The organism is Aeromonas sp. Y318-1, from assembly GCF_027706125.1.
GTDB lineage: Bacteria > Pseudomonadota > Gammaproteobacteria > Enterobacterales > Aeromonadaceae > Aeromonas > Aeromonas hydrophila.
The window spans coordinates 1-56,969 of record NZ_JAPDCM010000019.1 but is presented as its reverse complement, the minus strand read 5'-3'; the positions used below and the strand labels follow the sequence as shown (position 1 = coordinate 56,969).

General features: G+C 62.5%; 50 protein-coding genes and 2 pseudogenes (1 of these 52 running past the window's edge). 24 read left to right on the top strand and 28 right to left on the bottom strand.

All coding sequences use genetic code 11. The annotated features are described in order from the left end of the window. Together cspE and OKB87_RS21395 are read left to right on the top strand one after the other, a co-directional pair. Positions 1–83, top strand: the end of a protein-coding gene (cspE, locus tag OKB87_RS21400) for a transcription antiterminator/RNA stability regulator CspE (protein ID WP_011707644.1). It extends 130 nt beyond the left edge of the window; only the last 83 of its 213 coding nucleotides appear in the window; the start codon falls outside the window, past its left edge; its stop codon occupies positions 81–83. 409 nt (positions 84–492) lie between these two features. Beyond that, entirely contained in the window at positions 493–2,439 is a 1,947-nt protein-coding gene (locus OKB87_RS21395; RefSeq protein ID WP_270828485.1) for a ligand-gated channel protein, read from the top strand. A gap of 34 nt (positions 2,440–2,473) precedes the next feature. Here the strand turns inward: OKB87_RS21395 and OKB87_RS21390 are convergent, their stop codons facing one another. From OKB87_RS21390 to OKB87_RS21380, 3 genes are all read right to left on the bottom strand, one after another. Beyond that, positions 2,474–3,961, bottom strand: a complete 1,488-nt coding sequence (locus tag OKB87_RS21390; RefSeq protein WP_270828475.1) for a transporter substrate-binding domain-containing diguanylate cyclase — start codon at positions 3,959–3,961, stop codon at positions 2,474–2,476. A 102-nt stretch (positions 3,962–4,063) separates the two neighbouring features. Next, positions 4,064–5,455 (bottom strand): ATP-binding protein, encoded by a 1,392-nt coding sequence (locus tag OKB87_RS21385; protein WP_270828474.1) that lies wholly within the window; start codon positions 5,453–5,455, stop codon positions 4,064–4,066. A 4-nt stretch (positions 5,456–5,459) separates the two neighbouring features. Further along, on the bottom strand, positions 5,460–6,182 hold the full coding sequence (locus OKB87_RS21380; RefSeq protein ID WP_270828473.1) for a response regulator: 723 nt from the start codon (positions 6,180–6,182) through the stop codon (positions 5,460–5,462). Between the two features lie 442 nt (positions 6,183–6,624). Here OKB87_RS21380 and OKB87_RS21375 point away from each other — a divergent pair, with 442 nt between their 5' ends. Both OKB87_RS21375 and OKB87_RS21370 read left to right on the top strand, forming a co-directional pair. Then, positions 6,625–6,951, top strand: coding sequence for a hypothetical protein (locus tag OKB87_RS21375; protein WP_011707649.1), 327 nt, complete (start codon positions 6,625–6,627; stop codon positions 6,949–6,951). A 219-nt stretch (positions 6,952–7,170) separates the two neighbouring features. Then, positions 7,171–7,521 carry a hypothetical protein gene (locus OKB87_RS21370; RefSeq protein WP_011707650.1) on the top strand — a complete coding sequence of 117 codons (351 nt, stop codon included), beginning with the start codon at positions 7,171–7,173 and terminating at the stop codon, positions 7,519–7,521. Between the two features lie 58 nt (positions 7,522–7,579). Here OKB87_RS21370 and OKB87_RS21365 read toward each other — a convergent pair whose 3' ends face one another. The 3 genes from OKB87_RS21365 to OKB87_RS21355 form a co-directional block, all read right to left on the bottom strand. Then, on the bottom strand, positions 7,580–7,999 hold the full coding sequence (locus OKB87_RS21365) for a hypothetical protein (protein WP_016352223.1): 420 nt from the start codon (positions 7,997–7,999) through the stop codon (positions 7,580–7,582). Positions 8,000–8,142: 143 nt separating this feature from the next. Further along, the gene (locus OKB87_RS21360; RefSeq protein WP_270828472.1) at positions 8,143–9,144 is read right to left on the bottom strand and encodes a sensor domain-containing diguanylate cyclase; all 1,002 of its coding nucleotides are present in this window, start codon (positions 9,142–9,144) and stop codon (positions 8,143–8,145) included. A gap of 188 nt (positions 9,145–9,332) precedes the next feature. Next, positions 9,333–10,253, bottom strand: a complete 921-nt coding sequence (locus OKB87_RS21355) for a helix-turn-helix transcriptional regulator (RefSeq protein WP_270828471.1) — start codon at positions 10,251–10,253, stop codon at positions 9,333–9,335. A gap of 75 nt (positions 10,254–10,328) precedes the next feature. Here OKB87_RS21355 and OKB87_RS21350 point away from each other — a divergent pair, with 75 nt between their 5' ends. Next, on the top strand, positions 10,329–10,727 hold the full coding sequence (locus tag OKB87_RS21350) for a VOC family protein (protein WP_045525783.1): 399 nt from the start codon (positions 10,329–10,331) through the stop codon (positions 10,725–10,727). A gap of 126 nt (positions 10,728–10,853) precedes the next feature. Here the strand turns inward: OKB87_RS21350 and OKB87_RS21345 are convergent, their stop codons facing one another. The 8 genes from OKB87_RS21345 to OKB87_RS21315 form a co-directional block, all read right to left on the bottom strand. Next, positions 10,854–11,618, bottom strand: coding sequence for a tetratricopeptide repeat protein (locus OKB87_RS21345; protein ID WP_202004892.1), 765 nt, complete (start codon positions 11,616–11,618; stop codon positions 10,854–10,856). Between the two features lie 134 nt (positions 11,619–11,752). Further along, positions 11,753–12,163 (bottom strand): septation protein IspZ, encoded by a 411-nt coding sequence (locus OKB87_RS23710; protein ID WP_135354370.1) that lies wholly within the window; start codon positions 12,161–12,163, stop codon positions 11,753–11,755. A gap of 82 nt (positions 12,164–12,245) precedes the next feature. Next, entirely contained in the window at positions 12,246–14,300 is a 2,055-nt protein-coding gene (recD, locus tag OKB87_RS21340) for an exodeoxyribonuclease V subunit alpha (protein ID WP_197918323.1), read from the bottom strand. Continuing rightward, entirely contained in the window at positions 14,297–17,902 is a 3,606-nt protein-coding gene (gene recB / locus OKB87_RS21335; RefSeq protein ID WP_270828470.1) for an exodeoxyribonuclease V subunit beta, read from the bottom strand. The genes recD and recB overlap by 4 nt, the downstream gene beginning before the upstream one ends. Further along, positions 17,902–21,231 (bottom strand): exodeoxyribonuclease V subunit gamma, encoded by a 3,330-nt coding sequence (gene recC, locus OKB87_RS21330; protein ID WP_270828469.1) that lies wholly within the window; start codon positions 21,229–21,231, stop codon positions 17,902–17,904. The genes recB and recC overlap by 1 nt, the downstream gene beginning before the upstream one ends. Positions 21,232–21,459: 228 nt before the next feature. After that, positions 21,460–21,852, bottom strand: a complete 393-nt coding sequence (locus tag OKB87_RS21325) for a DoxX family protein (RefSeq protein WP_016352231.1) — start codon at positions 21,850–21,852, stop codon at positions 21,460–21,462. Positions 21,853–21,892: 40 nt separating this feature from the next. Further along, entirely contained in the window at positions 21,893–22,579 is a 687-nt protein-coding gene (locus tag OKB87_RS21320; RefSeq protein WP_042006079.1) for a pirin family protein, read from the bottom strand. A gap of 30 nt (positions 22,580–22,609) precedes the next feature. Then, complete coding sequence (locus OKB87_RS21315) at positions 22,610–22,942, bottom strand: hypothetical protein (protein ID WP_011707661.1); 333 nt, start codon at positions 22,940–22,942, stop codon at positions 22,610–22,612. A gap of 257 nt (positions 22,943–23,199) precedes the next feature. On the opposite strand from OKB87_RS21315, the gene OKB87_RS21310 reads away from it, so the two are divergent. Further along, positions 23,200–24,114, top strand: a complete 915-nt coding sequence (locus OKB87_RS21310; protein WP_016352233.1) for a LysR family transcriptional regulator — start codon at positions 23,200–23,202, stop codon at positions 24,112–24,114. Between the two features lie 450 nt (positions 24,115–24,564). Beyond that, positions 24,565–25,329 (top strand): helix-turn-helix domain-containing protein, encoded by a 765-nt coding sequence (locus tag OKB87_RS21305; protein WP_011707663.1) that lies wholly within the window; start codon positions 24,565–24,567, stop codon positions 25,327–25,329. 72 nt (positions 25,330–25,401) lie between these two features. Here OKB87_RS21305 and OKB87_RS21300 read toward each other — a convergent pair. Beyond that, a pseudogene (locus OKB87_RS21300) lies at positions 25,402–25,503 on the bottom strand (MFS transporter); the annotation flags it as partial. 10 nt (positions 25,504–25,513) lie between these two features. Then, on the bottom strand, positions 25,514–26,326 hold the full coding sequence (locus OKB87_RS21295; RefSeq protein ID WP_270828468.1) for a UTRA domain-containing protein: 813 nt from the start codon (positions 26,324–26,326) through the stop codon (positions 25,514–25,516). A gap of 197 nt (positions 26,327–26,523) precedes the next feature. Between OKB87_RS21295 and OKB87_RS21290 the strand changes: the two genes are divergently transcribed. From OKB87_RS21290 to OKB87_RS21265, 6 genes are read left to right on the top strand one after another with little or no spacing between them, the layout of a single operon-like run. Beyond that, entirely contained in the window at positions 26,524–27,570 is a 1,047-nt protein-coding gene (locus OKB87_RS21290) for an ABC transporter substrate-binding protein (RefSeq protein WP_270828467.1), read from the top strand. A 10-nt stretch (positions 27,571–27,580) separates the two neighbouring features. Then, on the top strand, positions 27,581–28,414 hold the full coding sequence (locus OKB87_RS21285) for an alkaline phosphatase family protein (RefSeq protein ID WP_270828466.1): 834 nt from the start codon (positions 27,581–27,583) through the stop codon (positions 28,412–28,414). After that, the gene (locus OKB87_RS21280) at positions 28,414–29,313 is read left to right on the top strand and encodes an ABC transporter permease (protein WP_270828465.1); all 900 of its coding nucleotides are present in this window, start codon (positions 28,414–28,416) and stop codon (positions 29,311–29,313) included. The genes OKB87_RS21285 and OKB87_RS21280 overlap by 1 nt, the downstream gene beginning before the upstream one ends. Next, entirely contained in the window at positions 29,306–30,082 is a 777-nt protein-coding gene (locus OKB87_RS21275) for an ABC transporter permease (RefSeq protein ID WP_043161345.1), read from the top strand. The genes OKB87_RS21280 and OKB87_RS21275 overlap by 8 nt, the downstream gene beginning before the upstream one ends. A 6-nt stretch (positions 30,083–30,088) precedes the next feature. Then, the gene (locus OKB87_RS21270) at positions 30,089–31,096 is read left to right on the top strand and encodes an ABC transporter ATP-binding protein (protein WP_259232415.1); all 1,008 of its coding nucleotides are present in this window, start codon (positions 30,089–30,091) and stop codon (positions 31,094–31,096) included. Positions 31,097–31,135: 39 nt separating this feature from the next. After that, positions 31,136–31,795, top strand: coding sequence for an HAD family hydrolase (locus OKB87_RS21265; protein WP_270828464.1), 660 nt, complete (start codon positions 31,136–31,138; stop codon positions 31,793–31,795). A gap of 15 nt (positions 31,796–31,810) precedes the next feature. On the opposite strand, the gene OKB87_RS21260 is transcribed toward OKB87_RS21265, so the two are convergent. Continuing rightward, entirely contained in the window at positions 31,811–33,421 is a 1,611-nt protein-coding gene (locus OKB87_RS21260; RefSeq protein WP_270828463.1) for a sensor domain-containing diguanylate cyclase, read from the bottom strand. A gap of 109 nt (positions 33,422–33,530) precedes the next feature. Here OKB87_RS21260 and OKB87_RS21255 point away from each other — a divergent pair, with 109 nt between their 5' ends. The 3 genes and pseudogenes from OKB87_RS21255 to OKB87_RS23705 all read left to right on the top strand — a co-directional run. Beyond that, complete coding sequence (locus OKB87_RS21255) at positions 33,531–33,971, top strand: DUF2214 family protein (RefSeq protein WP_168968624.1); 441 nt, start codon at positions 33,531–33,533, stop codon at positions 33,969–33,971. A gap of 148 nt (positions 33,972–34,119) precedes the next feature. Beyond that, positions 34,120–35,019, top strand: a complete 900-nt coding sequence (locus OKB87_RS21250; RefSeq protein ID WP_270828462.1) for a DMT family transporter — start codon at positions 34,120–34,122, stop codon at positions 35,017–35,019. A 21-nt stretch (positions 35,020–35,040) separates the two neighbouring features. Further along, positions 35,041–35,134 (top strand): annotated as a pseudogene (locus OKB87_RS23705) (EamA family transporter); the annotation flags it as partial. A gap of 201 nt (positions 35,135–35,335) precedes the next feature. On the opposite strand, the gene OKB87_RS21245 reads toward OKB87_RS23705, so the two are convergent. Continuing rightward, on the bottom strand, positions 35,336–36,193 hold the full coding sequence (locus OKB87_RS21245; RefSeq protein ID WP_201906004.1) for an AraC family transcriptional regulator: 858 nt from the start codon (positions 36,191–36,193) through the stop codon (positions 35,336–35,338). After that, entirely contained in the window at positions 36,190–36,675 is a 486-nt protein-coding gene (locus OKB87_RS21240; protein ID WP_017410779.1) for a GNAT family N-acetyltransferase, read from the bottom strand. The genes OKB87_RS21245 and OKB87_RS21240 overlap by 4 nt, the downstream gene beginning before the upstream one ends. 163 nt (positions 36,676–36,838) lie before the next feature. Here OKB87_RS21240 and OKB87_RS21235 point away from each other — a divergent pair, with 163 nt between their 5' ends. Further along, the gene (locus OKB87_RS21235) at positions 36,839–38,287 is read left to right on the top strand and encodes a catalase (RefSeq protein ID WP_016352245.1); all 1,449 of its coding nucleotides are present in this window, start codon (positions 36,839–36,841) and stop codon (positions 38,285–38,287) included. Between the two features lie 475 nt (positions 38,288–38,762). On the opposite strand, the gene OKB87_RS21230 is transcribed toward OKB87_RS21235, so the two are convergent. Continuing rightward, the gene (locus tag OKB87_RS21230; protein ID WP_270828461.1) at positions 38,763–39,089 is read right to left on the bottom strand and encodes a YnjH family protein; all 327 of its coding nucleotides are present in this window, start codon (positions 39,087–39,089) and stop codon (positions 38,763–38,765) included. 215 nt (positions 39,090–39,304) lie between these two features. Here OKB87_RS21230 and OKB87_RS21225 point away from each other — a divergent pair, with 215 nt between their 5' ends. Beyond that, on the top strand, positions 39,305–40,483 hold the full coding sequence (locus tag OKB87_RS21225) for a hypothetical protein (RefSeq protein WP_270828460.1): 1,179 nt from the start codon (positions 39,305–39,307) through the stop codon (positions 40,481–40,483). Between the two features lie 159 nt (positions 40,484–40,642). Beyond that, positions 40,643–41,416 (top strand): substrate-binding periplasmic protein, encoded by a 774-nt coding sequence (locus OKB87_RS21220; RefSeq protein ID WP_011707679.1) that lies wholly within the window; start codon positions 40,643–40,645, stop codon positions 41,414–41,416. A gap of 54 nt (positions 41,417–41,470) precedes the next feature. On the opposite strand, the gene OKB87_RS21215 is transcribed toward OKB87_RS21220, so the two are convergent. Then, on the bottom strand, positions 41,471–41,851 hold the full coding sequence (locus tag OKB87_RS21215) for a hypothetical protein (protein WP_016352248.1): 381 nt from the start codon (positions 41,849–41,851) through the stop codon (positions 41,471–41,473). A gap of 197 nt (positions 41,852–42,048) precedes the next feature. On the opposite strand from OKB87_RS21215, the gene OKB87_RS21210 reads away from it, so the two are divergent. Further along, positions 42,049–43,428 carry a bifunctional NUDIX hydrolase/phosphatase PAP2 family protein gene (locus OKB87_RS21210; RefSeq protein ID WP_270828459.1) on the top strand — a complete coding sequence of 460 codons (1,380 nt, stop codon included), beginning with the start codon at positions 42,049–42,051 and terminating at the stop codon, positions 43,426–43,428. Further along, positions 43,425–44,510 carry an AI-2E family transporter YdiK gene (gene ydiK / locus OKB87_RS21205; protein ID WP_199796171.1) on the top strand — a complete coding sequence of 362 codons (1,086 nt, stop codon included), beginning with the start codon at positions 43,425–43,427 and terminating at the stop codon, positions 44,508–44,510. The genes OKB87_RS21210 and ydiK overlap by 4 nt, the downstream gene beginning before the upstream one ends. A 668-nt stretch (positions 44,511–45,178) precedes the next feature. Here the strand turns inward: ydiK and OKB87_RS21200 are convergent. Both OKB87_RS21200 and OKB87_RS21195 read right to left on the bottom strand, forming a co-directional pair. Beyond that, positions 45,179–46,354 carry a HEPN domain-containing protein gene (locus OKB87_RS21200; protein ID WP_270828458.1) on the bottom strand — a complete coding sequence of 392 codons (1,176 nt, stop codon included), beginning with the start codon at positions 46,352–46,354 and terminating at the stop codon, positions 45,179–45,181. 392 nt (positions 46,355–46,746) lie between these two features. Further along, on the bottom strand, positions 46,747–47,865 hold the full coding sequence (locus OKB87_RS21195; protein ID WP_270828457.1) for an agmatine deiminase family protein: 1,119 nt from the start codon (positions 47,863–47,865) through the stop codon (positions 46,747–46,749). Between the two features lie 167 nt (positions 47,866–48,032). Here OKB87_RS21195 and OKB87_RS21190 point away from each other — a divergent pair, with 167 nt between their 5' ends. Together OKB87_RS21190 and dhaR are read left to right on the top strand one after the other, a co-directional pair. After that, positions 48,033–48,926, top strand: a complete 894-nt coding sequence (locus OKB87_RS21190; RefSeq protein WP_039215963.1) for a LysR family transcriptional regulator — start codon at positions 48,033–48,035, stop codon at positions 48,924–48,926. A gap of 67 nt (positions 48,927–48,993) precedes the next feature. After that, the gene (gene dhaR, locus OKB87_RS21185) at positions 48,994–50,904 is read left to right on the top strand and encodes a dihydroxyacetone kinase operon transcriptional regulator DhaR (RefSeq protein ID WP_252376287.1); all 1,911 of its coding nucleotides are present in this window, start codon (positions 48,994–48,996) and stop codon (positions 50,902–50,904) included. Between the two features lie 95 nt (positions 50,905–50,999). On the opposite strand, the gene OKB87_RS21180 is transcribed toward dhaR, so the two are convergent. The 5 genes from OKB87_RS21180 to OKB87_RS21160 all read right to left on the bottom strand — a co-directional run bounded on the left by OKB87_RS21180 (position 51,000) and on the right by OKB87_RS21160 (position 56,242). Further along, entirely contained in the window at positions 51,000–52,082 is a 1,083-nt protein-coding gene (locus tag OKB87_RS21180; RefSeq protein ID WP_270828456.1) for a glycerol dehydrogenase, read from the bottom strand. Between the two features lie 136 nt (positions 52,083–52,218). Further along, entirely contained in the window at positions 52,219–52,935 is a 717-nt protein-coding gene (dhaM, locus tag OKB87_RS21175) for a dihydroxyacetone kinase phosphoryl donor subunit DhaM (protein WP_270828455.1), read from the bottom strand. Between the two features lies 1 nt (position 52,936). Continuing rightward, positions 52,937–53,566 carry a dihydroxyacetone kinase subunit DhaL gene (gene dhaL, locus OKB87_RS21170; RefSeq protein WP_016352257.1) on the bottom strand — a complete coding sequence of 210 codons (630 nt, stop codon included), beginning with the start codon at positions 53,564–53,566 and terminating at the stop codon, positions 52,937–52,939. A gap of 15 nt (positions 53,567–53,581) precedes the next feature. Beyond that, positions 53,582–54,652: a dihydroxyacetone kinase subunit DhaK gene (gene dhaK, locus OKB87_RS21165; RefSeq protein ID WP_270828454.1), complete on the bottom strand. Its 1,071-nt coding sequence runs from the start codon at positions 54,650–54,652 to the stop codon at positions 53,582–53,584. 231 nt (positions 54,653–54,883) lie between these two features. Beyond that, on the bottom strand, positions 54,884–56,242 hold the full coding sequence (locus OKB87_RS21160; protein WP_270828453.1) for an NCS2 family permease: 1,359 nt from the start codon (positions 56,240–56,242) through the stop codon (positions 54,884–54,886). Between the two features lie 226 nt (positions 56,243–56,468). Here OKB87_RS21160 and OKB87_RS21155 point away from each other — a divergent pair, with 226 nt between their 5' ends. Continuing rightward, entirely contained in the window at positions 56,469–56,801 is a 333-nt protein-coding gene (locus tag OKB87_RS21155; RefSeq protein ID WP_005306245.1) for a cupin domain-containing protein, read from the top strand. Positions 56,802–56,969 lie beyond the last annotated feature (168 nt).

Genomic DNA, 56,969 nt, shown 5'->3' with positions numbered 1-56,969 from the left:
CCCTGGACGAAGGTCAGCGCGTTGAGTTCACCATCGAGCAAGGCCAGAAAGGCCCGGCTGCTGCTAACGTAGTAGCTCTGTAATTCAAGCCGGGGATCCGGTCCGCCTGCTCATGCCGGCTGGTACGATCCGCTGCAAGAATTGAAAAAACCCGCTTCGGCGGGTTTTTTGTTGTCTGCCATTTGCCATTCCCCCCTCTGCCGACCCTCTCAACCTTCTCACTGTCCCGCCCCCGCTTCCCGTCACCGCGCCACACATGCTCCTCATCCCGTATCTGCTGGTGAGAGGATAACCGCACAATATTAATGAGATTAATTATCATTTACACATCATCCAGTGATCACTACAATGCCTGCCGACCGACTTGGTGATTATCCAATTGAACCTTTTCTGGTCCTGGTTTCACGCGGGATGCGATGAGACCGCCCCATCGATTCACCCAAAGGATGAATGCATCTTCTTACTAAAAGAGTTCAGGCCAACATGATAACAATGCACCGCAACAAGCTGACCACGCTCATTCTCGCCGCCCTCGCATCACACGCCTATGCCGCCGAGCAGGAGGTCATGGTCGTGACCGCCTCCGGCTTCCAGCAGAAGATCGAGGATACCGCCGCCTCCATCTCGGTGGTGACCCGCGAGCAATTGGAGAAACGCGCCTATCGCGACGTGACCGACGCCCTCAAGGATGTGCCCGGGGTAGTGATCACCGGCGGTGGCAGCAGCAGCGATATCAGCATTCGTGGCATGGGCTCCAAGTACACGCTGATGCTGGTCGACGGCAAACGAGTCGACAGCCGTGGCACCCGTCCCAACAGCGACGGCCCCGGCATCGAGCAGGGCTGGCTGCCACCGCTGCAGGCGATCGAGCGGATCGAAGTGGTGCGCGGCCCCATGTCCTCCCGCTACGGCTCTGACGCCATGGGCGGCGTCATCAACGTCATCACCCGCAAGACCGCCAGCATGACGGCCTGGCAGGGCTCGCTGCATGCCGATTCGACCTTCCAGGAGAACAAGGAGTCCGGCGACATCTTCCAGACCAACGCCTATACCGCCGGCGCCCTGGTGGATGGACTGCTGGGGATGCGAGTGAACGGCCAGCTCTCCCACCGTGGCGAGGATCAGTTCCAGAACGGTTTCGCCGAGCAGGAGATGCGCAGCGGTACGGCCGTCTTCAGCCTGACCCCGGACGAGCACAACCGCTTCGATTTCGAGGCCAGTCGCGGCCTGCAGGATCGCAACCGCACGCCGGGCGAATCTCTCTCGGCCAAGTCAAAACCCAGCCTGAGCACCTACGAGCGCACCAACTTCGCCATCACCCACGACGGCCGCTATGACTTCGGCTCCTCCACCAGCTACCTGCAGCGGGAAGAGAACACCAACCCCGGCCGCCAGATGAAGCTCATCAACACCATCGCCGATACTCACACCCAGTTTGAACTGGGGGAGCACTATCTGAGCGTGGGTGGCCAGTACCGCTACGAGGATCTCCAGGATCAGGGCAACCAGCTCAACGTGGCCAACCGCGCCAATCAGCTGACCCGCTGGAGCTGGGCCATGTTCGTGGAAGATGAGTGGTCGCTGACCGACACCTTCGCCCTGACCGGCGGCGTGCGGATGGATCAGGACCAGAACTACGGCACCCATTGGAGCCCGCGTCTGTACGGGGTCTGGCACCTGGCCGACTCCTGGACGCTGAAAGGGGGCGTCTCCACCGGCTATCGTTCACCGGATCTGCGCATGTCGGCCGCCAACTGGGGTCAGGCCACCGGTGGCGGCACTCAGGACGGCATGTTGGTCGGCAGCCCGGAACTGAAACCGGAAACCAGCGTGAGCCAGGAGATCGCCCTGCTGTGGGATGGTCAGCAAGGCTTGAACACCGGGCTGACCCTGTTCAATACCGACTTCGAAGACAAGATCTCCGAGATCCGCCGCTGCACCAGCAAGAACGATCCCTCCTGCACCCTGAACGGTCACACCTATGACTTCATCAGCGACCGCATCAACGTCGACAAGGCGAACATGCGCGGGGTGGAAGGCACGGCCAACTGGACCATCAACGACGCCTGGTCGCTGGCCTCCAGCTACACCTTCACCCAGTCCGAACAGAAGAGTGGGGCGATGGAAGGCAAGCCGCTGAACCAGATGCCGCGCCACATGTTCAACACCACGGTCGACTGGCAGACCACCGAGACCGTCAGCCTCTGGTCACGGGTCAACTTCCGCAGCAAGACCTCCGATTACCTGAGCCGGGTCAAGATGGCCGAGGGCACCCCCTCCTACACCTTCTTCGACACCGGTCTGCTCTACAAGGCCAACGAACACCTGGATGTCACCGCCGGTGTCTACAACCTGTTCGACAAGACGGTGGATTACACCAGCTTCGGTACCGTGCTGGATGGCCGTCGCTACACCCTGGGCATGACCTACAACTTCTGATGACCCGCCGCCGCCCGCTCTGGGCGGCGGTTTTTTATTTCCCCGCCTCGCCAGCCGCCTCTTTCACGTAGCTGGCCGCCTGCCAGGTGTTGCGCCCCTGCGATTTGGCGCCATACATCAGCTGATCCGCCTGCAACAACACCCGTCGACCTTCCGCCCCGCCTCCTGCCGGCACCCACACCGCCCCCGTGCTGATGGAGATGCCGAGCGCTCCGGCGCTGGTTGGCAACTTGTGGCTATTGACCTCCCGCCCGATCCGGGCGGTCCACTGCTGCAGCGTCGCCATGTCCGCCACCAGCAGGCTGATGCAAAACTCCTCCCCACCGATGCGGGCAAACAGGGCGCTGGCGGGCAGCACCCGCTGTACCTGCGCCACCATGGCCGACAACACCTCGTCCCCGACCCCGTGGCCGAAGTGATCGTTGATCCCCTTGAAGCGATCGAGGTCGAACAGCAGCAGGCCCGAGGCCTGACCGCTGGCCAGCCGCTGCTCCAGCAGCGGCAAAAAGGCCCGCCGGTTGAGGATGCCGGTCATGGAGTCAGTGCCGGCAAGGCGCTCCAGCCTGGTGTTGGCCTGGATAAGCTCGGCGGTGCGGCTCGCCACCGCCCGCCGCAACTGGATGATGTAGGCCATCAGCACCAGGCCGCCGATGGCCAGCAGCCAGGGCCAGAGGTGGACCGGGTAGACGGTCTCGATGTGCATCCACTTGCGGACGATCCGCTCCCGATCCGCCTCGCCGATGCGGGAGAAGCCCTGCTCCAGCTCCTGCTGCAGCGCCTGGTTGCCCTTGGCGACAGCGAAGCGGATCTCGTCGCTGTAGAGGTGGCGCACCGGGATGAAGCGGGTGGGATCCGCCGAGGTGTAGATGTAGAAATTGGCCACCTGCAGATCGGCGATGAAGGCATCCAGCTCGCCGCTGAAGGCCGCGCGCAGCATGGCATCGTTGTCATCGAAGGTACGCAGGCGCGTGGTGGGGAAGTGCTTGCGGGCGTAGTACTCCTCGTAGCCCCCCGTCACCACCCCCACGCTCTCATGCTGCAGGTAGTAGTTCACGTCCGATCCGCGCAGGGAGTTGGCGAAGAAGAGCTGGGAGTCGACATGGGAGAGGGCCTGACCGTAGTCGTAGACCAGATTGCGCTCCGGCGACCAGAGCAGGCCGCCATGGACATCGGCCTGGCCGTTGCGAACCAGGTCCAGCGAGGCCTGCCAGTCCACCAGCTTGAACTGGATCGGGCGACCGGTGACCCTGCCATATTCGCGCCACAGATCGATCAGCAGGCCATCAGGCTCCCCCTCTTCATTGAGGTAGGAGAAGGGCTGCCAGGCCTTGGAGTTGGTCACGATGAGCGGCTTGGGCGGCGTATTCGCCAGCACGGGCCACGCCTGTGCCAAGAGCAACAACCACACCCCGCACCAGACCCGCCACCGAAAACCAGAATCGCCCGCCATCCCTGCACCAACCTTGCTGTTTGGCCGTCTGTGCGGCCATCGATTATCGCCACCTTCAGCATAGAAGAACAAGCATGAGCGAGTATGAAATAGGCGTGATTTCAGTCAGATAAGTGCAAGATAAAAACGGGGAGGCGGCTCGTCGCCATCCTCCCCGCCCTGCTCCCGCCGCGCTTACAGCGGCAGGCTGATGCGCGCTTCCAGCCCGCCCTGTTCCCGGTTGTGCAGGGTCAGCTCGCCGCCGTGCTGGTGCACCAGGGTGCGGGCGATGGAGAGCCCCAGCCCCACGCTGCCGGATTCGGTGTTGCGGGCCTCGTCGAGTCGCACGAACGGCTTGAACACGTCCTCCAGCCTGGCCGGATCGATGCCGGGCCCTTGATCGCAGACCCGGATCACCAGCTCGCTGTCGGTACGCTCCAGCGACACCTCGGCGCTGTCGGCGTACTTGATGGCGTTGCCGATGAGGTTTTGCAGCACCCGGCGCAGGGTATTGGCGCGGCAGGCATAGACCTGCTTGCCTTCCGCCAGGCAGGTAACCGGCTGGCCGGTGTCGGCATAGTCGTCGCACAGGCTCTCCAGCAGGCTGACCAGATCCAGTTCCCGGGTCGCCTCTTGCTGCCCCTCCTCCCGGGCGAAGCTGAGGGTCGCCGCCAGCATCTGCTCCATCTGCTGCAGGGTCTGCTGGATCCGCTCCTTGTCCTCCCCCTCGTCCAGAAACTCGGTGCGCAGCCGCAGGCTGGTGATGGGGGTGCGCAAGTCGTGGGAGATGGCCGCCAGCATCCGGGTGCGGTCCTGCACGAAACGATCGAGCCGGGTGTGCATGCGGTTGAAGGCCTGGATGGATTCGCGCACCTCGGTCGGCCCCTCTTCCCGCAGCGGCTCTATGTCCTCGCCACGGCCGAGCCGGTCCGCGTTGGCGGCCAGTTGCTTTAGCGGCAGGGTGGCGCGGCGGAACAGCCAGATCATCAGGCCGATCACCAGGCTCGCCACCAGCATCAGGTTGAGGGTGGTCTGCCAGGACCAGCTGGCTGATTCTTTGTCCACCAGCGAGCTGAACTGCAGCCAGCCGCCGCGCGGCAGCTGGATGGAGCCGTACAGCCGCATGTCCTGCGGCGGCGGCATCCCCTTGCGATCCTTCATCATCCGGCTGTGGTGCTGCCAGGCGCGGCTGCGCTGGGCATCCTGCTTGAGTTCGGCGCTGATCTCCACCATCAGGGTCGAGGGATAGCCCAGTCGGGAGCGCACCAGCTGCTCGAAGCGGGGGCTGCGGTTGTCCGGTTGCAGCGGCTCGTCGGCAATGCGCAGCAGCAGGGTCTCGCTGCGACTCGCCTTGATGATCTCGTCATAGAGGGAGGGGGGCGAGAGGGCAAGCAGCCGTACCACGGAGACGATGCGCTGCATGGCGTTGCGGCTGTTGATGTAGCCGAGCGCCTCCTCCCGATCCGTACGGTAGATCTGGATGCTGAGCAGCTGGATCAACACCAGCCCGGCCAGCGCTACCAGAATGATCTGGCCGGTCAGCCCCTTGGGCCACAGTTTCGACCAGCCACGCTTGAGGATCCCCACGGCCTTATACCTGGGTCACATCGGCGGCGAACAGGTAACCGCCGCCCCAGATGGTCTTGATCAGCTCGGGGTTCTTGGGATCCCGCTCCAGCTTGCGCCGCAGCCGGCTCACCAGGGTGTCGATGGCCCGGTCGAACGCCACCGCCTCGCGGCCACGGGCCAGATCCAGCAGTTGATCCCGGCTCAGCACCCGCTGCGGCCGTTCCAGAAAGACCCGCAGCAGATCGAATTCGGCGGTGGAAAGGCTCAGGCCCACCCCTTCCTCATCTACCAGCTCGCGCCGGTTGATGTCGAGCAGCCAGCGATCGAAGCGCAGATCCCGGGTCAAGGTCTCGGCCGCAGGCTGCGGCTCGACCTGGGTGCGGCGCATCACCGCCTTGATGCGGGCCAGCAGCTCGCGCGGATTGAACGGCTTGGCGAGGTAGTCGTCGGCCCCAATCTCCAGCCCTATGATGCGGTCGGTCTCCTCCCCCATGGCGGTGAGCATGATGATGGGCAGGCTGGACTTGGCCCGCAGCTCGCGACAAAGGGTCAGGCCGTCCTCTCCCGGCATCATCAGATCCAGCACCAGCAGATCGAACTCCCGCTCCTCCAGCAGCCGCTTCATCTCCTTGCCATCCCGGGCACAGCTGACCCGCAGGCCGTGCTGTTCCAGAAAACGCTTCAGCAGATCGCGGATCTCGCTGTGATCGTCGACCACCAGAATGTGGGTGCTGCTTTGGTTCATGAGGCCTCTCCTGTTAGAGCTGGCACGAGTATACGAAAATCTGCCGGACGGTTTGTGTCAAAGTGTGCCAGATCAGCAAGATGCCACACTCTGCTACAAAAAAGCGCCCGTTCGGCAAAGTTGAGACACAAGCCGGCTGTTTACTGTGGCCATCCCATCGGTTGCAGGAGTAGACAGGCCATGCTGGCCCTCACCACCCCCTTGCTGCTGGCCTTTGCCGCCAGCGAAGCCCTTGCCAGAAAGGCGAGCGGTAGCTCACCCCAACCGGCGAGTCCCCCGGACCACCAGCAGACATCCCCCGCCGACAGGGCCCCCGGCCGCGGCGACGCCAAGGGAGCGACCGAACCCCCTTCGTCATGATGTGCGGCCGCCAGGTGGCGGCTGCGCACCCTGACTTTTCTGCCGCCATCTTGCGGCGAGTCATACCAAGGAGACCAATATCATGATCAACAAGAGCCTGACTCTGTTAATGCTGGCTGGCCTGGCCCACACCGGCCTGGCCCAGGCCGCCCTGCCCGCCGATGTCAGTGCCGCCCCCGGCCTGCTGTTCGTCAACTGGCACGATGCCGTCAGCAGCAATGAGGCGCACCCCACTCTGGTGATCCGCAATGCCACCGGCGACGTGCTCAAGCGGGTGCCTGCCGAGTTGCAGGGGATGCAGCAGGTGCGTCTGCCGATGCGGGCCCAGGGTGACCTGACCCTCAGCCTGGACGGTGAAAGCAGCAGCTATCGCATGCCCTACAGCGTCGGCAGCGGTCGCCAGCGCTAAGCCGGCCCCAGCCTAAAAATACCCCGCCAGCGGGCGACGCTGACGGGGTATTTTTATTTCCCGTCCGGCATGCGCCCGGTCAAGTACTGTACAGCGTCACCGTGTCACACTCTGCTACAAAATAGGCTTCAACTGGCAAAGTTCAGACACCAGTCTGGTGTTTACTTAGGGTCAAGGCGAGCAAGCCGACCCCGAACTCAATCCGCAAGGAGATAGACCATGAAAAAACTGACCAAGACCCTGCTGACCGCCACCCTGATCCTTGGCCTGCCGCTCGGCGCCTATGCCGCCAGCGAAGCCGTCACCACCGCACAGCCCGGCATGATGACCGACTGCCCGATGGATGGCAGCGGCATGATGGGCGGCAAGCACCATGGCGGCCGCCACGACAAGATGGCCCGCATGCAGAACATGACGCCGGAGCAGATCCAGACTCACCTGCAGCAGCGTTACGACAAGATCGAAGACCCGGCCAAGAAGGCTGAATTCGTGAAAAACCTGAGCCTGCGTGCCGACGGCATGACCAAGCACGCCGAAGCGATGAAGCAGTTCGCCGAAGCGCATCAGTAAGTCGACAAGCAGCAAAAAGGGGCCCGCGGGCCCCTTTTTTCATGCACGTCTTTCAGACTCAAGCCTTGGTCTTGTCGACCAGATTCAGGGTCTTGACGGTCTCGCCTTCGAACTTGATGAGCACGTTCTTCTGAGCAGCTTCGGCATCCTTGAACAGGGTCTTGGAGGTCTCTGCCAGCATGGGAGAAACCTTGTTCAGGGCACCCAGGTCATAGGTCCACACTTCCAGACCGGCTTCGGTCTTGGTGCTGGCCGGTGCGCCCAGCTTGTCCTTGATGGCCTGCTTGTTGGAGCCGCCTTCCTTGATGTCCAGCGCCTTCTTGATCGCTTCATTGGAGGCGCTGTCCATGGCGGTGCCGGCCATCTCTTTGGCAGTGCTGGTCACGCTGCTGGTCACTGTGTCGGTCAGGGAATCCATCAGACCGGCGTTGGCCATCAGGGGCAGTGCAGTCAGGGCAACCAGGATGCTCTTTTTCATCGTTTCATGTCTCGCGGGGGATTAAAGAGCGCGCATCAGACCAGCGCCCTCGATCCGAGTCAAGGCGATCGATCGGTCAAGACGCATTCGGGGGGGAAAAGAGAAAAATCCGACAGCTGGCTGCAGGCTCGCCAGCCATCCACCTACTCGCAGATCTGGTTCTTGCCCGTCAGCTTGGCCTGGTAGAGGGCCCGATCCACCCGCACCATCAGCTGACTCATGGGCTCGTCCGGCTGGTACTCGGCCAGCCCGAAGCTCATGGTGATGTCGAAGTGCTGGCAGACCCGCGACTGCACCAGCAGCTCCCGCAGCTTGTCGGCGACCAGCCGGCCATCGAGCCGGCCGGTATTGGGCAGCACCACCATGAACTCGTCGCCGCCCCAGCGGGCAATCAGGTCGATTTCGCGGATGTGGCTGCGCACCAGCGCCACTATGTTGATCAGGGTCTGATCCCCGGCGTGGTGGCCGTGGTTGTCGTTGATCTGCTTGAAGTCATCCACGTCCATGGCGATGACGGAGAAGGGCTGGTGAAAGCGCTTGGCCCGCTCGCACTCCTGGCGGATGGCCCGCTCCAACCGGTAGCGGCTGGCGGCACCGGTCAGGGCGTCGGTCTCCGCCAGTTGGCGGTTCTCCTCCGCCTTCTGCTGCAACGCCTCGTTGAGCCGCACCAGCTCGGCGGTGCGCTCGGCAATCTGCTGCTCCAGAGTGTGATTGCGCCGCTCCAGCTGCTCCAGCAGCAGCTTCTGGGCGTGGATGTTGCGATGGGCGCCGATCATCCGGGCCACCGACCCATCCGGGTTGCGGGCGATGATGCGGCCGCAATCCTCAATCCAGATATAGTCGCCAGCGCGGCTGCGGCAGCGATACTCGACCCGATAGTCGGGGGCGGCGCCGCTCAGGTAGGCATCGAAGCTGGCCATCACCCGATCCATGTCGTCGGGGTGGATCACGCTCTCCCAGGTGAAGACGTTGTTGCCCAGGGAGTGGGCTTCGTAGCCCAGCATCTGATACCAGCCCGGGTTGCGATAGACGAAGCCGGTATTGGCATTCCAGTCCCAGATCCCGTCGCTCACCACCGCCAGAATGCCGTGTATCACGGCCTCGCTGACGTCCGAGATCCTGATCGTGTCGCTGTCCTGCAGCATGGAGACCATCCTTGTCTTGCCGCCCCGCAAAGTGCAGGGCATTCCAGCCTGATGTTGAGAAATGACAGCGGCAGACGGCTGCGCAGCCCGCTATCCGTTGATCGATGAAAACCGCCACCGCTTGTTCCGGTTATCGGCCGCCATCGGGTTCGTCTGAATAACAGTAGCAACCAGTGTGGCTCAATATTTCACCCTTGTCCGGTTTTAAAGGCGGGATGATGCAGGCTGCGATAGTGGCTGGGCGCCAGCCCGTGCTGGCGTTTGAAGGCTGTGGAGAAGTGGTATTCGTTCTTGAAGCCGCACTGCTCGGCCAGCAGCTTCACCGAGTCGGCGCGGCTGGCCAGCAAGAGCGCCGCCCGCTGCAGCCGCAGCCGTTGCAGCAACGCCATGGGGGCCAGCGCAAAGTGCTGCTGGCAGAGCCGGTAGAGCTGACGTTCGGAGAGGTGCAGGGCGCCGGCCATGCGCGCTATGTCCCACGGCTCGGTCAGCGCCTCTTTGAGCAGCAATTCGAGGCGCAGCGCCAGCCGCTCGCCACGCCGCTGCCCCTCCCCCTTTTGCAGCAAGCGACGCAGGTAAAAGCCGAGCTGCTCTACCAGCAGGGCGCTGAGCAGCGGGTCCTGATGACGCTCCTGCTCCGCATAGAGGTTCTCGATCGCGCGCAGCACGGTGGCCTGCTGGGAGGTACAACCAAGCCGGGGGTGGCTGGCGAAGGTATCCCAGGGGGAGTCCTTGTGCAGCAGCAGCCATACCAGCTCCCACTCGCCCGCCTCGTTCAACGGCTGATCCAACGGCTCGTTCACCTGCTCACTCAACTGCTCACTAAGCTGGTAGCAGAGCGGCTCCCCGGCCGGGATCAGCGCCCACTCCCCGACCTGCAACCGCTCACGGCGATCCCCCACCTGCACCTCCCCCTCGCCGCCCAGGGTCAGCAGAAAGCAGTGCACATCGGCAAAGCGGCGCGCGATGCGGTAGCGGGTCTTGAGACGGGAATAGCCCGCCAGCCAGACCTGTTCCTGTGCGAGGGCCGGCAGCAGGCTGTCACAACAGATCTGCTCGCGGCAATCGGGGGAGACATCGACAAGATCGGTGTTGGCAGTTTCAGACATCATCAGGACGGGCTCAGCCATGTCGAAGGGACAGGCCCCAGCATAGCATTAAGGGCATCAAGTCACAGGAGACCAGCCATGCATATCCATCATGTCGCCATCTGGGCGCAGGATCTGGAGGCACTCAAGGCATTCTACTGCACCCTGTTTGGCGGGCAGGCCAATGAGCGCTACCACAACCCGAGCAAACAATTCAGCTCCTACTTCGTGCGCTTCGAAGGGGGCGCCAGCATGGAGCTGATGCACACCCCCATCCTGTTTCCGGCAGATCTGCACCTGCCACACCCGTTGCAGGGGCTGGCCCATATCGCCTTCTCCCTCGGCAGCGTGGAGGAGGTGGACAAGATGACCGCCCGCCTCAAGCTGCTCAAGGGTGCCGAGGTCAAACACCTGGACGGCCCCCGCTGGACCGGCGACGGCTATTACGAGAGCACCTTTCTCGACCCGGAAGGCAACCGGCTGGAGCTGACCATCTAATACCTGAATGCTCCCCTCACCCTGCCCTCTTCCAAAGGGAGAGGGGATCATTCAGCATTGAGGATATAACGTTGGCAATGGGGAGGTTTGGAAGTGAGTAATGCACGATCTTTCGATTACTCGACTTTAGTAACCGATATCAAATGGTGTAGGCTTGCCAGACACTCGAATAAAATCACCATACGCGTATACATTGTGGCCAAAACCACACTCTTTTCTTTCAGGATTTGTATCAAGCTTCAGCATACCATTATCTTTATCTATAAATTTTATCGAAATCTCACAATTACCCTCCTCACCAGTTAGTTTTATCAGTCCCTTATCATCCTTCATAGTCACAACTTGAGAGATATCCCCAATATTGGGACCATAAGCCAGTCCCATTAACCCAAAATAGAGCAAATTCAAGGATATCAAGTAGTCATTACCTTGCTTTTCTACAGAGGCTACATTCCAACTTCCGAAACCAGCATACTGCCAATAGGTTCCGACCATATCAGGACCAACGGGGGCAGGCATACTTTTAAGCAAACCGTAGTTGAATTTAGATTTCTTATCATTCGGGGCTAATGACAACCATGCCAGAGCCTTAAGCTTTTCCCCTTGTTTTATATAGGAAAGTGCAACATTGTTATATGCCGTAATAGTCGCAGTTTGATCTGGCTTACCATAGACATATCCACACCCCTCACTTAATGAGACTTGCTCAGTAAAATAATCTCTTGCTTTGGCATATTCCCCTGCCTTGTATGATTCATTACCTTTTTTTATAACCTCTGGCAGTTTTACACACATCTTTTTTTCAATATCCATATTTTGTCCAACTGCATTCGCATACTCAATAAAATCAACACAAGCTATAAGCCCTATCAAAATTAGGGCTACTTTCAAACTATATCTCATAATTGTCATAATCTCTTTAGCGGTTGATAGCAATCAACGCCCCTAGTATTAACATCTCATATAGCGCCATTATTTATCATGTCATATAAAACTCTTATTTACCATATCAAGCTTTATGATAATTATGATTTTTTCGAAATGAGTTTCATACTTACCGAAATAGGTAAAACATACATCATAAATATACCACCATATGTCTTTATCGATACCCAATAAGTTACTGGCAATAATTCAAACACTACATGAAGCATTACCGAATACACTATATAAGACCACCCTGCCACTCTCCTATAGTTACACCAGACCGTATCGGTGATAGCAAGGCGCCTACCCCACATATAGAACAGAACGCCTCTTCTCTTATTAAATGGAATTAATAGCCCTCCCCCCATAACCATATAAAAAACAGATGTTCTTATTACAATCCATATCTCAGGCAAAAATAGAAAAAACCATACAAATGACAATAATGATGAAACAATAAAAACATAGCTATATGTACGCCAAAACAAACCCCATATATTTTTAATCACCTTGAACCCCTATTTATTTTAAAAATAGTTTATTATCTATCCAGAATAGGAGGCAGTAAATTCCCTTTATCGCCGCCATCTATCACTCCCCCAACCTCTCCGCCAATCCGGAATACCGCTCGGTCTTTTTCCTGACCGCCTGAGCCAGCAGGGCGCGATCGCCGTAGAGATCGAGCCGCGCCTTGGCGCGGGTGATGCCGGTATAGACCAGCTCGCGGGTGAGCAGCGGGCTGGGGCTGTCGGGCAACACCAGCACGGTATGGGCAAACTCCGAACCCTGGGATTTGTGGATGGTCATGGCATAGACGGTCTCGTGGGGTGGCAAGCGGCTTGGCAACAGCGCCCGCAGGGTGCCATCCGGCTGCTCAAACCATACCTTGAGCCGCCCGCTTTCATCGGGCAGGCAGAGCCCCATATCGCCGTTGTAGAGGCCAACGCCGTGATCGTTGCGCACCACCATCACCGGGCGACCGGCATACCAGTCGCCATCGCGGGCAATCAGGCCAGCCCGTGACAGGGCCAGTTCGAGCCGCTCGTTAAGCCCCTCGACGCCAAACGGGCCGTCACGCAGGGCGCAGAGGATCTGGAAGCTGTTGAATGCCTTGAACACGGCGGCGGGCGCCTCCCCCGCACGGGCCGCCTTCAAATAGGCGCCGTAACCGGCTACCCCCTGGGCAATCAGGGCGTCGTAGGCCTCCCCGGCCCAGGGGTGCAGGCTGATATCGGCGAATCCTGCGCCCCAGACTGATTCCACCGCCGTGGCATCGCCGCCGTTGCAGGCGCGCGCCAGCTGGCCGATGCCCGAGTGCTGATCAAAGCGCCAGCTCTTGGCCAGCAAACAGAGGCTGTCGCGCACCGGCGCCCCCGCGGGCGTGCCCTGCAAGCGGTAGCCGGTCTGGCGGGAGAGCCAATCCGCCTGCGCCGGGCTGATGCCCTGTTCGATAAAGCTGCAGATATCGCCGAGCACGGCCCCCGCCTCCACCGAGGCGAGCTGATCCTTGTCGCCGAGCAGGATCAGGCGGGCGTGGCTCGGCAGCGCATCGAGCAGGCGCGCCATCATCGGCAGGTCGACCATGGATGCCTCATCCACCACCAGCAAGTCGAGGTGCAGCGGGTTGCCCGCATGGTGGCGGAACTGGCTGCGCCCCGGAATGACCCCGAGCAGCCGGTGCAGGGTGCCCGCCTCGGTGGGGATGGCTTCCACCCATTCGGGGGGCAGATCCAGGGCCTGCAGGGCAGAGCCGATACTCTCGGTGAGGCGCGCCGCCGCCTTGCCGGTGGGGGCCACCAGCCGGATCGCCGGGGCCTTGCCTGCCTGCAGACCGGTCTCCACCAGAATGGCGAGCAGTTTGGCAACCGTGGTGGTCTTGCCGGTGCCGGGGCCACCTGAAATCACCGCAAAGGGGCGTGCCGCCGCGGTGGCCGCCGCCAGCTTCTGGCCATTGCAGCAGAGCGCCTCGGGCACCAGCGCATCCAGCTTGCTCAAGTCGCTCGCCGCCTGGGCGCTGGCCAGCAGCGCCTCGATGGTGGGCCAATCCACCTCGTTCGGGAACACCAGATCCAGGTACTTCAGGGTAAAGTGGCGGGCCGAGAAGTCGGGGGCTAGGCGGGCCTTGAGCAGCGCCGCGAACACCAGGCCGTAGTCGCGGGCAAACAGCCGCGACAGGGCCGGAGCGATCTCCGGCCATTCGGCTCTTTCACTCAAGGCGCGCAGGTGGCGGGCCACCCCCAGCTCAAAGTCGTGGTAGCGGGTGAGGTAGAGGCGCCCGCGCCAGAGCCGCAGCGGCCAGCGTGGGGCGAGCCCGTCATCCTGCTCGGTGCCAACCAGCGGACTCTCTGCAAACAGGGCGGGCCAGCGGGCAGGATCCGCCAGATCGGCCAGCAGATCCCGGCTCTGATCCGGATCCAGCCCGAACGGGCGCAAGGATCCCTTTTCGTTACCGGAATGTGCCAGCATTTCCAGCGGCAGACAGACATGGCCGCGCCCCAGCTCGAAGCAGGCGAGCGCCGCCCCCAGCACCAGTTCGGGGCTGCCGCCCAGATCGGCCACCAGTTTGGCAAATTGCAGATCCAGCTGGCGGATGCGGCCCGCCAGCGCCAAAGCCTTGAGCCGTTCAATCATCATGGTGCCGTTCATGCTTCTACCCCGTTATCCGATACCCCGGCGAGGGCGGGCGCCGCCCCCTCGCCAAACAGCCGATCCAGCCCCAGCACCAGCTCACGGCTGGGGCGGGTATGGAAAATCCCCCCCTGCGGCATACCGCGCAAGAACAGATAGAAGACCCCGCCAAAGTGCTGCTCGAAGTCGTAACCCGGCAGGCGCAAAGTGAGCAGCCGGTGCAGCGCCAGCGAGTAGAGCTGGTATTGCAGGTCGTAGCGGTGCTCGGCCATCGCCTGCTCCAGCGCCGGACGGCTGTAATCGGCCGGGCTCATGCCGAGGTGGTTGGATTTGTAGTCGAGCAGATACCAGCGTCCCTGCCACTCGAACACCAGGTCGATAAAACCCTTGAGCATCCCCTGCACGGTGGCAAAGCTGAGCGGCTTGTTGCCCCGTGACAGCGGGTCATGCTGCTGGCAGAGCGCGGTCAGCGCCGGCGCTGTCACCCGCCCCATGGGCAGGAAGAACTCCAGCTCCACCTGCTTGCGCTCGGGGGCCAGATCCCGCAGCCGCACCGGCTCGCCAAAGCCAGTCTCAAGGGGGGTATCGAGCACCGCCTCCACCTGCTGTTGCAGCACTTGGGCCCAGCTTTCGTCGAAGCCATCCTGCGCCAGCAAGGTGGCGATGTGCTCCGCCAGCGGCTCGCCGCCGGCGCTCTGAAAGTCGATGGTCTCGAACAGGCTGTGCAGCAGGGTGCCGGGGCGCGCCCCTTTCGGGAAGGTGAAGATGGAGGGCGGGGGCGCCTCTTCCTGTTGTGCTGTAGACAGGTCGGCAGCCTCGGTGACCACCTCGTCATCGAAGCCGGGATTGGCCAGCACCCCCTTGCTGTGGCCGTGGCCCTGCGCCGCCAGCCCGGAGTAGGAGCTGATCCACCAGTCCCGCTCAAGGGTGCCGGTAAAGTGGCGCACCTGCGGCTCGCCCAGTTGCTCCTCCTCCGCCGCCATGGGGGCCGGGCGGGTGAGCGAGGGCTCACCGACGGCCACCCCGGGCAGCACCTGTGCCAGCTCGGTGAGGGCACTCGCCAGGGTCTGCGCATCCCCCTCTTCGCCCTTTTGCAGCAGGTAGCCGATGGCGGTCTGGTGCAGGTCGGTCTTCTCCGACTTGCCATTGCCGGAGCGCACCGGCGCCAGTCCCAGCCAGGTGGCGTAGACGCCACGGGTCAGCGCCACATAGAGCAGCCGCAAGTCTTCGGCAAGGCGCTCCCGATCGGCCTCGGCCAGGGACGCCTCGGCGCCGGTCAGATCGAGCACGGTGCGATTGCCCGCCCCGTCCGCTTCGTGGAACAGCGGGGTATCGGCAGCGCGGTGGCTGCAGATAAAGGGCAGGAACACCAGCGGGTACTCCAGTCCCTTGGATTTGTGGATGGTGACGATCTGCACCAGCTTGCGCTCGGATTCGAGCCGCAGTACCTGCTCCGCATCCTGGCCGTCGGGGCGGCTCGCCGCCTCCCCCAGCCAGCGCAGCAGGGCATATTCGCCGTCCAGCTCGCAGCTCACCTGTTGCAGCAGCTCGCCGAGGTGGAGGAAGTTGGTCAGCCGCCGCTCGCCGTTCGGGCTCGCCAGCAGGGAGGAGGCGAGATTGCGCCGGTGCAGCAGAGCGCGCAGCATGGCCAGCACGCCGCGCTTGTGCCAGATCTTGCGGTACTCCATAAACTCCTGCACCGCGCTCTCCCACGCCCGCTCGTCACTGGCGAGCTCGTCGAGCGCCTTGGCATCCAGATCGAACAGCCCGGTGGCGAGCGCCGCCCTAAGGCTGCGCTCCTCCCCCGGGTTCTGGCAGGCGTGCAGAATGAGCAGGATCTCCCGCGCCTCCACCTGCGCCAGCACGCTCTCGCGATTCGACAGGTAGACGGAGGCGATGGCGAGCCGTGCCAGCTCCTGCTGCACCAGCTTGCCCTCGGCGCCGGTGCGCACCAGCACGGCGATGTCCCCCGCTTTCACCGGCTGGTCACCAATCTGCGCCTTGCCATCACGGGCCTGGGTCAGCAGGCGGTGGATCTCCACCGCCGTGGCGCGGGCCATCCGGCTCTGGTAATCCCCCTTGTTGAAGGTGGGCTGGCCGCTCAGCTGCCAGCAGTGGAGCACGGGAGCGGCTTCGCCATCCAGCTGCAGCGCCTTGCTCTTGCCCTGCGCCTCCACCGGCAGGAAGGGGATATCCGCCTCGTAGATAAAGGGATCCTTGGCCCGCTCGAACAGACCGTTGACCGCCGCCACCAGCGCGCTGCTGGAGCGCCAGTTGCGCCCGAGGGTGTAGTGGGCGCTCACATTTCGCCGCGCCTGAATGTAGGTAAAGATGTCGGCGCCGCGAAAGCCGTAGATGGCCTGCTTGGGGTCACCGATCATCAGCAGTGCCGTGTCGGTGTGGCCACCGTAAAGACGGTGGAAGATGCGGTACTGCTGGGGGTCGGTATCCTGAAATTCATCGATCATCGCCACCCGGTAGGTGGCGCGAATGCGCTCGCACAGCCGCTCGCCAAGGCCGGAGCCGAGCGCCCCGTCGAGGTCTTTGAGCAGATCGTCGAACGAGAGCTGATGGGCTTGCCGCTTGCTGGCCTGCATCCGGCTGCGCACCACCACCGCCGCCCGTTGCAGAATGAGATCCCGAATGCCGGGGCGACTCGCCAGCAGCGCATCGATCTGGCTAAAGAGCGGCAGGGTCGGCACCGCGCCCCCCTTCTTGAGGTTCTCCTCCAGCACCGTCTGGCCGAAGCGCTCCAGCTCCTTGGGAATGGCGTAGCCGCTGGCCTCGTCCTGTGCCCAGTCGGCTATCTTGGCGAGCCACCCTTCGTAGTTCTTGCCGGTGTAGCGGCTTACTTGCCCATCGGTCTGACGGCGGATCTCGTCCCCTTGCGCCAGCCATTCGCGCTTCACCGCCTCAATGCGGGCCATGGCCGCCTGATGGCGGGCGGCGAGGGTCTCGTCCCCCGCCGGCGGGCGCATCTCCAGCTCGCTGTTGTCGAGCCAGCTGCCCATCTCCCGCAGCAGGGCGGCGGGGCTCGGCCAGAGCGCACGCACCGCACTGGCGAGGGGCTTGTCCACCGGATAGAACTCGGATCGCCAGTAGTCACTCACCGCCTGCAGCCGAAGTTGGCTGTCGTCGGTGAGAAATTCGGTTTCAAAGAGGGCGCCCGATTCGAAGGCGTTCTGTTTCAGCATCCGCTGGCAGAAGCCGTGGATGGTGAAGACCGCCGCCTCGTCCATCTGCCGCTCGGCGGCCAGCAGGCGGCGGGCCGCCAGTTCGTGATCCTCCACTTCGGCCAGCAGCTGGCTCAGCAGGGCGTCCTTGCTCTCACCACGCATAAAGGCGAGCCGAGCCTCGTGGATGCGTGCGCGGATCCGGCCGCGCAGCTCGGCGGTAGCCGCCTCGGTAAAGGTCACCACCAGGATCTCGGTCACCGAGAGCGGCCGCTCGTGGGCGCTGGGTTGACCGGCGTCTTCCCCCTCTTCGATGAGCGGGCCGTGGCCCAGCAGCAGACGCAGGTAGAGACCGGCGATGGTGTAGGTCTTGCCGGTACCGGCAGAGGCCTCGATCAGCCGCTCGCCATAGAGGGGAAAACGCAGGGTATTGAGCGGGTTGGCCATTATTGCAACTCCTCCAGGCTCTTGAGCAGCGGGGTCAGGTGTTCACGGGCCATCGCCTGCAGCTGGGCCAGCACGGCCTCGTCCAGTTCCGGGAAACAGCGGGCGACATAGGCGTCTTCCCCCTCCCCCTTGGCCATGTAGCCGCCGTTGAAGCGGGTGAGGGCCGCCTTGTCGGCCGCCTCCGGTTTCTCTGGATCCTTCTCGATCGCCTTGAGCCAGTCCCAGGCGGTGCTCGGGAAGAAGGGCAGCGGCCGCTTCATCCCCTGCATCCAGAGCGCCACCAGCGCCGCCAGCTTGGGCCGCGCCTCGTCAGCCGGGAGCCTGGCCAGCCGCAGACTCTGCTTGGCGTCGAACAGCAGGGTGTCGCCGGGGGCATCGCTCAAGGAGAGGCAGAGGTGCTGGATCCAGCCCAGCAGCAGATCCTTGCCGTTGAAGCTGCCGGGCTTGACCACCAGCAGGCGCCCCTTCTGGGTGTCGATCCACCCTTGCAGCTGCCCCTGGGCCAACGCGATATCGACCTCCACCGCCTGTTTCTCCGCCTCATTGGCTGCCACCCAGGGCCGCAGCCGATCCGCCAGCTTGCCCATCTCGGCATCCAGATCCTCCAGCAGCAGGCTGCCGAACCACCCTTGCGGCAGCAGGCCGGTGAGCTGCAGCCGCTCGCGCCGCACGGCGCTGTCCCCCTGTGCCAGGTGAGCATCGAGCAGCAGATCTTTCAGCTGGTAATGTTGCAGGCCATCCAGCTCGAATGGCTCGCTCTCCTCGATGTTGGCTTCGTTGAGTTCAAACCACACCTTGAGACGGCGGTTGAGGAAGTAGCGGGCGGGCTGGCGATAGAAGCGCAGCAGCTCAGCCAGCTCCAGCCCCTGCTCCTTGCCCCATTCGGGGGGGAGCGGCAGCTCGCCACTCTGGAAGTTGGCTGCGCCGCGCTGCGGATGGAGGGCCGGCAGCCAGTCGGCGGCATAGGTAAAGAGGCCGGAACCCGCCGCCGGATAGAAGTAGGCGTGGCTGTAGGGAGTGAGTGGATGCTGGGTGATCAGGTGCGCCAGCAGCCGCTTGCCGGAGGTCTCGTCATCGAGCTTCTCATCCCCAGCCAGCACGAAACCCTGCCGCACATAGTCGATGAGTTCGGCCAGCAGCACCGAGGGCACCTTGTCGCTGTTGTCCTGGGCGCTGAAACCCTGATAGCTGATGTAGAGCCCCTGCTGGGCGCTGAGCAGCGCCTCGAGGAAGAGGTAGCGGTCATCATCACGACGGGAGCGATCCCCGCGCCGCGCCGCCACCGCCATCAGGTCAAACCCCATGGGCGGCAAGGTGCGCGGGTAGACGCCGTCGTTCATGCCGAGCAGGCAGACCTGCTTGAAGGGGATGGAGCGCATCGGCATCAGGGTGCAGAAGTTGACCTGACCGGCGAGGAAGCGCTGGCTGGAGCGGGACTCCCCCAGCACGCTGCCGAGGTAATCCTGCAACAGGTCGGCACTGATGGGCTGCTCGAAGCGGGCCTCACCAAGCTGGGCGAGCCAGTCGGCCAGCTGGCTGCGAATAAGCTGCAGCTGGCGCTCTTCATCCTCGTCGGCCAGATAGAAGCGCTCCAGCAGTGCGTTGAGGCAGGCGACCCACTCCCCCAGCGGCTGCGCCTGTTGCAGGCGGGGCAAAAATTCGGCCAGCGAGTCGACGAACCAGGCGAGCTTGCCGAGCGCCAACCCCTGCTGACCTTCGATATCGGCATAGGGCAGAATGCCGGCCACCGGCTCGCCGTCACCCATGGCAAAACCGAGCAGCATGCGGCGCAGGCCAAACAGCCAGCTGTTGCCAGAGAGGCGCGGCAGATCGAAGCGCTCGGGGTAGCCGTCATCCAGCCCCCAGCGGATGCCGGTCTCCTGCACCCAGACTCGCAGCTGATTGAACTCCTCGTCATCCAGCTCGAAGCGGCGCAGCACGGCGGGCACCTCGAGAATGGCGAGCAGCTCCCCTGCTCCGAAGCGGGCGTTGGGCAGCCTGAGCAGGGCGAGGAAGCTCTGCAACAGCGGGCTCTCCTGGCTGGCCGCCCGATCCGACACCGCAAACGGGATCTGACCGCGCGCGCCGAACACCGCCTGAATGTAGGGGCCGTAGCTGTTCACGTCCGGCATCATCACCACCACGTCTTTAGGGGTGAGGGATTTGTCCTGCTCGAACAGTGCCAGCAGCCGGTCGTGCAGCACCTCGAGCTCGCGCATCGGGCCGTGGCAGGCGTGGATCTGCAGGGATCCATCCGCCGGATCAAGCGGGCTCTTGTGGTGGCTGGCGTCGAGATCGAATGACCCTGCACCTCTGTTACGCAGGTCCAGCACATCTCCCTGGATACAACGCAGTAAGCTGTTTTCTGTGAGATCAGAAAAGACATCGACCTCAAAACAAGGCAGATCTATTAATTGGTGAACATAGTCACGACCTAGCTTGCCCATCGATGCAAGAAGTGGGTTGATGCTGGTGTCATCGTAAGTTTCTGGTGTGATCCCCGGCTTGAGGCGATTCTCGAGCTTTGCCATCGTCTTTCTGTCACGAATATCACCCCAGTAATGGCGACAGGGGTTAGAGAGAAAAAGGTGCACATCTACGCGTTCACTTAGGGCCAGCAGCGCCTCCACATAGCGCGGCGGCAGTGCCGAGATGCCGAACACAAACACCCGCTGCGGCAGCTTGCCCGGCAGCGTGGCGGTACGCGCCAGCTCGTGGATAAACTCCTCGTAGAGGTTGGCGCGGTGGTAGCCGCTCGGAGAGAGCGCCAGGGTGCGAGCCACCAGCTCGCGCCACAGCTCGGGCTGCCAATCCTGACCGCTCACCCCGGCCAGCTCCTGGCTCAACCCCTCCCCCTGTTCCCAGCGAGCGATCCAGTCCGGCCGGTAGACCAGATACTGGTCGAACAGATCCGCTACCTTCTGACAGAGCTGCCACAGCCGCACCTGCTCTGGATCCTTGGCAGGATCCGCATCCTCCCCGCCCAGATAGGCGGCCAGTGGCGCAAAGGCCGGGCGATCGAGCAGGGCGGGCAGAATGGTCATCAGTTGCCAGCTCATGGCGCCCTTGTTGTAGGGGCTCTGGCGCGGCACGTCCGCCAGCACCTGGGTGAACATCTCCCAGATAAAGCTGGCGGGCAGCGGAAAGTCGATGTTGGCGGCAATGCCGAAGGCCTTGGCCAGCTCCAGCTTGAGCCACTGGGCCATGCCCGGACTCTGCACCAGAATTTGCTCCCGATCGAAAGGGTGAGAGAGAGGGGCCTGCCGGATGCGGCTCACCAGCAGCTCTTTGAGCAGATCCAGCTGATTGGAGTGGTAGAGGGTAAACATGGGCAATTCCCGCCAGAGCAAAAGAAGGGTCAGCGCGGGAAAACCTCAAGGATCCCCGTCACTTCACAGGTATCGGGATTGTCGAGGATCGGGGGGGAAGATGCAAAAGGCGCTTGTTGTCGCCGATCACGTCACCGTCATCTAGCGCAGGCAAATGTGACGGGCATAAAAAAGCCGGTGCGATTGCACCGGCCAAAAGGCGTTGGAAAACTCGAACCTGCGGGGGTATTACCAGTTCTTGCCAAAGCGGGCATCCAGGCTGAAGGCCCCTGCACCGGCCGCCGCCAGGGCCAGGAAACCACCGGCCACGGAGACGTTCTTCATGAACATCAGCATCTGCATCTGGTCGGCAGGCTGATAGTGGAAAATAAAGGCGGCCATCAGGGTGAAACCGGCCATCAGCACGGAGAGGCTGCGGGTAAACAGGCCCAGCATGATGGCGAGGCCACCACCCAGCTCCAGCAGGATCACCAGCGGCAGGATGAAACCGGGCACGCCCATGGCTTCCATATACCCCTGGGTACCGGCGTAACCGCCGATCTTGCCCCAGCCTGCAATCACAAACATCAGAGCCAGCAGAACGCGACCCACCAGCAGTGCCAAATCTTTCATCTTGTCCATTTCAATATCCTCGTTTTGCGTCACATCACCGCTGACTGCTTCAGGGTAGGTCAAATAACAGGGCTTGGCTGGCACTCGCGGCCACCAGATCCCATTTGGGCTCATCACGACTGAGAACCCCGTCGCCGGGTCGGGCAGCCAGACCGTTGGCGGCAAGCTCCCCTGAAATCATCTGCAGGTAGCCGTGTCGGCCGGCCAGCTCCCAGGTGAGGCTCTCACCCGGTTCAAGCTGCAACCGCCAGACGCGGGCCTGCTGGCGGATCCTGAAGGATCCTGCTTCGCCGTCCGGCGACGCCACCAGCGTCATGCCCGGATTGGCTTCAATCTTCTTCTGCTGATAGCCGGGTGTCGTGCCGTGTTCGTTCGGCTCGATCCAGATTTGCAGCAGGGAGAGCGGCTCGGTCTGCGAGGGGTTGTACTCGCTGTGCCGGATGCCGGACCCCGCGCTCATCAGCTGGAAATCCCCCGCCGGGATCTGCTCGGCATGGCCGAGGCTGTCCTTGTGCTCTATGGTGCCTTGCAGCACGCAGGTCAGGATTTCCATGTTGGCGTGAGGGTGGGTCGCGAAACCGCCACCCGGCGCCACCAGATCCTGATTGATGACCCGCAGCACTGAATGCCCCATCCAGTCCGGGTCGTAGTAGTGCCCGAAGGAAAAGCTGTGGCGCGCATCCAGCCAGCCGAAGTTGGCCTTGCCGCGCGCTTCTGCGGCTCTCAATTTCATCATGGTGTGCTCCTCACGTACCGATACGGTTGATTAACGCTGCTTGCCGCTACCGATGCCGAACGGAATACGGTAGTCGCTGCTCTGCTCACCCAGGCTCACGGTCAGGTTGCCCTGGGTGCGGCTCGGGATCTGCACCTGCTGGCTGCCCATCAGGTTGGCATGGACGGAGGCAACCAGGTCGCCAGACTCGTCACGCACTTCCAGCATGGGGTTGCCCTTGCCTTCCACCGCGGCGGTGGCGTGCCAGTTCACAAACAGCACGCCCGGGGCGGCGTTGAGGTCAGCCGGGACGGAAGCCTGAGCAAAACCTGCGGTCATCAGGCCTGCAACGGCCAGCATCTTGATTACGTTTTTCATGTTCATTCACTCTCTTGGTTTTATGTCATTGCCAAGGCCGCTGTGGCCAGAATCAATGCATCCATGCAAGAGGTCATTCAAATAGTGTGTTGTTCTTTCACCGAAGTCAGACTCCCTGATTGATGGAGTCACAGTCTGGAACTACCCGTTTATTTGGCTGCTTGGCGTTCCTGCCTAAGCGTTGATTGAATATTAAAGACACTTGGCCTAACTTGTTAGCGAGATAAACTGGCAAACATGTTCAAAAAAATTGAAGGCAATTTATGGCCAAGGAACTGAACAAGGAACGGGCGCTGACCCTGGAAGCCATCCGGGTGCTGGATGCCATCGACCGCCGTGGCAGCTTCGCGGCGGCGGCCGACGAACTGGGCAAGGTGCCCTCGGCGCTGAGCTACACGGTGCAGAAGCTGGAAGACGAGCTGGACGCCATGCTGTTCGACCGCAGCGGCCACAGAACCAAGTTCACCCCGGCGGGCCGCATGCTGCTGGAGCGGGGCCGGGTACTGCTGGAAGCGGCAGAGCACCTGGTGGGCGAGACCCGGGCGCTGGCCCGCGGCTGGGAGACCGACATCACCATCGCAGTCGATGCCCTGGTGCCGCTGCAGGCGCTCTATCCGCTGGTGGAGCGGCTGGCCGAGCTGACCGATACCCGGCTGAGGTTTCGCGCCGAAGTGCTGGCGGGCAGCTGGGAGTGTCTGGAGGATGGCCGGGCCGACCTGCTCATCTCCTCCCTCAATCCCGACATCATGATGACCGGCATCAAGCACCAGCCGCTGCAGGAGGAGGTAATGCTCTACGTCGCCCACCCGGATCATCCCCTGCATCAGGAGCCCGAGCCCCTGGCGGACGATACCCTGCGTCGCTATCGGGCCATCGCGGTGGCCGACACGGCGCTGCGTAAGCCGGTGCTCACCTATCGTCTGCTCGACAAGCAGCCGCGGCTGACCGTCAGCACCATGGGCGAGAAGCGCGACGCCCTGCTGGCGGGGATCGGAGTCGGCACCATGCCGCTGAGCTGGATTGAAGAGGATATCAGGGCCGGACGGCTCAAGGTGATCAGCCCCGAGTATCGCCACCAGATCCAGGTCGTGCTGGCCTGGCGGCGCGACACCATGGGCAAGGCCAAGAGCTGGCTTATTCGGGAGATCCCCAAGCTGTTTCCCTGCAAGGGGGAATAAAGCGGGCGGCAACAATAAGAGGGGGCAAGCAGCGACAGCGAGCTGCCGGTGCCCCGCCGCTTGACGGCGGGCGCAAATTCGGAGAAAAGAAAAAAGCGGCCCTCTTGCGAGTTCCGCTCAATGCCAGGAAAGAATAAAAACCTTGCGGTTTAAAAAACCCTTAAATTGGAAGCAAACAATCGATTTCTCAACCAGGAAGGTCTTGAATCCGATTCGTGTTGAATTATGCGCGATGTTTTATGCGCCACCAGCAAAATGTTGAATGGTTGAAGGATATGCACCGCAGAGTATCACTATCTGCAACCTTCCACTCAGACTGGTCTGGCCATTTCCATCGATTACGCCGGGTTTGTTTCCTCTGGTTTTTTTAAGTGTCAGTATCTGAGCCCATAACGACAAAAGAACTCAGTTTCTGACACAACATAAAGATGCAGATAAAGGAATAGTTGCATGACCTACAGCCAGACCCTGGCCAACAATATTCTCGACACCCTGAAGAAGACCCTGACCGACAAGGGGATCCGCTATCAGACCCTGGCAGAAGCCATGGGCGTCTCTATCGCCACCGTCAAACGGATGATGAACAAGCCCTCCCTGCCGTTCGATACCCTGCTGGAGATCTGCCACCTGGTGGGGCTGTCGTTCGAGGAGCTGCTGGACCGCACCCAGGACGCCCAGAGCCGCCGGGCCGTCTTCACCCAGGAGCAGGACGAGGCATTCCACAAGGAGCCCGGCCTCTACGCCTTTCTCGCCAACATCTTCTGGCGCGACAAGACGTTAATCGATCTCAAGCGAGAGTACGGCCTGACCGATGCCTCCTGCTACCTCTATCTGCGCAAGCTGGAGAAGCTCGGCATCCTGCAGCTCGGCATCGACAACAGTTACCACTTCCTCATCAGCGAGCGGATCAGCTTCGAGCAGCACAGCCGTTTCGCCCGCCAGCAGGCGCGCCAGGCCATGTCCGTGCTGGGAGACTATCTGGTGGAGAACATGCACAAGTCCAACAACTACATGGCGCTGTGTCAGCTCCATCTGGACGAGAGCGAGGCGATGGCGCTGATCGAGCGGATGAAGGAGTACTGGCACCAGGAGCTCAAGCTCAACCGCCCCGCCATCGGCCAGCGGGAGGGCAGCAAGACCTACACCATGTCGCTACAGCTGGCCGACTGCGGCTACCAGAGCTTCGACGACCTGATCCCCAATATCGACAACTGATCCCGGCGGATCCCGCGGGATCCGCCCCCCCTCTCCTCTTCGCACAGGCATGGCCCGCCAGGACACGCCGGATCACCCCTGATCCACGAGCCGGGTTTGCTGCTGCTTGCCTGCGAGGGGCTGCAATGCTCGCGTATCCAGACAGATGCGGATGGCATCCGGTCGCCAGTGCTCTGGATATCCCCTAGTCGGCGAGCCGGGTTTGCTGCAGCTTGCCTGTGAGTGGCTGCAATGCTCGCGTATCCAGACAGATACGGATTGCATCCGGCCGCCAGTGCTCGATGTCGCAATCCACCAGCGCCCCCCGCTGGTCGTAGTTGACCCGTACCAGCCGCAGCACGGCGCTCCCCTCCGCCAGATTGAGGGCGCGGGCGATGGCGCCACGCGCCGCCGAGGGGGTGATCTCGAGGCTGGCCCCACCCTGGCCTATGCCATAGCGCTGCTGATAGAGCTCGGTGAGGGAGCTGGCCAGCGGCGCGCTGGCGATATCGGGAAAGCGGCTAGCCAGCAGGTGGTGGCTGACGTGCAGCACAGGGCGACCGTCGATGAGGCGCAGGCGGCGGATTTCATACAGCGGCGTAAAAGGATCCAGTCCCATCCAGCGGCACAGCTCGCTGCTGGCGAGCTCGCTGCCGTGGGCCAACACTCGGGTTTCGGCGGTGCGCTGCTGCTCGCCGATCCACTGGTGAAAGTGGGTGTGGATGGCGGGATCGTAGGTGAGGCGAGGCGGCGCCACGAACCAGCCGCGCCGCTCGGCCCGGTAGATAAGGCCATCCGCTTCGAGGCTCGAAAGCGCCTCCTTGATGGTGATGCGAGTGGTGGCGAAGCGCTCGCTCAGGGCCCGTTCGGCGGGCAACTGCTGCCCCGCCCCCAGCTGCCCGCTGCCGATATAGCGGCGCAGGGTCTGGCAAATCTGTTCACACTTGGAGGCGCGGCCATCGGCCGCGACCCGCTTGCTCAATCTCGATTCAATCACGCTCATGTCACTGTCGCTCATCCTGACTGCGGCGGCTGGCTTAGCCCTTGCTGGAGTAGTCCAGCTTCACTTGGGTTTAGAGTTGTAAACGCAGTGGATGACAGCGCCATGACAGAGCGATTGTCATCAAACTGCCATCAAAGCGCCCCGCCACCGTCATATTTCCCCTCTAGCATCCCTCTCGAACCTTAACTGACCTAGTCCAGAGGGATGGGATGATGAAAAGCGTGATCGCAAGTGCACTGGCCCTGGTGGCCATCAGTCAGCCACTGTTTGCCGCCGAAAATATCGCGGATCTCGAGAAGGCCGCCCGCGGTGAAGGCCAGCTCAGCAGCATCGGTATGCCCGACAGCTGGGCCAACTGGAAGGATACCTGGCAGCAGCTCGGTAGCATCTACGGCATCAAGCATCAGGATACCGACATGAGCTCGGCGCAGGAGATCGCCAAGTTTGTCGCCGAGAAGGCCAATGCCACCGCCGACATCGGCGATGTGGGCGGCGCCTTCGGCCCGGTAGCGGTCAAGCAGGGGGTCACCCAGCCCTACAAGCCTTCCACCTGGGCCGACATTCCCAACTGGGCCAAGGATGCGGATGGTCACTGGATGCTGGCCTATACCGGCACCATCGCCTTCCTGATCAACAAGGATCTGGTCAAGGCCGCCCCCACCAGCTGGCAATCCCTGCTAGGTGGCGACTACAAGGTGACCCTGGGTGACGTGGGTGTCGCCTCCCAGGCCAACAACGGCGTGCTGGCGGCGGCCTATGCCACCGGTGGCAGCGAGAAGAACCTCAAACCCGCGCTGGAGCTGTTCGGCCAGCTGGCCAAGCAGGGCCGTCTGTCGCTCAATGACCCGACCATCGCCAACATCGAGAAGGGCGAGGTGGAAGTGGGGGTGCTGTGGGACTTCAACGCCCTCAACTACCGCGACCAGATCGACCCCAAGAAGTTTGAAGTGGTGATCCCGAGCGACGGCTCCGTCATCGCCGGTTACACCACCATCATCAACAAGTGGGCCAAGAACCCCAACGCCGCCAAGCTGGCGCGGGAATACATCCTCTCCGACGCCGGCCAGATCAACCTGGCGCGCGGCTATGCCCGCCCCATTCGCAGCAACGTGACCCTGCCGGACGACGTCAAGGCCAAGCTGCTGCCGGCCGAGCAGTACGCCAACGCCAAGCCGGTACAGGATCACGCCGCCTGGGAGCAGAGCTCCAAGGCCCTGCCGCGCCAGTGGCAGGAAACCGTCATGATCAACATGCAATAAGGAGCGGCCAGTGCAACACAAGGTGATAGTGGTACTTGTGGATGGCCTCTCTGCCGAGGTAGCCCATTGCATGGGCTACCTCGCGGGCATGGTGGAGGCGGGCCAGGGGTTGCAGGCAACCCTGAGCTGCGCCCTCCCCTCCCTCTCCCGGCCCCTCTACGAGTGCATCCTGACCGGCGTCCCACCGGTGGAGAGCGGCATCACCCACAACGGAGTGAGCCGTCTCAGCCGGCAGGAGTCCATCTTCCATCTGGCCCGGGCGGGCGGCAAACGCACCGCGGCGGCGGCCTACCACTGGGTGAGCGAGCTCTACAACCAGAGCCCCTGGCAAGCGGCCCGCGATCGCTTCACCCATGACGAGCGGCTGCCGATCCAGCACGGCTGCTTCTACTGGGATGACGGCTACCCCGACAGCCATCTGCTGATGGACGGCGAGTGGCTGCGCAGCCAGTACGACCCCGATTTCCTGCTGATCCACCCGATGGGGGTGGATGATGCCGGCCACCAGTTTGGCCTCGATTCCCGCCAGTACCGCAATCAGGCGCGCCGGATGGACAGCCTGCTGGCCGACCTGCTGCCCCAGTGGCTGGCGGAGGGGTATCAGGTGGTGATCACCTCGGATCACGGCATGAACAACGACTTGAGCCACGGCGGCACCCTGACCGAAGAGCGCCGGGTACCGCTCTGGCTGTTTGGCGATGCGTTTGTGGCCCAGTGGCCCGCCGGCCCCGCCATGCAGCAGACCCAGCTCTGCGCCCTGATGGCCGACCTGCTGGGGGTGCCCCATGACAAGCCGAGCGGCCCGCCGCTGCTCAAGGCCGGCAACCTGCCGGAGGTGCACTGATGATGCCCGCTACTACCGAGATCCTGGCGGATCACCCCACCATCACCCGACGCCGTACACGCCGCCACTGGCTGCCGGCCCTGGTGCTGCTGCCGTTTGTCCTCTTGATGATCCTGTTCCAGCTCGCCCCCATGGTGTGGGTGCTGATGGGCAGTTTTCAGACCCCCGATGGCTGGGGCATCGCCTACTACCGGGAGATTTTGAGCTCCCCCTTCTACCTGCAATCGTTCGGCAACTCGTTGCGCATCGCCGGTATCGCCAGTCTGGCGGGCCTTGCCATCGGTACGCTCGGGGCGGCCGCGCTGCGCCACAGCGACGAGCGGGTCAAACGGGTGCTGCTGGCCTTCGTCACCATGACCGGCAACTTCAGCGGGGTGCCGCTGGCGTTCGCCTTCATCATCATTCTCGGCATCAATGGCGCGGTCACTCTGCTGCTGAAATCCTGGGGCCTCATCGACGGTTTCAACCTCTACTCGGGCAGCGGCCTCATCCTCATCTACACCTACTTCCAGATCCCGCTCGCCCTGCTGCTGCTCTACCCGGCCTTCGATGCGCTGCAGGATGAGTGGCCGCAGGCCGCCGCGCTGCTCGGCGCAAGCAAGGGGCAGTATGTGTGGCACGTGGCGCTGCCGGTGCTCACACCCGCCCTGCTCGGCACCCTGATCATCCTGTTTGCCAACGCGGTGGGAGCCTATGCCTCCGCCTACGCCCTCACCACCGGCAACTTCAATCTGGTGACCATCCGGGTGGCCAGTCTGGTCTCCGGCGACATCTTCCTCGAGCCCAATATGGCGGCGGCGCTGGCGGTGATCCTGATGGTGCTGCTGGGGGTGGTGACGGCCGCCAACCAGTGGCTGTTGAAAAAGAGCTATGTGAACAAGGGGCAATCCCATGCGTGATCTGCAACCAAGCTGGCCGCGCTGGGTGCTGGGGGCGCTGGTCGCCACTCTGCTGCTGCCGCTGCTGGCTACCTTTCTCTACTCCATCTCCACCCGTTGGGGGGCGACCCTGCTGCCGGATGGCTTCACTCTCGACTGGTATCTCAAGCTGTGGGGCGACCCGCGCTTTCTGGCGGCATTTGGCCGAAGCCTGCTGGTCTGCTTCGCGACCCTGCTGCTGGGGACTCTGGTGCTGGTGCCCACCGTGCTGGTGGTGGCCTACTACTTCCCAAAGCTGGATCCCTGGATGAACCTGTTGATCCTGCTCCCCTTCGCGGTGCCACCGGTGGTCTCCTCGGTCGGGCTGCTGCAGATCTACGCCGACGGCGTTCTGCCCATCATCGGCACGCCGTGGATCCTGATCGGCACCTGGTTCACCGTGGTACTCCCCTTCATGTACCGGGCGCTGGCCAACAGCCTGCAGGGGGTGCCGCTGAAGGATCTGATGGATGCCGCCCATCTGCTGGGGGCGAGCAGCGCCCGCGCCTTCCTGCTGGTGGTGATCCCCTGCCTGCGCAAGGGGCTGCTGGCGGCGCTGTTTCTCTCGCTCTCCTTCCTGCTCGGCGAGTTCGTGTTTGCCAACATGCTGGTGGGCACTCGTTACGAGACCCTGCAGGTCTACCTCTACAACATGCGGGCGACTTCGGGCCACTTCACCAGCGCACTGGTGATGAGCTACTTCCTGCTGACCCTGCTGCTCACCTGGGCGGCCAACAGATTTCATCGGTGAATCAACATGTTCCATCTAGAAGTGAATCAACTGCACAAATCCTACGGTGACACCAAAGTGTTCGAGGGGATAGAGTTCGGCATCCGCAAGGGGGAGCTGGTGACTCTGCTCGGCCCCTCCGGCTGCGGCAAGTCGACCCTGCTGCGGGCGCTGGCCGGGCTCACCCCGGTGGATGGCGGTCAGGTGCGGGTGGCCGGTGAAGACATCACCTGGCAGGAGCCCCAGAAGCGGGGCATCGGCATGGTGTTCCAGAGCTATGCGCTGTTCCCCAACATGACGGTGCGGGACAACGTTGCCTTCGGCCTCAAAATGAAACCCCAGCCAGGGCGGGATCTGGCCGCCAGCGTGCAGGAGGCGCTGGCGCTGGTGGAGCTGACTGGCTTCGAGCGCCGCTATCCGGCCGAACTCTCCGGCGGCCAGCGCCAGCGCGTCGCGCTGGCCCGGGCTCTGGTGGTGCAGCCGCGGATCCTGCTGCTGGACGAGCCACTCTCGGCGCTGGATGCCCGTATCCGCCGCAGCCTGCGCCAGCAGATCCGCGAGATCCAGCAGCGCCTCGAACTCACCACCATCTTCGTGACCCACGATCAGGAGGAGGCGCTCACCATGTCGGACCGGATCTTCCTGATGAACAAGGGATCCATCGTGCAGAGCGGGACGCCGGAGGAGATCTACACCCGCCCCGCCAGCGAGTTTGTGGCAAGCTTTATCGGCAACTACAACCTGCTCGATGGTGAGCAGGCCTGCGCCCTGTTCGGCCCCCGTTTTCAGGGCAAGCTGGCGCTGCGACCGGAGTCCCTCTCCCTGCTGCCGGCCGGCGCCCGCAGCGATGAACCTCACCTGCCTGGGGTCATCAGCGGGCAGCAACTGCTCGGCAACGTGATCCGCTATCAGGTGAGCTGCGCGGCGGGCCTGCTGACGGTGGACTGCCTCAACCGCTGTGCCGGCGATCTGCTGCCGGTGGGCAGCGCCGTGACCCTGGTGGTGGCCCGGGATCAGCTCTGTGAGGTAGCATGACACCGCATTTCATTTCCATTTTTACTGCGAGGAGCGCCCATGGCACTGGCACTGTTTGATCTGGACGAGACCCTGATTGCCGGGGATTCCGCCAGCCTCTGGCTGGCGTACATGGTGGCCGAGGAGCTGGCTCCGGCCAGCATGATCGCCGAGGAGCAGGCGATGATGTCCCTCTACCATCAGGGCAAGATGGACATGCACCAGTACATGGCCTTCACCCTGCAACCGCTGGCGGGCAAGACACGCCAGTGGCTCGACTCGCTCTGCACCCGCTTTGCCGAGCAGGTACTGCGCGAGCGTATCTACCCGGAGGGGTTGGCACGCATCGAGTGGCACCGCCAGCGCGGCGATGAGCTGGTGCTCATCTCCGCCTCCGGCGAGCATCTGGTGGCCCCCATGGCGCAGATGCTGGGGATGGATCACTGCGTGGCCATCCTGCTCGACGAGGAGGCCGGCATGCTCACGGGCCTGACCCGCGGCACCCTCAGCTTTCGCGAGGGCAAGGTGGCCCGCATCAACCAGCTGTTTGCCGCCAGCGCCAACCCCTGGCAGGAGAGCCACGGCTACAGCGACTCCCACAACGATCTGCCGCTGCTGCAGGCGGTGACCCACCCCCACGCGGTGAACCCTGCTCCCGGTCTGCGCCAGATCGCCATCGAGCAGGCCTGGCCCACCCTCGACTGGCAGCTGGCCTCCTGAATGAAGAAGAGGCCCTCAGGCCTCTTCCTTGCTCAGCAGTGCATCGTCGGCAGGGGGCGCATCCTCCTGCCTCTTTGCCTCGGGCCTGCCCAGATAGATGCGGTTCTTGCCGTCGCGTTTGGCGCGGTACACCTCGGCATCGGCGATCTCCAGCAGCGTCTTGCCATCCCCCCCCGCCTGACTGGCCACCAGCCCGCCGCTGAAGGTGATCCTGAGCTCGGGCTCACGCCAGTCCAGTGACTCCACCCCCTTGCGGAACTGCTCCAGCAGCATCTGGCAGAAGTGGATGTCCGGATTGACCAACAGCACCACCAGCTCCTCGCCGCCGTAGCGGCAGACCCAGCCGTGATCCCCCAGCAGTCGCATGCCCAGCTTGGACACCCGCTTGAGCACCACGTCCCCGGTCTGATGACCGAAGGTGTCGTTGACCCGCTTGAAATCGTCCAGATCCACCATGGCCAGACAGAACGGCTGATGCTCGAACAGCAGACGATTGACGCGTTCGTCGAAGAAACGGCGGTTGTAGAGACCGGTCAGCTTGTCGAGGTTGGCCTGCTGGCGCGCCTCGTGATAATCCTTGCTCACCTCCGCCAGCTCGGCATAGACGTGTCTGAGCTCACGCATCCCCCCCTGCGGCACGTCATCGGGCTGCATCCGGCTCGCCCGGATCATGCTGGAGATCTCGTCGAGCATGCGGCGAAAATAGCGGGACCAGACCAGCGCCAGCATTACGTAGAGCACGCAGGCCAGCGCCACCATCAGCTGCACGTTGAGGGAAACCCGCTCCACCACCGCCATCACGCTGGCCGCCGGCTGCACGCTGATCAGCACCCAGTTGCGCTCGGGCAGCTTGCTATAGGCCACGAACTGGCTGGAGGCCTTGTCCAGAAAGATACCGTCCTCCTGGCTGAAGCGGGAGAGCCATTCGGGATGGGCCATGGGTTTGAGCAGCTGGGCGGTGTCAGGATGTGCCAGCACCTTGCCGGACTGGTTGACGACCATCTGGTAGCCATCCCCCAGCTGGCGATTCAGCTGGGCGGAAAAGGGGGCCAGGATGGCATCCATCGCAAAGACCCCGCGCACCTTGCCATCTTGGTCAGTCAGAGCCCGCGCCAGGGCGATCACCAGATTGCCGTTGGTATAGTCGTAATAGGGCTCGGTCCAGACCATCTTGCCCACGTGCTGGCTGGCCAGCTGATACCAGGGGCGAACCCTGGGATCGAAGTTGGCATCCGCCTGCCAGGCGGGGTAGATCAGCATCTGGCGTTCGGCAGTGCCGATGTAGATGTAGACCAGGTCGGCCATGACCCCCTTGTAGAGCTGCCACTCCTTCAGATAGGTCTCGGTATTGTGCAGACGGGGGCCGCTGATGTCCGCCACCTGCACCTGGTCATAGATGAGGGTGAACTGGCGTTCCATCTCGTGCAGATAGGGTTCGATGAAGACGTGGCGCAGCTGGTGATTGGTGGCGAGCAGACGCTGCTGCAGCTCGTTTTGCAGGCTGCGCTCCATGTGCAGGTAGTAAATGCCCCCCAGCATCAATACCGGGATGAACAGCAGAAGCAGGCCCAGACGCATCCGGGCAACCAGGGACCAGGTTTTTTTGGAGACCGCTCGTTTATCCAATCCTGACTCCTGCTATTGCCAGACAACGCGTAGTGTCAGAATATCAGCAGCGCGAGATGGCGTCCAAAGGGAAGCTGACCATCTGCTCAACGAGAGGTAATCGACAAGGATGCTGAACCCGGATCTGTTGATGGCGCTGCACTACTGCGCCGTGATCACCCTGACCGGAGCGATCACCTCCGAATATTTTCTGTTCCGTCGCGGCATGTCCATCGAGCAGGTGCGCAAGCTGCTGCTGGCCGATGGCCTGGCGGCGCTGGCCCTGCTGCTCATCTTCATCACCGGGGTGTTGCAGGTGCTCGCCCACCCCGACGAGCCGTCCGTGCTGCTCGCCAATCCGGGCTACCGCACCAAGCTGCTGCTGTTCTGCGTGATGGCCGTCAGCTTTGGCTATCCCAGCCGTCTCTTCTACCGCTGGCGTCGCTCCCTGCGCCAAGGGCGCGCCCCCATGGTCTCCATCCAGCAGCAGTTCTGGGTGATCTGGATCCTGCGCGGCAACCTGCTGCTGCTTGCCCTCATCCCCCTGCTGGCCGGCATTGCCAACGGTTGAGCCGCTCGAGCTGCGGCAAGACCTTGGGATAACCGCTCACATAGCCAACCTCATCGACAGCTAAAGACAAATCCCCCCGCGCACGGTTATCTTGGAGGCTGGAGCTTTGCGGCACGGTCCTGCCCGTCCGTCTTTCAGGGATGAATCTATGCGTTCGAACATGATGTTATTGATGGCTGCCGTCATCTGGGGGCTGGGCTTCGTGGCCCAGCGACTCGGGATGGACCACATGGGGCCTTACACCTTCAACGGCCTACGCTTTCTGCTGGGGGCCGCCTCCCTGCTGCCGCTACTGTGGTGGCTCAAGTCCCGTCAACCTACCGCACAGCCCGGTGATCGGCGCCTGCTGCTGACCGGCGGCCTCATCGCCGGTACCGTGCTGTTCAGCGCCGCCTCGCTGCAACAGGTGGGGCTGCTCTACACCACGGCAGCCAAGGCGGGCTTCATCACCGGTCTCTACATCATACTGGTGCCGGTGATCGGGCTCGCCCTGCGCCACAAGACGGGAGCCAACACCTGGGTTGGCGCCCTCATCGCCATGGCGGGGCTCTACTACCTCAGCGTCACCGAGGATTTCACCATCGGCTATGGCGACCTGCTGCAGGTAGTGGGAGCCCTGTTCTGGGCCGTACACCTGCTGGTGCTGGATCACTACTCAAGCCGGGTCGCCCCCATTCGCCTCGCCGGCGTTCAGTTCGTGGTGTGCGGCCTGCTCAGTCTGGGCACGGCGCTGGTCATCGAGACCCCCAGCCTAAGCGGCGCGGTGGCCGGTTGGCAGGCCCTACTCTATGCAGGTCTGGTGTCGGTCGGGGTGGGCTACACCCTGCAGGTGGTGGGTCAGCGCGGCGCCCATCCGGCCCATGCCGCCATCATCCTCAGCCTGGAGACGGTGTTCGCCGCCATCGGTGGCGTGCTGTTGCTGGGGGAAACCCTCGACGAGCGTGCCATGGTGGGCTGCGCCCTGATGCTGGCAGGCATGCTGATCTCACAGATCCGCCTGCGTTGGTGGTGGAAATCCCGGCGGGACAAGGTGCCCAGCCAACCCTAGCTGAGTGGGCCAGCTTCGGCCTGTCGTCTGATGCTGGCCCACATGCCTGATCTCCCAGATCCGCCTGCGCTGGTGGTGGAAGTCCCGGCGGGACAAGGTGCCCAGCCAACCCTAGCCGAGCGGGCCAGCTTAGACCTGTCGTCTGATGCTGGCCCCCATGCCTGATCTCCCAGAACCACCTGCGCTGGTTGTGGAAATCGCGGCGGGACAAGGTGCCCAGCCAGCCCTGATACGGTCGCGGCCGACAGCACAAGTAGCCGGCCTCCATCCCAAATAAAACGAGGCGCCCAGGGCGCCTCGTTTTATGGCCGCACACCTAGCGCACGCTGGAGCAGAAGCTCACGTCATCGCGCAGTGGATCATTGCTCACGCTGTGGTAGAGCTCGAAGCAGGGGCCGCTGCCAAACTCCAGCCCGGCTGCCACTATGTCACCCACATGCTCCTGCCAGCGTGGTCCGTACTGGTTGCGGTCGGTGATGAGGTAGCGGGACTGGGCATAACGGCCGGCCGGAATGAGCTGGGTCTCCACCTCTGCCTCACCCCGGGTCTGGGGCGGCACAGTGATGCCGATGTCGGTGCGGCACTGGGCTGGCGGCGTCACCTCCGGGTTGTCGTGGTAGATGAAGATCCACTCCCCGCCCTCCAACCCGCGCGCAGCGGCCCACTGGTGCAGGCGGCCACAGACGGCATCATAACCCTCGCCATAGGGACCGGTGACCCGGATATAGGCCAGGGTGCGGGCGTCCATCTCGACAGTTTTCATGGTGTTGCTCCTTGCTGATGAGTGGCCTTCAGCATAAGGGGACGGGCCATCCCATGCGTGTCCATCCTTGCTCTCCAGGTGTCCATTCTTGCTCTTGTCACTGCGAAACGCGCCCGGTGTGCAGCCATAGTAGCGACGAAAGGCCTTGGCAAACGCCTGGGAGCTGCCTAGCCCCGCCCCCAGCGCGATGGCGGTGATGCTGGCATCGGTGTAGCGCAGTTGCCAGGCGGCCCGCTGCATGCGCAAGCGCCGGCACATCTCCCCCGGCGCCTCGCCCGCCACGGCGGTGAACACCCGGTGAAAATGGTAGAGAGAGAGGCAGGCCCGCTCCGCCAGCGCTTCGATGGAGAGATCCGGATCCTGCTCCAGCGCCCGCAGCACCGGGATGAGCCGGCGGCGGTAGTCGATCATGGGCGGATCCTCGCCATGTAGAGGGCATCCACGTACTCACCCTGGCGGAAAGCGTAGCCACGGGCCAGCCCCTCCTCGACGAAACCGAACTTGCGATAGAGCGCCAGTGCCCCCTGATTGTCGGTGTAGACGGTGAGCTCGACGCGTTGCAGGTTGAGCCAGTTGTCGGCCATCTCCAGCGCGGCCCCCAGCAAGGCGGAGCCCACACCCTTACCGGCCCAGTCATCCCGCACCCCCATGCCGATACAGGCCACGTGCTTGCGCCTGGGATTGGGCTCCATGTGCAGCGAGAGCTGGCCCACCAGCAGGCCGTCGACTTCGGCCACCAGCGCCACCACGCTGCCGCTCTCCAGCCGCTTCTGCCACACGCCCAGGGTCGGATAGGGCAGTTGCAGGGTGCCCGCCTGGGCGTTGGGCATGGCATAGAGATCCCGCAAGGCGGGGGCATCGGCCGGTTCGGCGTGACGAATGGTGATCTGCATCTGAGGCTCCTTCTCGAAAACCTCATCATGCAGCATCAGAAGGGTCCGGTCATCCCCCCAGCTCCACCCATTTGTGATGCCTATCAAAGGGCGAGGGAGGGCCCATTGGTTCCCTGGTTTTTCCTTGTTATAGACTCAAGGCTCACCAACAAGGAGAAGCACCATGAACGACAAGACCCTGCACAGTGCCAATGGCGCCCCCGTTGTCGACAACAACAACAGCCTCACCGCCGGCCCCCGCGGCCCGGTGCTGATGCAAGACATCTGGTTGATGGAAAAGTTGGCTCACTTCGATCGGGAACGGATCCCGGAGCGGGTGGTTCACGCTAAAGGCTCGGGCGCCTACGGCACCTTTACCGTGACCCATGACATCAGCGCCTTCAGCAAGGCCGACCTGTTCAATGCCGTCGGCAAGCAGACCCCGGTGTTCCTGCGCTTCTCCACCGTGGCCGGTGAGAAGGGCGCCGCCGACGCCGAGCGCGACGTGCGCGGCTTCGCCCTCAAGTTCTACACCGAACAGGGCAACTGGGATCTGGTGGGCAACAACACCCCGGTATTCTTCATTCGCGATCCGCTGAAATTCCCCGACTTCATCCACACCCAGAAGCGGGATCCGCGCACCAACCTGCGCAGCGCCACCGCCGCCTGGGACTTCTGGTCCCGCCATCCCGAATCCCTGCATCAGGTCACCATACTGTTCAGCGATCGCGGCATCCCCAAGAGCCTGCGGGAGATGAACGGCTACGGCAGCCACACCTTCAGCTTCATCAACGATGCCAACGAGCGCTTCTGGGTCAAGTTCCACTTCAAGACCGAGCAGGGCCACAGCTTCTACACCGATGAAGAGGCTGCCACCGCCGTCGGCCAGGATCGGGAGACCAGTCAGGCGGATCTGTTCAACGCCATCGAGCGGGGCGACTTCCCGCGCTGGAAGGTCTATGTGCAGGTGATGCCGGAAGCCGAAGCCCAGACCTACCAGATCCACCCGTTCGACCTCACCAAGGTGTGGCCGCACAGCGACTACCCGCTGATCCCGGTCGGCGTGCTGGAGCTCAACCAGAACCCGGACAACTACTTCGCCCACGTGGAGCAGGCCGCCTTCACCCCGGCCAACGTGGTGCCCGGCATCGGCTTCTCGCCGGATCGCATGCTGCAAGGCCGCCTGTTCTCCTACGGTGACACCCAGCGCTATCGCCTCGGCGTCAACCACGGCCTGCTGCCGGTCAACGCCCCGCGCTGCCCGTTCCACCACGGTGCCCACCGCGACGGCGCCATGCGGGCCGACAGCAACGGCGGCGCCAGCCCCAACTACCAGCCGAACCGCTTCGGCACCCAGCAGCCGAGCGAGCAGCACGAGCCGGCACTGAGCCTGGAAGGGGCCGCCCTGCACTACGATTTTCGCGACTACGACAGCGACTACTACAGCCAGCCGGGCAACCTGTTCCGGATCATGGACGAGGGGCAGCGCTCGCGCCTCGCCGCCAACCTGGCGCGTTCCCTCGTCAACGTGGAGGATGACGCCATCGTCGCGGCCCAGCTCAAGCACTTCGAGCAGGCCGACCCCGAGTACGCCAAGCGGGTCGAACTGGCACTGGCCGCCCTGCAGCGCTAAGTCGCAGGCAGCCAACATCTGCAAAAGCAAAACGGGGGCCTGCTGGCCCCCGTTCTCGTCATGACGGTATTTGATAAATAGAAAAACGGAGCCCAGGGCTCCGTTTTCATGCTGCCTCAATCCCGGACGCAGCGCCGCCGTGCTCCGTCTGCGATGATGAATAAAAAACAGAGACCAAGGCCCTGTTTTCACTGCTCTATCAATCCCGGACGCAGCGCCGCCGTGCTCCATCTGCGGTGATGAATAAAAAACAGAGCCCCAGGCTCTGTTTTCACTGCTGTATCAATCCCGGACGGAACGCGCTTCGCGCTCTTCCCGCTCCCTTGCCAACAGGCGTTTGTACCACCAGCTACTGCGACGACGTTGTGCATTGGAAGAGCGACGAGCCATTTCTTAGGTTCCAGCCAAGAGAGGAAAAGAGCCGCATTATGCGATAGAGGTCACGTCCATGTCTTTAGCTGGATCAAGAAAAGCCTCACTGACCGACGCTGATGGTGCCGCTCTTCGTCGCCTTGCCGGCTGCATCCGACGCCCTTTCCGGCTCGCGCCAGGCCAGTGGTCCGTTGCTTTCCAGCTCGTTTTGCGGGGCGCACTCCAGCCAGCTGTCGCCCTGCTGGATCCTGGCACCCAGCGAATATTTCTGATCCTGATACCAGCAGACTCGCTCCGGCAGCGAGCCCAGCGGCAGCACCAGTTCGGCCCCCACTTCCGCCCGCTTCGGCTCTGCCGCCACGCCAGTGCCGGTCGCACCGCACAGCAGTGTCAGCAACAGCCAGCCACCTACCCTCTTGCCCAGATACATGATGTCTCTCCTTGCTCGATAGAAGGTTCAGGCGACCGGAAACGACACAAACTTGATTAATAAGCAGCGCCCTCGCTGGCATTCCCAAGCCAATATGATAGCCTGCCAGCGCCTGCTCATGCCCGTCAAAACAGGTGCAGGAAAACCCCGGTGGATTTGTCGGTTCTCGACGAATATAACCTTATTAATCAAATCGTTATTTGGATATTATCCCAATGCGTATCATGCCGTTGCTCCAGGCGGCCTGCCTGAGCCTGATGTTGTCCGCCTGCGTCGCCCCCCTGTTGATGATGAGCCCCACCAGCCAGCTGATGTGGGCCCTGCTCAAACCCCTGGTCGGCTTCGACCCCAATGAAGCCAACCTGTTTGAACAGCCGCTGATCAAGGACCGGATGACCAGCATCCTCGGCCCCAATTACGACAGCACCATGCAGTTGCTCAAAACCGCCAACGAGCTGCAGCAGGAGGGGCCGCTGTTCTACGTGGTCTCCCGCTACGCCCCCGTGCCAGACGTTGCCAAGCAGGCCGGCATGGTGTGGAACTCACAGACCAACCAGATGTCCGTCATGCTGCTCAAGGGGGACGGTACGCCCCAGGTCTTTGGCGAGAACCTGGCGGCCGGCGCTCCGAGCTGGCCAACCGAGATGCAGAACTGGCAGACGCAGGGCAATCCGGCGACCAGCGCGCTCACCGGCGCCACCAATAGTCTGACCGGCTCGGCGACCAAGAGCCTGACTGGCGCCGCCACCACCAGCTCGGTATTTGGCAGCGTGCTGGGCTCCCTGCAGCAGGGCACCAGCAAGACCATGGCTGACACCACCAAGCAGGTCGTGCACGGCGCCGCTACCTCGGCCCAGCAACAGGCCGGCAAGGCGGCCAGCAGCGCCACTGCTACCGTGCAGCAGCAAGCCACCAAGGCCGTGGCCGAGCCCGCCAAGCAGGCGGTCAGCAGCGCCACTGCCACCGTGCAGCAGCAGGCCACCAAGGCCGTGACCGAGCCTGCCAGGCAGGCAGTCAGCAGCGCCACCGCCACCGTGCAGCAGCAGGCCACCAAGGCCGTGACCGAACCGGCCAAGCAGGCAGCCAGCAACGCCACTGCCACCGTACAGCAGCAGGCCACCAAGGCCGTGACCGAACCAGTCAAGCAAGCGGCCAGCAGCGCCACTGCCACCGTACAGCAGCAGGCCACCAAGGCCGTGACCGAACCGGCCAAGCAGGCAGTCAGCAGCGCCACTGCCACCGTGCAGCAGCAGGCCACCAAGGCCGTGACCGAGCCCGCCAAACAGGCGGTCAGCAGCGCCACAGCTACCGCAACAACGGCGGCAGATGCGGCCGCCAAGGCCGAGGCCGCGCGCGCCGCTGCCGAAGCCGAGATGGAAGCCCTGCTCAAGTAAGCCCCTCACCAGGCCATCGCAAGATGGCCTGGCTGTTTTCCGCCCCCTCGCACCCCACCACAAACCCTCGCCATCCACGCTACCGGCGCGCGGGAAATCATGAACTTCTCGACATAGCCCCCTAAACTGGAAGGACGATTTGTTGCAAGGAGTGCTGCCATGTCGCGTCTGCTCAGCCTGATGATCTGCTGCTGTCTTGGCACAGCCCTGCCCGCCTCGGCGTTCACCTATTACTCCGAGCAGAACATGCCGTTCAACGGCCAGGATGAGCAGGGCAACAGCACCGGCCTGGCAGTGGAACTGCTGAGGCTGATGTGGCAGGAGATGGGCGAACCGGAGCAGCCCATCCACTTCATGCCCTGGGCCAAGGCCTGGTACCTGCTGACCCAGCAGCCGGATGCGGTGCTGTTTACCACGGCCCACACCCAGGCGCGGGATCCGCACTTTCTCTGGGTCTGCCCCATCAGCCATTCGCGGGTCTCGCTGGTAGGGCGCAAGCGGGATGCCCCCAAGGTGACCGGCAAGGCCGATCTGACCAAGCTGCAGATCGGGGTCATGCAGGCGGACGTAGGGGAACAGCTGCTGCTCAACCGGGGTATCAGCCCCGCCAACCTGATGTCGGTGGAGCGCATGGATCAGGTGGTGCGCCAGCTCATCATGGCCCGTACCGATCTGGTGGCCGGCAATGAAGTCATGCTGTTCCACCAGGCAAGGCAGCTCGGCTTTTCGTCCGATACCTTCGTCACCGTCGCCACCCTGGCGGATCAGGACAACTGCTTCGCCTTCAATCCGGCGGCGGACAAACAGCAGGTCGCCCGCCTGCAGCAGGCGCTCGACAAGGTCAGACAGGGGGAGGCCTTCAAGCGGCTGATCGCCCGCTATCAGGATGTGGTGCAGTCACCGCCGGCGGATCACTTGCCCACGATCGAATAAACCCAGGATGCAAACAGGCCACCCGAAGGTGGCCTGTTTCATGGTGCGATCCGCTCACTGGAAGTGGTGGTCGTGATCGGACTTCTTGGGCTGGGCACTTTCGCTGTGCTCGATGGCGGTGCGGATGAGGTCCACCCCGGCACGGATGATCAAGACCCCCATGTTGACCAGCTTGACGCAGACCCACATGAAGGTGATGAGCAGGATCAGCTTGAGCACGGTCTGGAACGCCTCCAGGAAGTTCTGCTCCAGCTGGCCGGTCAGGCCGCTGGCGCTGGTCATCAGCCAGGTGTAAACCTCGCGCACGAAGGGGATGCGGCTCGGCATCTCCAGCACGTCCAGCGCGGCAGGCAGGGCCTGGAAGATGACGATGCTGCCGAACAGGATCAGGATGACGCCGATGGCGATACCCAGAAAAAAGCCAAACTGTTTCATGGAAGGTCCCAAGGTTTGCTGCATGAAAATAACATAGCTGCCAATACTAGGGACTGCCTCTCCCCACGGCAATCCTTGCGCAGCCGGCCGGCCCCTCGCCAGGCTACCCCAAGTAGGGCCGCCCGACCGGAAACCATTGCCCAACTATCTGATTTCTGTGACGCTTGTGCCCATTCTCCCTCACTCGTCAGGCGGTCATGTCGCGCTACTGTTTTTTGCTGTTCTGTCTCCTGCTGGCGGGATTGCCCGCCCTGGCCGCGCCAGGCGCTGCCGTCTGCGTCGTCAAACATCAACAACAGCTGTTGCTGGTACAGGACAGGGTCTCGTCCCGCTACAGCCTGACCGGCGGCTACATAGACGCGGGCGAGACGCCGCAGCAGGCGGCGCTGCGGGAGCTGTATGAAGAGACCGGCCTGCGGGGCCGGGTCATCGCCGAGCTGGGGTCATGGCAGCGCGCCCTGCTGTTTGCCTGCCAGACCCTGGAACCCATTCGCGCACAGACCGGTTCCGGCTTTGTCTCTCTGCTGCGGGCCCCCAATCTGGGCGGCGAGATCCTCAATGCCAGGCTGATCGCTCCGGCCCGGTTGCCGGATGATCAGCGCCGTTTTCCGGCGCAGCTCGACTGGCTGACCCCCCAACTGGCCACCATTCCCGACAGCCCAGTGCAGTGGCAGCCCGATTTTCGTGGCGAGGGCAATGCACTGCACCGCATGGAAGTGCCGCTGATCCACCAGCTGCAGACCTGGCTCGGTGCCCAGGTGCACTGGCTCGAGGTCAGCAACCTGTTCGGTTCAGCCGCCTTTCAGCTTGCCCTGCTACCCTTGCTGCTGCCCTGGCTGGGCTGGCCCCGGGTGCGCCAGCTGCTGCTGGCCATGCTGACCCTCACCCTGCTGGTGCAGGTGGCCAAGGAGGGAATTGGCTGGCCCAGACCCTTCCACCTCGATCCCGCGCTGGCACAAGGCAGCGCCCAGGGCTTCGGCATGCCGAGCGGTCACGCCGCCTCGGCGCTGCTGTTCTGGGGCGTGCTGCTCAGAGGGTGCTGGCCCGCCACCCCCTGGCGCAGTGCCACCCAGGCTCTGCTGCTGGCCACCCTGACCGGGCTGGCCCGGGTCTGGCTCGGGGTTCACTTCCTGTCGGATGTGGCGGCAGGCCTGCTGCTTGGCGCCCTGCTGCTGGCCCTGCATCCCCGCCTCGCCAACCTGGCGGCCAAGCAGTGGAGCTGGGCCGGGCTTACCCTCGCCTGCGCGCTGGCAGCCGGGTGGAGCCAATCCTCGGCGCTGGCGGGCCTGGCCACCTTCAGTCTGGGGCTGACCCTCGGCATGATGTTGCCGCTGCCGCGCACGGTGCAGACTGGCTGGCGCACCCCGCTGCTGGCGCTGCTCGGCGGCCTGCCGCTGGGGGCGCTCTGGTGGGTGCTGCCGCTCTGGCTGACCAGCTCCTGGCTTATCCTGCTCGGCCAGTGGCTGCTTTATTGTTGCCTGGGGCTCTGGTTGAGCGCCGGCCTCTGGTGGATACTCTCACTCGTGAATAATGACCCGCTACCCAAGGGCCCAGGCCCTGACAAGGGATTGCTATGAATATGAAAAAAGTGGATTTGGCCAAGATAACCCTGGGAGTGCTGTTCCTCAGCCTCCTCATCGTCTCCTGCTTCATGGTGCTGCGCCCCTTCCTGCCCGCCCTGGTGTGGGCCACCATGATCACCATCGCCACCTGGCCGCTGATGCTGATGGTGCAGCGCCTGCTGTGGGGCAAGCGCGCCCTGGCGGCCCTCAGCATGACCCTGGTACTGCTGCTGATGTTCGTCATCCCGCTGTTCATGGCGCTGGCCAACGTGGCAGAGAAGGCCCCCATGCTGATCGAGCTCGGCACCACCATCAGCCACTCCCCGCCGCCCGAGCTGCTCTGGCTGCAGCAGGTGCCGCTGGTGGGCGGCAAGCTCTACGACTTCTGGCAGCAGATCCTGGCGAGCGGTGGCCAGGTACTGTTCGCCAAGCTGGCCCCCTATTTTGGCCAGACAGCCCGCTGGCTCGCCTCCCAGGCAGGCAACCTGGGGCTGCTGTTCGTCCACTTCCTGCTGACCGTCGGCATCTGCGGCCTGCTCTACCACTCGGGTGAAGTGGTGGCGACCGGCATTCGCCGTTTCGCCCACCGGCTGGCCGGCGAGCGCGGCGACAACGCCACCGTGCTCGCGTCACAGGCGATCCGCGCCGTGGCCATGGGGGTCGTGGTGACCGCGCTGGTGCAGTCCTCGGTGGCAGGGCTGGGCCTGCTGATTGCCGGCATCCCCTACACCATGATCCTGGTGGTGGTGATGTTCCTGCTGATCGTCGCCCAGATCGGCCCCTTTCCGGTGCTGCTGGCCTGTGTCGGCTACCTCTACTGGAGCGGCGATACCACCTGGGGAACCTTCCTGCTGGTCTGGTCGCTGCTGGCAGGCACCATGGACAACTTCCTGCGCCCCTTCCTGATCAAGCGCGGCGCCGACCTGCCGCTCATTCTCATCCTGGTGGGGGTTATCGGCGGCTTGCTGGCGATGGGGATCATCGGCCTCTTTATCGGCCCTGTGGTGCTGGCGGTGGGCTACACCCTGCTGGATGCCTGGATCAAGGAAGATGACCAACCGGCGACTGCTGCGGTTGAAGCGCCCAAGGCCGAGTGATGGTTCGGTAACAAGACGATTCAGTCTCCATCTATGATGCAAAGAGCCGCCCGGTGTGAACTGGGCGGTTCTTTTGTTTGTGGTGATCGTGGTTTATGGCGATCGAGTCAGATTGGTTGATCCTTGCCAACCTCCATATCCCATATATGACCGTCTCATGTAGGTTCGATTAGCGAAGCGTAATCGGACACTCGAGATGCCGCTGTTCCGGTTCTGTCCATAAGTCAGCGGTGACCCGTCAGAGGGGGAATACGGGTAACTTATGGCGGCAAAGCAGACCGGACAAGTTGTATAAGCTGAATTTATGGGTTTGTGTTAAATGACCCAATTTTTGCTTATACCGACGCCTGTCCAGCCCCCAAGCCACTATTTGGCCCGTTATAAGCCTGCCACAGGCAATGGCCGATCCGCGCTAACCCGTATGTTACCGTCCCACGCAGGTTCGATTAGCGAAGCGTAATGGGATGATCGAAGTGCCGCCGTTCCGGTATTTCCGTGAATCAGCGGCATCTGGCAGAAGAGAAATATGGATGGCCGTTATAGCGGGGGGAATTGCTTTACGCGAACGTCCGATTACGCCTGACGGCTAATCGAACCTACGGGCCGGCCACTTGCCACATATAACCAAAGCATTTAATAAATGCTTCCACATAGTTGTTAAAAAGCAACTAACTTTTGGTATATTTCTCAATAATTGACAACCTATTGTACTTGTCAGTTATAATGATATCCCTAATTTCGTTGAAATCTGTTGATTTGAAGCCAAAGTAATCCATTAGATATAGTTGCGATATAAGTCTCACCTTCAAGTTTATAAAAAACAAATCTTTTCCATTGGGTTTTTTGTATCTGTCATTTTCATTGTAGTGAGTGTAGTAATTCCTTATATCCTTAATCTCTATAGATAAGTCCTTTAGTTTTTGGCGTCTGCTACCCTTGATTGGCAGATATCTACTGTATTCTCGGTTGTTCAGTATGGATAAAATTCTTTTTTGAAAAGACAATTTATTATTTCCAGTGACCTTTCTATGAAATGCCTCCAAAAACTGAGCGCGAAGAATAAAGTAAGTTGTTTGATCCAATTCAGTAAGCATTGGTAAAAAATATAGCCTTAATATCTCTTCAGATGAATCGCACAACTCACACCACTTTGTAAATTTATCTTCTAAGTCAAGGCCATACAGGAAAAGCGCTTTTCTTTTACTGTTTTTCTTTCTTGGACTAAAAGATGGGGTGTAATGTACATTAAAATATTTATTTCTGACATCGACCAAACTTATATTCTTAGTATATACAATGTCACCTATTGAAAATGATAGAAAAGTACAAATCTTATGTGCTACGTTTTGATAAAAATCTAATGTTTCGGGGAGTGTGTTAGATATTCGCAGTCTACACACACTATTCTGAGAGGTGAAAGAAAGTTTTGCTGACCATCCAAGTTTTGAATTGAATGCAATCTCTTTCTTGGGCGGTGTTCGATAACCATTAGACTCAAAAAATCTATTTTCAAAGAAAAAGTCGGACGCATTCCCTAGGTCACAGCAAAAATGTCTTATTTTCACATCTTCAATTTGATGGACTGTGCTGCCACCAACAAAAACTATGTGTGCACCTAGAGTGCACTCATCCCGTTGTTTTTTCGTTCTATAGAATGGCTTAAGTATACTTATGTAACGACTTAATTCCAATTCAGAGTATATATTTTCTTCATAAACAGCGTCATTGTTTGAAAATGGCTCAAAAGAAAATAATTTTGCTTCACCATCATCTGTGATCTCTAAAGTACAAAGAACCTTTTTATAAGGTGAACTAAATGACCAAAACGAACCTGTGTATTTCAAATTACCCCCGTGATTTAAATCTAATCAGATGGAAGGTGGTACTAGCAATCCTATGGCTTTTCTATGTTCTTTTAAGACAAGATATCCCGAGGATTAATTTTAAACCATCATTTTTTGACGTATTTCTGATACGTAACGGATGCCTTCAACCCTCTTATTAGGGGCAGCTTTAGGGCTGAGCCAAAATACACTCAAGGGGCAGCAATGGAAAGTGCCACTCAACCTTCCCTTCTTGAACTAGTCAGGAGTGTGATCCAAGTTACAAATCATATTACATCAGGGACCTGGAAACGTAACAGCGACAAGTCAGGGGCTTGTGGTCAACAGAAATAGGCGTGGATAAATAACCCGGGGCGTGGCAACGCCCCGGGTTATCAGTGGGTAGGGGAGGGTCAGGCGGGCTGGTGGAGGGTGATGCAGTGAATACCGCCGCCACCGGCGGCGACCGGATCGATATTGATCTGCACGATGTCGCGGCCGGGGTAGAGGCGGGTCAGCAGCTCGTGGCAGTAGCTATCAGCGGCCTTGTCGCCAAACTCGGGGGCGATCACCGCACCATTGAGCGGCAGATAGTTGATATAACCGGCGGCGAAGTCGCGGCTGCGGCTAAAACGGTTGTCCCGCCCATCGAGCGGGGGCGGCAGCACATGCAGCTCCAGCTTGTTGCCGTCGGCATCGGTGGCCTGCTTGAGGATGGCCATATGCTGGCGGGTCACCTCGTAGTCGTGGGACTCCGGATCGTTGTCCAGATTGACCACCACCACCCCGGGGCGGACAAAGCGGGCGTAGAAGTCGACGTGGGCATCTGTGATGTCCTTGCCCTTGATGCCCGGCAGCCAGATGATTTTGCGCAGCCCCAGATTGGCTTTCAGCTCCGCCTCCAGTTGCGCCTTGCTCACCCCCGGATTGCGGTTGCTGTTGAGCCAGCAGCTCTCGGTCAGGATGGCGGTGCCGTTGCCATCCACCTCGATGCCGCCCCCCTCGCCAGTCAGCTTGCTTTGCAGATAGTGAGCATCCGCCTGCTTGCTTACCAGCTCGGCTACCCCCGCATCCTGTTCGTGCTCCTGCTTGTCGCCCCAGCCGTTGAAGTTGAAATCCACCAGCCCCAGCTCCCCTTCGCCGTTCTGGACGAAGACCCCGCCGGTATCCCGTAGCCAGATGTCGTCCAGCTCGGCGACGACAAAGCGGGTGTTCTGCTCGCCGCAGAGCTGGCGGGCCAGCGCCTGTTCGGCTTCGCGGCAGAGCACGTTCACCTGGGTATAAGGCACCATGGCCTGCACCAGCCGGCCTATGGTGGCCTGCACCGCCGGATAGTCGCTGCCCCAGATGGCCTCGCTGGCGGCAAAGGCAACCCAGACCAGGGTCTGAAACGTCGACTCTTCCGGCATGTAGAAGCGGGCCGCTGCCGGGCTGGCGACGGTTGCGGCGGCCTGGGCCCTTGGCAGGGTACCCAGCCCGACCAAGGCGCCGAGGGCGGCCAGCTGTTTCAGAACATGGCGACGGGATGACATGAGATGACTCCTGTGAAAACGGGCTAGAAACTGAGCGTCCTGGCCCAACAAAAGGGGGATCAAAAACAAGCGCTGTTAATCGAATCACGCTGAGTAATAGACTATCTGCTGCATGGATGGCGAACAAACGATCAATTTTCCGTAAAAGTGATAAGTGGAGCTAATCAATGGTGTTCAAGCAGTGGCCCCCGCTCAACGTGCTGCGGGGTTTTGAGGCTGCGGCCCGGCTCGGCAGTTTTCATCAGGCGGCGCAGGAGCTGCACCTGACCCAGTCCGCCATCAGCCAGCAGATCCGCTCGCTGGAGGAGCTGCTGGGCCAGCCACTGTTTCACCGGCAGGGGCGCTCGGTCACCCTCACCGATGCGGGGCAGGATCTGCTGGAGACCACCCAGAGCGTGCTGCTGCAGCTGGCGATGGGGATCCAGCGGCTGGAGCAGTATCGCAAGCCCAACCAGCTGGTGCTCAACACCAGCACCGCCCTCGCCCGCCACTGGCTGCTGCCGCGGCTGGGGGCGTTTCATCGCGCCCATCCCGAGGTCGACCTCTGGCTGTTCACCAGTGACGAAGAGCCCGACATGGCCGAACAGACCATCGATCTCGCCCTGCGCTGGGAGCTGGCTCCCCAGGCCGAGTGCCGCCACCAGCTGCTGCTGGCAGACCACCTGCTGCCGGTGGCGGCCCCCGCCGTGCTGGCGCTACCTGTGGCAGAGCGCACCACCCTGCACGGAGAGCGGGAGCTGGACTGGCACCACTGGACCCTCAAGGGTGGAGAGGATCTGCAGCTGCAGACCCGGGGGCTCAACTTCTCCGATCCCGGCCTCTTGCTGGACGCCGCCTGTCAGGGGCTCGGCATCGCCCTGGTGAGCGAGCGGCTCTCCCGTCCCGCTCGTCAGCAGGGGCAGCTGTTGCCGCTCTCCACCCACAGGGTCAAGGGGCCGCAGTGGCATCTGCTGGTTCATCAGGAGAGCGAGACCATGCCGGAGTGTCGCGCCTTCTGCCGCTGGCTTGAGTTGCAGTTTGCCGACCCCGCTCCCGCCGCGGATGGTTTGCCATCCCTCTGAGGCAGGTCACTGAATCGGGCCGGCAAGGGTGGTTAAATGGGCGTTCGTCTCTTTGCCGGATCTTGTCGTGACCATCCTGTCCGCCTCCATGCCGCCAGCCCGGGCCTGGCCTGACTATCTGCAAGCCTCCTGGCTGCGCTGCGCCCACCAGACCAGCGCCACCCTCTGGCATCCGCCCCACAGCGCCAAGGGGCAGACCTTGCAGAGCCTGCGCCAGCGCAAGCGCGACCTGCTCACCACTGGCGAGATGGCGCTCGAGGATCTCTACGAATTCATGGAGGGGCGCCCCTGCGCCCTGCTGCTCACCGACGAGAGCGGCTGCCTGCTGGCGCGCACCGGCCACCCCGACACCCTGGCGGAGCTGGAAACACTCGGCTTCGGCCCCGGCGCCTTTTTCAGCGAGGGGCGCATCGGCACCAATGCCATCAACCTGGCTGCGCTGGAGGGGATGCCGCTCTGCATCAGCGGTACCCAGCACTTCAACCAGACCCTCCATCCCTGGCACTGCTGTGCCAGCCCGGTCTACAACAGCAACGGCCGTCAGGTCGCCATCATGGCGCTGACCTGCAAGGTGGAAGAGGCGAGCGCCGGCGATCTGGCGCTCACCGTCAGCGCCGGGCGCGAGCTGGCCCACCTGCTGCAGATGGAGACCCTGATGCAGGAGTCCCAGCACCACCTGAGCGAGCTCTACGCCCTGCTCGACGGCATGGATGACGGCGTGCTGGCCTGGGACCCGCAGGGTAGGCTGCGCTACCTCAACGCCCTGGCGGCCAGGCGGCTGCGGCTCGACCCGGATCTCTGCCTCGGCCAGCCGCTGGAGCAGCACCTGCTGCTGCCCCAGCGGCTGCAGCTCGCCATCAAGGGGCAGACCACCCTGAGCCATGTGGAGGTAACGCTGGAGCGGGTGGGCGGGCAGGAGGCGGAGTTCATCAGTGCGCTGGTGAGCCTCAAGCCGCTGCCCGGGCCGGACGGCGTCAGCTTTATCGTGCTGCTGCACCCGGTCGATCGGCTGCGGGCCATCCATCAGCTGCGCCAGACAGTGCCCGAGCTCTCGGCGCTGGTGGGGGAATCGAGCGCCATGCGCAAGCTGCTGCGTTACGCCAGGCAGGCGGCCCAAAGCCCGGGCCCCATCCTGCTGCGCGGCGAGGAGGAGGTGGGCAAGGCCCAGCTGGCGGAGGCGATCCACTTCGGCAGCGAGCAGGCTGCCGGCCCGCTCGTCACCCTCAACTGCCAGGCGCTGCCGAGCGAGCGGATGGCGCTGGAGCTGATGGGCTCCGACGAAGCGGGACAGGAGCGGGCCGGCAAGTTCGAACTGGCCCACGGCGGCACCCTGGTGCTGGAGCAGGTGGAGTGCCTCTCCTCACCCATGCAGGCGGCGCTGCTGCAACTGCTCAAGACCGGCCGCCTCCAGCGCTTCGACTCGGCCCGCATTCTGCCGCTCAAGGTACGGATCATCGCTACCAGCAGCGCCGCGCTGGAGCAGAAGGTGCAGGAGGGGCACTTCGGGCGTCAGCTGCTCTATGCGCTGCAAGCATGCGAGCTGTGGCTGCCGAGCCTGCGCGAGCGCACTGCGGATCTGCCCGGCCTCATCAGCCAGCAGCTGGGGGCGCAGGGACGCGAGCCGGGGCGCCAGTTCAGCCCGGCGGCCCTCGACTGCCTGCTCGCCTACCCCTGGCCCGGCAACCTGGGAGAGCTGCGCAGTGCCATCGAGCATGCCCTGCTTCACTCCAGCCAATCGCAGATCCCGCCCGAGGCGCTGCCGGCCGCCATTCGCCACGGCCATCAACTGGTAGCGGACGAGGTGGTGGGACAACCGCTGCTCACTCTGGCGGAGCTGGAGCATCAGGCCATCCTGCGCTGCGCCCACGCCTGCAAGGGGCAGGTCAGCCAGATGGCCCAACAACTGGGGATCGGCCGCACCACCCTCTGGCGACGGCTGAAGCTGCTCGAGATCGATCCCGCCGACTATCACGGCTGACGCCGGCCCGAGCTGTCGCCAACAGGCCCGCTGAAAACGAAAAGGCCCCGCAGATGCGGGGCCGTTTTTATATGGCAAGGTCAGCCGTGGCGCGGTTACAGCCCCAGCTGGTGGGCGGTGACGATGGCCGCCAGCACATCCTCGGCGGTGACCTTGAACGGCATGTTGTGGATGGTCTCCCCTTCCGCGGTGGAGGCCTTGGCCACGTCCATCAGGCGCGCCATGTCCAGCTCCTTGACCCCCATCATATGCAGGTTGGTGGGCAGGCCGATCGAGCGGCAGAAACCCAGCACGGTTTCGATCTCCGCCATCGGCGCATTCTCCAGCACCAGCTGCACCAGGGTACCGAACGCCACTTTCTCACCGTGATAGAGGTGATGACACTCGGCCAGCTGGGTCAGGCCGTTGTGAACGGCGTGGGCGGCGGCCAGACCGCTGCTCTCGAAGCCGATACCGCTCAGATAGGTGTTGGCCTCGATGATGTTCTCCACCGCCTTGGTGCAGAGCCCCTGCTCTACCGCCAGCTTGGCCTTGTAGCCATCGGCCAGCAGGGTCTTGTAGCAGAGCTCGGCGATGGCCTGCGCCGCCAGCGTGGAGGCGCCACCGGCCATGGTCTGGCAACCGGACACCTTGTTGGCGCGCGCCTCGAAGTAGGTGGAGAGCGCATCCCCCATGCCGGAGACCAGCAGCCGCACCGGGGCGCGGGAGACCACGCCGGTATCCATGATGACCATGTTGGGGTTGGTCGGGATCATCAGGTATTCGCTGAACTGCCCTTCCGGGGTGTAGATGACCGCCAGCGCGCTGGTGGGGGCATCGGTGGAGGCGATGGTGGGCACTATGACCACCGGCACCTTCTGGTAGAAGGCGACCGACTTGGCGGTATCCAGCGTCTTGCCGCCGCCGATGCCGATGATGACGTCAAACGGGGTCTGCTTGCAGCGGGCCAGCAGACGGTCGATCTCGGGGCGGGAGCACTCACCGTTGAAGCAGTCGAACTCCGGCTTGATCCCCGCGCCGTGGAAGCTGGTGGCAACGGTATCGCCTACCAGCTTGGTGACGAAGGCGTCAGCCAGAATAAGCGGCTTGCTGCCGAGCGCCTTGACGTAGTTGCCGATATTGGCGAGGGCCCCGTTGCCTTGCACGTATTTGCTGGGGCTGATGATAATGCGGTCCATATTTTATCCCTCTCTCTTTATGAATTAAGAATCGGGGCGAAGGGGCGGCAGTGCCGGGGACTCCTTCGTCTTTACTTGCACAACAGTGGTGCTGCACAGGCTCAGCGAGCGAGTGCAGCCCCTTGAAACAGTGGCGTCAGTCGCCGAAGCGCTCCGCAGCCAGCTGCTGGAAGCAGGCCAAGGCGGTCTCGGCATCCTCCCCGCGCGCCAGCAGGGTGAGCCGGTCACCCTGGCGCACGTTGAGCATGGTGAGCCGGGTCAGGCTGCGGGGGTTGGCCTCTTTATCCTCTTTTTGCAGCCTGAGTTCTGCGGCAAAAGGCTTGAGTGCCGCCACCAGGCGGGCGGCAGGGCGCACGTGCAGGCCGTGGGGATTGTCCACCACCACCTCGCAGCGCAGCCAGCCGTCGTCAGGGGCAGGAGCGGCCTCCACATCCTGTGGTACCGCCTTGCCCGGCAGCATCGCCTGTTTCGGGCCCAGCGCGCTGAGCGCCTCGGCGGCGACCTCGTCCAGCGTCAGACCGGATCCGGCCGCCACCACGGCGGCAAGGGTACCCTCGACCAGCGGCGCGGGGCAGAGCCGCACCCGGGCACTCAGCTGCGGGGGCAACAGCTCGAGTGCGGTCTCGGCGCTGAGCAGGGCGCTGCCCAGATCCATCAGTACCAGCACGCCGCTGCCGTCGTCCGCTTCTTCAATCGCACTCATCACCGCGATGGCGTCGGTGCCGATGGGATGGTCGGGGTCATCGACCCCGGCCGCCAGCAACAGTTTCGCCGGGCTGCCCAGCTGGTCGGCCAGCGCTTTCAAGCCGGCTGCCAACATGGCGCTGTGAGAGACCACTACGATTCCGATCATGTCACAACCTCGCTCTGTCACGCAGGGCGGTCAGCAGCAGTAGGGTCGAGGTGGCCCCGGCATCCTGATGGCCGATGCTGCGCTCGCCAAGATAGCTGGCACGCCCCTTGCGGGCCTGCATCTGGATGGTGGCCTCGGTGCCGGCGGCGGCGGCCGCCACCGCCTTGTCCAGTGCCTCGGGCAGCGGCAAGCCTTGTTGCTCCGCCTGCTGCAGGGCGGCGAGTGCCGGCCACCAGGCGTCGCACATGGTCTTGTCACCCGGCTCGGCGCGACCGCGCGAGACGATCCCCTCCACCCCGTCGCTCAGCATCTTGCCGAGCTGGCCGAGGGTCAGGCTCTGGCAGGCATCGCTGCTGGCCGCGGCCCGGATGAAGAAGGTGCCGTAGAGCGGGCCGCTGGCGCCGCCGACCGAGGAGAGCAGGGTCATGCCGGTGGTTTTCAGTACCTGGCCGATGTCCTTGTCCGCCACTGCCGGCAGCTTTTCGGCCACCTTGGTAAAGCCGCGCTGCATGTTGAGGCCGTGGTCGCCGTCGCCGATATCGGTATCCAGCGCCGTGAGGTAGTCACGCTGCTCGGTGAAGATATGCTCGCAGTCGAGCAGCCAGTTGACGATCTGATGTTTGCTTAGCATGGGAATGAGGGCTCCTTAGCAGCCGCGGCGCAAGGCCGGGGTGTGAACGGGGGCATCCCACAGGGTCATCAGCTCGTCATCCACCTTGAGCAGGGTGATGGAGATGCCGGTCATGTCGAGGGAGGTGCAGTAGGGGCCGATCAGGTTGCGCACCAGATGGATGCCCGCCTCTTCGCACAGGGTGGCGAGTCGACCATAGACGCCGTAGAGCTCGGAGATCGGGGTACCGCCCAGGCTGTTGACCAGTGCGATGACGCGATCGCCCTTGTTGAACGGTTCGATGAAGGTGTGCTCCTCCTGCCAGCTGCCGGAGGCTCTGTCCCAGTGACGCAGGGTACGGCCATAGGGAGTGTTGTCCGCCAGTTCATTGAACATGTCACCCACCAGGGTGTCGAGATTGGTGAAGGGACGGCGCGCTATGCCCGGCTCGCCATGGATGCCGACGCCGAACTCCATCTCGTTGTCCGCCAGGGTAAAGGAGGGCTTGCCGGCAGCCGGCACGGTACAGGCGTGGGTAGCAACGCCTATGGTGCGGCTCTGGTTGTTGATGCGGCGGGCCAGCGCCTCGCAGCGCGCCAGATCGTGGCCTGCCTCGGCGGCGGCACCGACCAGCTTCTCGCACAGCACGGTCGTGGCGACACCGCGACGGCCGGCGGTATAGAGGCTGTCTTTGACCGCCACATCGTCATCGATCAGGGCAAAACCCACCTTGACCCCGTCCCCGTGCAGCAGCTCGACCGCGGTCTCGAAGTTGAGCACGTCCCCGGTGTAGTTCTTCACCAGAAACAGCACGCCGGCGCCGCCGTCGACCGCCTGGCCGCACTCATACATCTGATCCGGGGTCGGCGAGGTAAAGATCTCGCCGGGGCAGGCACCATCCAGCATCCCCTTGCCCACCAGACCGCCGTGCATCGGCTCGTGGCCGCTGCCACCACCGGAGACCAGCGCCACCTTGCCCATCACGGGGGAGTCGGCACGGGTGATGTAGTGTGGCTCGATACGGACCTTGAGCTCGGGGTGGGCGGCTGCCATCCCCATCAGTTGTTCACGGACCACGGCATCGACGGCATTGATCAGTTTCTTCATGGCTCACTCCTTGGCTTGCCACCACACGGGTAGGCAGATGGTTGATGGAGCCAGTCTAACGGCAGAAAACAGGATAAAAATAACCGGGAGTTTGGTTCGGATTTGAAACAGCAGAAGGCTGGTCGGCGTTTCAATCTGAAACAACGCGGAGCCAATATGAGGAAAACTGTTAGCCGTCTCACAGCCAACAAAAAGGGCCCCCGCAGGAGCCCTTCACGTAAACCGGGAGCCTTAGATGGCCCAACCACCGGCATAGAAGATCACCAGTGCCACGGCGATGATCACGGTACCGATATTGAGCTTCTTCCACTCGGCGGCAAACAGGCGACCGACGACCAGCGCCACGAAGCCCAGCATGATGCCGGTAACTATGTTACAAGTGAGCACGATAAAGACGGCGCACAGCATGCCGGAGAGCGCATCGACCGAATCGTTGAAATCCAGCTTGGTGACGTTGCCCAGCATCAGCAGGCCGACATACATCAGCGCAGGCGCGGTGGCATAGGCAGGTACCAGGTAGCTCAACGGCGAGAGGAAGATCATCAGCAGGAACAGCACGCCGACCAAGGCAGCGGTCAGACCGGTCTTGCCACCGGCGGCGGTGCCAGCTGCGGATTCGATGTAGACGGCAGCCGGTGCACCACCGACGGCGCCCGCCACCATGCTGCTGACGGAGTCGGCAGTCAGGGCCTTGCCGCCGCTGATGATGTGGCCGCGCTCGTTGATGAGGCCCGCCTGACCGGCCACGGCCCGGATGGTGCCGGTGGCGTCAAACACGGCGGTCATCACCAGCGCCAAGACGGTGGGGATCACCACCGGATTGAGGGCGCCCAGCAGATCCATGCGGCCCACCAGGGAGCCCTTCTCGCCAGTCAGGCTCGGCATGGCGAAGAAGCCCTGCCAGGTCACTTTCGGGTCGAACACAAGGCCGAGGATGGAGATGGCGATGATCACCATCAGGATGCCACCCGGCACCTTGCGACGCTCCAGACCGAAAATGGCGGCCAGGCCCAGCACCGTCATGATGACCGGGAAGGCGGTCACTTCACCCAGTTGCACCGGCAGACCGGCCCCTTCGTTCTTGATCACCATGCCGACGCCGTTGGTGGCGATCAGCAGCAAGAACAGACCGATACCGATGCCGGTCCCGTGGGCGATGCCGGAGGGCAGGTTGTCCAGGATCCACTGACGCACGCCGGTGACGCTGATCAGGGTGAACAGAACACCCATCAGGAAGATGGCGCCCAGCGCCACCGGGATGCTCAGCCCCTGCCCCAGCACCAGGCTGAAGGCGGTAAAGGCGGTGAGGGAGATGGCGCAACCGATGGCCATCGGCAGCTTGGCCCACAGACCCATCAGCAGAGAGCCGAAGGCGGCGATCAAGCAGGTGGCGACAAACACCGGTCCCTGTTCAAAACCGGCGGCGCCCAGCATGTTCGGCACCACTATGATGCTGTAAACCATGGCCAGGAAGGTGGTCAACCCGGCCAGCAACTCCTGGCGCACGCTGCTGCCGCGCGCAGAAATGGAAAAATAAGAGTCCAAAAAGCCGCCGTTCCCTGATTGGGCGGCCATATCTTGCTTTGCCATAACTTGTCCTGAAAGTGTGAAGGAAATCGTTTGCTTTCGTGGCGCGCAAAATAGCAAGAATTTGTCGGAATTGCAGCGAATTCCCTGACTTTTTCATCAAAATGGTCGTAATCGTTCTCGTTCGGACACGGATTTGCTTGCCTGCCTGGCACGGATCTCACCTTTACCCCTCAGGCTCGCTCCTATACTGCAGAGAACCACTTGCACTGTCAGACGAGAGATACCCATGCACACGCGCAATCTGCTGAACGATATTCCCTCGCCACTGCCTACCGAGCTCTTTCAGGATCTGGTCAGCACCAACCATCTGCGGATCGAACGCATCCTCTCCCACGGCCATCAAACCGCCCCGGGAGAGTGGTACGATCAGGATGAGCATGAGTGGATCCTGGTGGTACAGGGGGAAGCCAGCCTGCTGTTCATCGATCCGCAGACCCAGCAACAGCAGCTGGTACAGCTGGGCCCGGGCGACCACATCAACATCCCCGCCCGCCAGAAACACCGGGTGGAATGGACCCACCCCGACATGACCACCGTCTGGCTCTGCGTGTTTTACTGAGTCGCGTGAGGCAAAAGAGGCTATTCGGGGGGGAAATGATGGCTGTGTCGGAAACGAAAAAAAGCCCAGTCGTTAGACTGGGCTTCTTGAGTAGTGGCGGAGCGGACGGGACTCGAACCCGCGACCCCCGGCGTGACAGGCCGGTATTCTAACCGACTGAACTACCGC

What these genes read in the sequence shown, in the direction of transcription:
- OKB87_RS21395 (WP_270828485.1), top strand. Translation starts at nt 493, where the DNA reads ATGCACCGCAACAAGCTGACCACGCTCATTCTCGCCGCCCTCGCATCA.
- OKB87_RS21380 (WP_270828473.1), bottom strand. Translation starts at nt 6,182, where the DNA reads ATGAACCAAAGCAGCACCCACATTCTGGTGGTCGACGATCACAGCGAG.
- OKB87_RS21375 (WP_011707649.1), top strand. Translation starts at nt 6,625, where the DNA reads ATGATCAACAAGAGCCTGACTCTGTTAATGCTGGCTGGCCTGGCCCAC.
- OKB87_RS21370 (WP_011707650.1), top strand. Translation starts at nt 7,171, where the DNA reads ATGAAAAAACTGACCAAGACCCTGCTGACCGCCACCCTGATCCTTGGC.
- OKB87_RS21365 (WP_016352223.1), bottom strand. Translation starts at nt 7,999, where the DNA reads ATGAAAAAGAGCATCCTGGTTGCCCTGACTGCACTGCCCCTGATGGCC.
- OKB87_RS21360 (WP_270828472.1), bottom strand. Translation starts at nt 9,144, where the DNA reads ATGCTGCAGGACAGCGACACGATCAGGATCTCGGACGTCAGCGAGGCC.
- OKB87_RS21355 (WP_270828471.1), bottom strand. Translation starts at nt 10,253, where the DNA reads ATGATGTCTGAAACTGCCAACACCGATCTTGTCGATGTCTCCCCCGAT.
- OKB87_RS21350 (WP_045525783.1), top strand. Translation starts at nt 10,329, where the DNA reads ATGCATATCCATCATGTCGCCATCTGGGCGCAGGATCTGGAGGCACTC.
- recD (WP_197918323.1), bottom strand. Translation starts at nt 14,300, where the DNA reads ATGAACGGCACCATGATGATTGAACGGCTCAAGGCTTTGGCGCTGGCG.
- recB (WP_270828470.1), bottom strand. Translation starts at nt 17,902, where the DNA reads ATGGCCAACCCGCTCAATACCCTGCGTTTTCCCCTCTATGGCGAGCGG.
- recC (WP_270828469.1), bottom strand. Translation starts at nt 21,231, where the DNA reads ATGTTTACCCTCTACCACTCCAATCAGCTGGATCTGCTCAAAGAGCTG.
- OKB87_RS21325 (WP_016352231.1), bottom strand. Translation starts at nt 21,852, where the DNA reads ATGGACAAGATGAAAGATTTGGCACTGCTGGTGGGTCGCGTTCTGCTG.
- OKB87_RS21320 (WP_042006079.1), bottom strand. Translation starts at nt 22,579, where the DNA reads ATGATGAAATTGAGAGCCGCAGAAGCGCGCGGCAAGGCCAACTTCGGC.
- OKB87_RS21315 (WP_011707661.1), bottom strand. Translation starts at nt 22,942, where the DNA reads ATGAACATGAAAAACGTAATCAAGATGCTGGCCGTTGCAGGCCTGATG.
- OKB87_RS21310 (WP_016352233.1), top strand. Translation starts at nt 23,200, where the DNA reads ATGGCCAAGGAACTGAACAAGGAACGGGCGCTGACCCTGGAAGCCATC.
- OKB87_RS21305 (WP_011707663.1), top strand. Translation starts at nt 24,565, where the DNA reads ATGACCTACAGCCAGACCCTGGCCAACAATATTCTCGACACCCTGAAG.
- OKB87_RS21295 (WP_270828468.1), bottom strand. Translation starts at nt 26,326, where the DNA reads ATGAGCGACAGTGACATGAGCGTGATTGAATCGAGATTGAGCAAGCGG.
- OKB87_RS21290 (WP_270828467.1), top strand. Translation starts at nt 26,524, where the DNA reads ATGAAAAGCGTGATCGCAAGTGCACTGGCCCTGGTGGCCATCAGTCAG.
- OKB87_RS21280 (WP_270828465.1), top strand. Translation starts at nt 28,414, where the DNA reads ATGATGCCCGCTACTACCGAGATCCTGGCGGATCACCCCACCATCACC.
- OKB87_RS21275 (WP_043161345.1), top strand. Translation starts at nt 29,306, where the DNA reads ATGCGTGATCTGCAACCAAGCTGGCCGCGCTGGGTGCTGGGGGCGCTG.
- OKB87_RS21270 (WP_259232415.1), top strand. Translation starts at nt 30,089, where the DNA reads ATGTTCCATCTAGAAGTGAATCAACTGCACAAATCCTACGGTGACACC.
- OKB87_RS21265 (WP_270828464.1), top strand. Translation starts at nt 31,136, where the DNA reads ATGGCACTGGCACTGTTTGATCTGGACGAGACCCTGATTGCCGGGGAT.
- OKB87_RS21255 (WP_168968624.1), top strand. Translation starts at nt 33,531, where the DNA reads ATGCTGAACCCGGATCTGTTGATGGCGCTGCACTACTGCGCCGTGATC.
- OKB87_RS21250 (WP_270828462.1), top strand. Translation starts at nt 34,120, where the DNA reads ATGCGTTCGAACATGATGTTATTGATGGCTGCCGTCATCTGGGGGCTG.
- OKB87_RS21245 (WP_201906004.1), bottom strand. Translation starts at nt 36,193, where the DNA reads ATGATCGACTACCGCCGCCGGCTCATCCCGGTGCTGCGGGCGCTGGAG.
- OKB87_RS21240 (WP_017410779.1), bottom strand. Translation starts at nt 36,675, where the DNA reads ATGCAGATCACCATTCGTCACGCCGAACCGGCCGATGCCCCCGCCTTG.
- OKB87_RS21235 (WP_016352245.1), top strand. Translation starts at nt 36,839, where the DNA reads ATGAACGACAAGACCCTGCACAGTGCCAATGGCGCCCCCGTTGTCGAC.
- OKB87_RS21230 (WP_270828461.1), bottom strand. Translation starts at nt 39,089, where the DNA reads ATGTATCTGGGCAAGAGGGTAGGTGGCTGGCTGTTGCTGACACTGCTG.
- OKB87_RS21225 (WP_270828460.1), top strand. Translation starts at nt 39,305, where the DNA reads ATGCGTATCATGCCGTTGCTCCAGGCGGCCTGCCTGAGCCTGATGTTG.
- OKB87_RS21220 (WP_011707679.1), top strand. Translation starts at nt 40,643, where the DNA reads ATGTCGCGTCTGCTCAGCCTGATGATCTGCTGCTGTCTTGGCACAGCC.
- OKB87_RS21215 (WP_016352248.1), bottom strand. Translation starts at nt 41,851, where the DNA reads ATGAAACAGTTTGGCTTTTTTCTGGGTATCGCCATCGGCGTCATCCTG.
- OKB87_RS21210 (WP_270828459.1), top strand. Translation starts at nt 42,049, where the DNA reads ATGTCGCGCTACTGTTTTTTGCTGTTCTGTCTCCTGCTGGCGGGATTG.
- ydiK (WP_199796171.1), top strand. Translation starts at nt 43,425, where the DNA reads ATGAATATGAAAAAAGTGGATTTGGCCAAGATAACCCTGGGAGTGCTG.
- OKB87_RS21195 (WP_270828457.1), bottom strand. Translation starts at nt 47,865, where the DNA reads ATGTCATCCCGTCGCCATGTTCTGAAACAGCTGGCCGCCCTCGGCGCC.
- OKB87_RS21190 (WP_039215963.1), top strand. Translation starts at nt 48,033, where the DNA reads ATGGTGTTCAAGCAGTGGCCCCCGCTCAACGTGCTGCGGGGTTTTGAG.
- OKB87_RS21180 (WP_270828456.1), bottom strand. Translation starts at nt 52,082, where the DNA reads ATGGACCGCATTATCATCAGCCCCAGCAAATACGTGCAAGGCAACGGG.
- dhaM (WP_270828455.1), bottom strand. Translation starts at nt 52,935, where the DNA reads ATGATCGGAATCGTAGTGGTCTCTCACAGCGCCATGTTGGCAGCCGGC.
- dhaL (WP_016352257.1), bottom strand. Translation starts at nt 53,566, where the DNA reads ATGCTAAGCAAACATCAGATCGTCAACTGGCTGCTCGACTGCGAGCAT.
- dhaK (WP_270828454.1), bottom strand. Translation starts at nt 54,652, where the DNA reads ATGAAGAAACTGATCAATGCCGTCGATGCCGTGGTCCGTGAACAACTG.
- OKB87_RS21160 (WP_270828453.1), bottom strand. Translation starts at nt 56,242, where the DNA reads ATGGCAAAGCAAGATATGGCCGCCCAATCAGGGAACGGCGGCTTTTTG.
- OKB87_RS21155 (WP_005306245.1), top strand. Translation starts at nt 56,469, where the DNA reads ATGCACACGCGCAATCTGCTGAACGATATTCCCTCGCCACTGCCTACC.